Source organism: Streptomyces sp. B93 (genome assembly GCF_018070565.1).
Classification (GTDB): domain Bacteria; phylum Actinomycetota; class Actinomycetes; order Streptomycetales; family Streptomycetaceae; genus Streptomyces.
The window spans coordinates 226,223-270,045 of sequence record NZ_JAGPXL010000005.1; the positions used below are offsets into that span (position 1 = coordinate 226,223).

A 43,823-nucleotide genomic window follows, 5' to 3' on the forward strand; every position below is an offset into this window, starting at 1 on the left:
CATGTCCTGCGGGCCGTGGCGCGACTGGGACCCGGCGCCCGCCCCGCGCCGTACAAACTCGGACCGCCGGTCGCCATACTGGACGGGCCGGGGGAGGGCAGTGAGCACACCGACAACGGGGGCGACGGCGGGAGATGGCGGACGCCAGGGTGATCCAGGGCAGATACCAGCTGCTCGATCTGATCGGACGCGGGGGGATGGGGGAGGTGTGGCGGGCGCGGGACGAGTCGCTCGGGCGGCAGGTCGCCGTGAAGTGCCTCAAACCCCAAGGCCCGCACCACGACCAGTCCTTCACCCGGGTGCTGCGGGAGCGGTTCCGCAGGGAGGCGCGGGTGGCCGCCGCGCTCCAGCACCGCGGGGTGACCGTCGTGCACGACTTCGGGGAGTCCGACGGGGTGCTGTTCCTCGTCATGGAACTCCTGAAGGGCCGTAACCTCAGCCAACTGCTGGAGGACAACGAACGGCGTCCGCTGCCCGTGGCCGACGTCGTCGACATCGCCGAGCAGATGGCCGACGCCCTCGCCTACACCCACCAGCAGGGCATCGTGCACCGGGACCTGAAACCGGCGAACATCGTCCGGCTCACCGACGGCACGGCGAAGATCTGCGACTTCGGCATCGCCCGCCTCGGCGCCGATATCGGCTTCACCTCCCGGCTCACCGGCACCGGCATCGCCATGGGCACCCCGCACTACATGTCCCCCGAGCAGATCGGCGGCGAGGAGGTCGACCAGCGCAGCGACCTGTACTCCCTGGGCTGTGTGCTCTACGAACTCGCCACCGGCGCCCCGCCGTTCGACCTCGACGACGCCTGGGCGATCCTGATCGGCCACCGTGACACCCCGCCTCGCCCGCCGCGTGAGCACCGCCCCGAACTCCCCGCCCACCTGGAGGAGATCATCCTCCACCTGCTCGCCAAGGAGCCCGGGCAGCGCCCCCACGACGCCCGGGAGATCGGCGCCCGCATCGGCGCCGCCCGGACGGCGTCCGCACCCACTCCGCCCGAGGTGACCGGTCCCGCCGCACCCGTCTCGCGCGAGCCGCGGCTGCCGTCCTGGACGCGCGGCATGACCACCGGCCCCAAGGCCGCGGGCGCCGGGCCGCGCGGCACGCCCCCGCAGGGCCTCGCCGCGCTCTGCGCCGAGTGGACCGCGCCGCCCGCACCCGGCCACGACCCCGCCCCGGTCCCCGTACCGGAGACGACGCCGACCCCGTCGCCGGGCACGCTCGCCGCCCTCGCCGGACGCCACAACGCGGGCCTCAGCCTGGGCCGTCTGGGCCGCTGGGCGGAGGCGGGCGAGATGCACCGCGCGGTGGCCGCCGAACGCGAGCGGCTGCTCGGCGCGGACCACCCCGACACCCTCGCCAGCCGCTACGAGGTCGCCTTCACCCTCAGCCGCACCGGGCACCCCGCCGACGCCCTGCGCGAGTACACCCACGTCGCCCAGGTCCGCGCACGCGTCCTGGGCGCCGACCACCCCGACACCCTCGCCGCCCGCCAGGAGACCGCCTACGCCCTCGGCCAGCTCGGCCGTCCCCTGGAGGCGCACCAGGAGTACACGGCCGTGCTCGCCGCCCGGGAACGCACCATGGGCCCCGACCACCCCGACACCCTGCGCTGCCGCCACAACCTCGCCTTCAACCTCGGCAGACTGGGCCGCCTGGAGGACTCGTACCGCACCGCCGCCGAGGTGGCCAGGGCCCGCGCCCGGGTGCTCGGCCCGGACCACCCCGACACCCTGGTCACCCGGTACGAGGTCGCCTACGCGCTCGGCCAGCTGAACCGCTGGGCGGAGGCCCTCGACTGCTACCGGGAGGTCGCCGAGGGCCGCGCCCACGCCCTCGGCCCCGACCACCCCGACACCCTCGCCGCCCGCCACGAGACCGGTGTCTGCCTGGGCAGGCTGGGCCGCGGCGCCGAGGCGCTGGGGGTGTACCGGGAACTGGTCGCCGACCGTGCCCGGGTGCACGGCGCCACCCATCCCGAGACCCTGCGCGCCCGGCACGGCCTCGGCGTCAACCTCGGGCGGCTCGGCCGCTGGGAGGAGGCCCTCGCCGAGTCCCGCGACCTCTGCGCGATCCGCGAGCGCACCCTCGGCGCCGACCACCCCGACACCCTGATCAGCCGCCGGGAGGTGGCCGTCGCCCTCGGCTGGCTCGGCCGCTGGCCCGACGCGCTGGCCGAGTACCGCACGGTCGCCGCCGCCCGCGAGCGCGTCCTGGGCGCCGACCACCCCGACAGCCTCACCAGCCGCAGCGACGAGGCCCACTGCCTGCAACAGCTCGGCCGCGGCGCGGAGGCGGTCGAGCTGTACCGCAGGGTCGCGGTGCTCCGGGAGCGGCAGGCGACGGGCGGCCACTGACGACGGCCGTGTCCGGTCGCGCCCTCCGCCGGATCGCCCGCCGGATCCCCGCCGGATCTACTGACGCGGCGGCGACGCCGGGCACGCTCCGCTGGAAGGCGTGCCAGCGCTCCCCGCACCGCGCCCCTGCGGCTGCCCCGCGCCACGCCGGGAGCACGCGGCGGACGCCGCCGCTCCGTCCCCCGCTCAGCTGCGCCGGAGGGACCTCGTCCCTGGCCGATGTGGATCACCCCGTGCTAACAAGGACCATGCCCGCACCCCAGCCCTCCGGCGCCTACGACGCCGTCATCGTCGGCGGTGGCCACAACGGTCTGGTCGCCGCCGCCTACCTGGCCCGCGCCGGACTCTCCGTGCTGCTCCTGGAGCGGCTCGACCACACCGGCGGGGCCGCCGTCTCCAGCCGCCCCTTCGCGGGCGTGGACGCCCGGCTGTCCCGGTACTCCTACCTGGTCAGCCTGCTCCCGCGGAAGATCGTGCGGGATCTCGGGCTGGACTTCTCGCTGCGCACCCGCACCATCTCCTCGTACACCCCCGTCGAACGCGCCGGACGGGCCACCGGGCTGCTGGTCGGCGGCGGTGAGCGGCGCACCAGGGAGGCCTTCGCGCGGCTCACCGGTTCGGACCGCGAGTACACCGCCTGGCGGCGGCTGTACGGCCTGACCGGGCGGGTCGCCGAGCGGGTCTTCCCGACCCTCACCGAGCCGCTGCCCGGCCGGGACGAGCTGCGCCGCCGCATCGACGACGAGGACGCCTGGCGGATGCTCTTCGAGGAGCCGGTCGGCGTCGCGATCGAGGACCACTTCGCCGACGACCTGGTCCGCGGCGTGGTCCTCACCGACGCCCTGATCGGCACCTTCGCGGACGCCCACGACCCGTCCCTGAAGCAGAACCGCTGCTTCCTCTACCACGTGATCGGCGGCGGCACCGGCGACTGGGACGTCCCCGTCGGCGGCATGGGCGCCCTCACCGGCGCACTCGCCGACGCCGCCCGGGCCGCGGGCGCCGTCCTGGCCACCGGTCACGAGGCGGTCCGGGTCGACAGCGACGGACACGGCTGCGAGGTCGTCTACCGCACCGCCGACGGTGAGGGCGTCGCCGCCGCCCGGCACGTCCTGGTCGGCGCCTCACCGAGGGAGCTGGCGGCGCTCACCGGGGACACCCCGCCGCCGTCCGCCGAGGGCGCGCAGCTGAAGGTGAACATGCTGCTCAAGCGGCTGCCCAGGCTGCGGGACCGGTCCGTCGACCCGCGCGAGGCGTTCGCCGGGACCTTCCACATCGCCGAGGGCTACGACCAGCTCGCCACCGCCTACGCCCAGGCCGCGGCCGGTGAGCCGCCCTCCGCGCCGCCTTCCGAGATCTACTGCCACTCGCTGACCGACCCCTCGATCCTCGGCCCGGAACTGACCGAGCGGGGCTATCAGACCCTCACCCTGTTCGGTCTGCACACCCCCGCCCGGCTCTTCGCCGACGACCACGACGCCGTCCGTGACGAGCTGCTGGAGCGCACCCTCGCCCAGCTGGACGCCCAGCTCGCCGAACCGCTCGCCGACTGTCTGGCGACCGACGCCGAAGGGCGCCCGTGCCTGGAGGTCAGGACACCGCTCGACCTCGACCGTGACCTGGGGCTGCCCGGGGGCAACATCTTCCACCGCGAGCTGAGCTGGCCCTACGCCCAGGAGGGCACCGGCCGCTGGGGCGTGGAGACCCGGCATCCGGGCGTCCTGCTGTGCGGGGCGGGCGCGGTGCGCGGCGGCGGGGTGAGCGGGGTGCCGGGGCACAACGCGGCGATGGCGGTGCTGGAGCAGTCCGGGCACTGATCGCCCGGCATACCACGGACCCTGTCGGGTACCGGGACAAAGCTCGAGAATCCACCCAGAACGGTCACGGGAGGTCCTCATGGCCGACCTCAGCCCCATCGATCTCCAGAAGGCGCTCAGCGGCATGGAGTACCCGACGGACAAGAAGGGTCTCGTCGAGTGCGCCCGCCGCAACCACGCCGACGACAGGGTGGTCAGCGAACTCGACCATCTGAAGCGGAACAGCTTCGACGGGCCCAACGAGGTGCAGAAGGCCGTCTTCAGCGAGTGACGGACGCGGCGGGAGCCGGGCCACCTCCTGGGTGACCCGGCTCCGCGCCATCCCGTCGCTATGCCGTCATACCGCCGTCGACCGCCAGGACCGCCCCCGTGACATAGGACGCGCGGTCGCTGAGCAGCCACGCCGCCGCCTCGGCGACCTCCTCGGGCCGGGCGGCGCGGCCGAGCGGGGTCCGCGTGACGGACTCCTTGAGGATGCCGGGAGACCGCTTCTCCCACTCGTCGATCATCTCGGTCAAGGTGGCGCCGGGAGCGATCGCGTTGACCCGGATGCCCTCGGGGCCGTACGTCGTGGCGGCCGAGGCGGTGAGGCTGTTGACCGCGCGTTTCGCGGCACCGTACGCGGGCAGGGCCGGGTTGGCCATCAGACTGCCCACGCTGGAGGTGTTCACGATCGCCCCGCGCCCCGAGGTGCGGCGCATGGCGGCGATCTCGGCGGTCATGGCCAGCCAGGGCCCCCGCAGATTGACGGCGTAGACACGGTCGAACTCGGTCTCGGGCATACCGTCCATGGGGCCGGGTTCCTGGATCGTCGCGCCGTTGTTGAAGGCGATGTCGAGACGGCCGTACAGCTCCACGGCCTTCTCGACGGCCGCCCGGACGCTCGCCGCGTCGGCCAGGTCGCACACGGTGTGGTCGGCGGTGCCGCCCGCCGCGCGGATCTCCTCGGTGACGGCCTTCAGCTGCGCCTCGGTCCGGGCCGCGAGCAGTACCCGGGCGCCCTCCCGGGCGAACAGGCGGGCCGCGGCGGCGCCGATGCCGCGCCCGGCGCCGGTGACGAAGGCGACCTTCCCGGCGAGCAGTCCGGTGCCGGTGGATGTGGTGTCGATGGTGTCGGTCATGCCGTCGAGCCTGCGCCCCGCCCACGACCCCAGCCAGGTACCGGCTGTACCTGGCTGGGCCCCGCGGCACCCGCGCACACTGGGGGCGTGGACCGACGAGAACTGGCCGACTTCCTGCGCAGCCGGCGCGAGCGCATCACCCCGGGCGACGTGGGCCTGCCCGCGGGGCCGCGCCGCCGCACCCCGGGGCTGCGCCGCGAGGAGGTGGCGCAGCTGGCGTTCATCTCCACCGAGTACTACACCCGCCTTGAGCAGGCCCGCGCCCCGCGTCCGTCCCGCGAGGTGCTCTCGGGCCTGACCCGCGCGCTGCGTCTGACGGACGCCGAGCGCGACCATCTGCACCATCTCGCGGGGGCGCCGCCGGGCCCGCCGTCCGGGCCGCCGAGGGAGGTGCGGCAGAGCATCGTCGACCTGCTGCACCGGCTGCCGCACGCGGCGGCGATCGTGATCTCGGCGACCCATGAGGTGCTCGCCTGGAACGACCTGGCCGCCGCCCTGATGGAGGACTTCTCGGCGCTCTCCCGCCGGGACCGCAACCTGATCCGGCGTGCCTTCCTCGACCCGCGCGACTCCGGGGGAGGGCCGCTCTACGGCGTCTCGGACGCCGAGGAGTTCGCCCGGAACGCGGCGCTGGACCTGCGCGCCGCCGCGGCCCGGTATCCCGGCGACCCCGAGGTGACCGAGCTGGTCGACGAACTTCTCGCGGGCAGCGCGGAGTTCGCGGAGCTGTGGGCCGCGCACGACGTGACCGCGGCGGTCACCCTCACCAAGACCTTCCGGCACCCGCTGGTCGGCCCGCTCACCGTCAACTGCGACGTCCTGGACATCGCCGACCGGGACCAGCGCCTCGTCATCTACACCGCCGTCCCCGGCACCCCGGCCGAGGAGGCGCTGCGGCTGCTGTCGGTGGTGGGTACCCAGCGCCTCGACGTGCCCGGCTGACGCCTCCTCAGTCGCCGGAGGCCGTCCAGCCCGCCGCCCGGACGCGGGCCGCGTCCGCCGGGCGTCGCTCGTCGAACAGGACGGTGTCGCCCGCCGCCACCCGCAGCCCGTCGACATAGGCGCCCCGGCCGACGTAGAGCCGGTCGGTGGTGTACCGCCAGCGGAGGGTGAGGGCGTGAGCGGACGGCAGTTCCGCCGTGAGCCGGTGCCACTCGCGCCCCGACCAGCCGCTGACCGCCCCCGACGGGTGCTCCCGCCCGGCGGCGGTGAAGGGGACCGGCAGCCAGTCGCCACCGTCGGCGGACGCCTCCAGCGTGAGCGGGTCGGCGCCGGGCTCGGTGTCCCACCACAGCGCGCAGCGCAGCCGGGCGGCGCCGGTGGAGGTGTCGAGCGCGGGCAGGGTCAGCGTCGCGGTGGTGCCACTGGCCATTCCGGAGAACCAGGCGGTACGGCCGTACGCGGGACGCACCGGGACCGCCCGCGCCAGCTGGTCGGCCGTGGCCACCCGGGGTGCCGAGCCGGACCGCCAACGGCGCACCGGATGCACGGAGTTGCCGAGCATGACGAGGAAGGAGTCGGTGCTTGGGTCCAGGACGAGCGAGGTGCCGGTGAAGCCGGTGTGTCCGGCGGTCCGCGGGGTGGCCATCGCGCCCATGTACCAGTGCTGGTACAGCTCGAAGCCGAGGCCGTGCTCGTCGCCGGGGAAGCCGGTGTTGAAGTCGGTGAACATCAGCTCCACCGACTCCGGGCGCAGGATGCGCTCCCGGCCGTAGGCCCCGCCGCCCAGCAGGGTCCGCCCGAGCACCGCCAGGTCCCAGGCGGTGGAGAACACCCCGGCGTGACCCGCGACGCCGCCGAGGCTGTAGGCGTTCTCGTCGTGCACCTCACCCCAGACCAGGCCCCGGTCGAGGCCCGACCAGGGCTGGCGGGCGTCCTCGGTCGCGGCGATCCGAGGGCGCCAGGACGCGGGCGGGTTGTAGCGGGTGTGGCGCATGCCGAGCGGGGCGGTGATCTCGTCGTGCAGGAGGGTGTCGAGGGGGCGGCCGGTGATCCGCTCCAGGACCAGTTGCAGGGTGATCAGGTTCAGGTCGGAGTAGAGGTAGCGGGTGCCGGGCGGGTTGAGCGGCACCTCGTTCCAGAGGAGCGCCAGCTTCTCGTCGTAGGTCGGCGCGAGGTAGAGCGGGATCCAGGCGCGCAGTCCGGAGGTGTGGGTGAGCAGCTGACGGACCGTGATGTCCTGTTTGCCCGCCACGCCGAACTCCGGCAGGTACGTGGCGACCGCGCCCTCCAGCTCCAGCGCGCCCCGCTCGATCTGCTGCACGGCCAGGATGGAGGTGAACAGCTTGGAGACCGACGCCAGGTCGAAGACGGTGTCCTCGGCCATCGGGATCTGCTCGGCCTCCGGCAGCTCCACACCCGTGTCGGTGCTCTCGTCGTAAGCCGCGTAGCGCACCGCCGTCCCGATCGGCCGGTGCAGGGCCACGGTGTCGCCGCGCCCGGCGAGCAGGACGGCGCCCGCGTACCAGGGGTGGGTGGGGGAGGGGCCGAGGAACGACTCGGCGACGGTGACGAGTTGGCGCAGCGGGGCGGCGAGCAGTCCGGCCCGCTCCGGGCTGCCGGGGCGCAGGGTGCCACGGCCGGAGGATGCGGACGCCCCTCCCGCCGGGAGCGGGGCCAGGGTGAGCGCTCCGCCCAGGGCCAGTGCTCCCCGCCCCAGTTGACGCCGGGTCAGGCCACGTCTGGTGTCGGTCATCGAGGATCGTCCTCCCGCTGCGCCTGAAAGTATCTTTCCGGGATCACCTTGCGCGGTGAAACTTTCGTGTCAGTCGGGGGCCGTGTCAACCGGGTGCCCGGCATCAGTAATCTGACGACCCATCAGAACACCTCTTCCCTCCTCCGGAGGAAACCGGCATCCTGCGCCCATGCAGACGGAGCTGAGCAAGACACTCGGAGTCGAGCACGCCGTCTTCGGCTTCACGCCGTTCCCCGCCGTCGCCGCGGCCATCAGCCGGGCCGGGGGCTTCGGGGTGCTCGGCGCGGTCCGCTACACGGCCCCCGACGACCTCAAGCGCGACCTGGACTGGATCGAGGCCCACGTCGGGGGCAGGCCGTACGGCCTCGACGTGGTCATGCCCGCCAAGAAGGTCGAGGGCGTCACCGAGGCCGATGTCGAGGCGATGATCCCCGCCGAGCACCGGAAGTTCGTCACCGACACCCTCGCCAAGTACGGCGTTCCCGAACTCGCCGCGGGCGAGGCGTCCGGGTGGCGCATCACCGGCTGGATGGAACAGGTCGCCCGCACCCAGCTCGACGTCGCCTTCGACTACCCGATCCGCCTGCTCGCCAACGCCCTCGGCTCCCCGCCCGCCGACGTCGTCGACCGCGCCCACGGGCGGGACGTCCTGGTCGCCGCGCTCGCGGGCAGCGCCCGGCACGCCCGCAAGCACCAGGAGGCGGGCATCGACATCGTCGTCGCGCAGGGCTACGAGGCGGGCGGCCACACCGGTCAGATCGCCACCATGGTCCTCACCCCCGAGGTCGTCGAGGCCGTCGCCCCGCTGCCCGTGCTGGCGGCAGGCGGCATCGGCAGCGGCGAACAGGCCGCCGCCGCGCTCGCCCTCGGTGCCCAGGGCGTCTGGCTGGGCTCGGTGTGGCTCACCACCACCGAGGCCGACCTCGCCTCGCCCGCACTGCGCCGCAAACTGCTCGCCGCGGGCTCCGGGGACACCGTCCGCTCCCGCGCCCTCACCGGCAAACCCGCGCGCCAGCTGCGTACCGAATGGACCGAGGCCTGGGACGACCCGGACGGCCCCGGCACGCTCCCCATGCCCTTGCAGGGGCTGCTGGTCGCCGAGGCGGTCTCCCGCATCCAGAAGCACGAGGTCGAACCGTTGCTCGGCACCCCCGTCGGCCAGATCGTCGGCCGGATGACCAGCACCCGAAGCGTCCAGGCCGTCCTCGACGACCTCACCCGGGGCTTCGAACGGGCCGTCGACCGCCTCGGCCGGATCGCCGGACGGGGGGAACCGGCATGACCACACCAGAGGGAACCGGCATGACCACACCCCCCACCGGCTTCTGGGCGCAGGCCACCGCAGACCCCGGCCGCACCGTCCTGATCGCCCCCGACGGCGAGGAGTGGACCGCAGGACGCCTGCACTCCGCCGCCAACCAGCTCGTCCACGGACTGCGCGCCGCGGGCCTCACCCGCGGTGACGCCTTCGCCGCCGTCCTCCCCAACGGCCCCGAGTTCCTCACCGCCTACCTGGCCGCCACCCAGGCCGGTCTCTACCTCGTACCCGTCAACCACCACCTCGTCGGCCCCGAGATCGCCTGGATCGTCGCCGACTCCGGCGCCAAGGTCCTGCTCGCGCACGAGCGGTTCGCCGACGCCGCCCGGCGGGCCGCCGACGAGGCGCGGCTGCCGACCGGCCACCGGTACGTCATCGGTGCCGCCGAGGGCTTCCGGCCGTACCCCGAACTCCTCGCCGGGCAGCCCCAGTCGCCGCCCGCCGACCGCACCCTCGGCTGGGTGATGAACTACACCTCCGGCACCACCGGCCGCCCGCGCGGCATCCGGCGCCCGCTGACCGGGAAGCTGCCCGAGGAGTCGTACCTCGGTGGATTCCTCGGCATCTTCGGCATCCGGCCGTTCGACGGCAACGTCCACCTCGTCTGCTCGCCGCTCTACCACACGGCCGTCCTCCAGTTCGCGGGCGCCTCCCTGCACATCGGCCACCCCCTGGTGCTGATGGACAAGTGGACGCCCGAGGAGATGCTCCGCCTGATCGACACCCACCGCTGCACCCACACCCACATGGTGCCGACCCAGTTCCACCGCCTGCTCGCGCTGCCGCGGCGGGTGCGCGAGGCGTACGACGTGTCGTCGATGCGGCACGCCATTCACGGTGCCGCGCCCTGCCCCGACCATGTGAAACGAGCCATGATCGACTGGTGGGGCAGCTGTGTGGAGGAGTACTACGCGGCCAGCGAGGGCGGCGGCGCCTTCGCCACCGCCGAGGACTGGCTGAAGAAGCCCGGCACCGTCGGCAGGGCGTGGCCGATCAGCGAGATCGCGATCCTCGACGACGACGGCAACCGCCTGCCGCCCGGCCAACTCGGCACCGTCTACCTCAAGATGAACACCGGCGGCTTCGCCTACCACAAGGACGCGGACAAGACCCGCAGGAACCGCATCGGCGACTTCTTCACCGTCGGCGACCTCGGCCACCTCGACGAGGACGGCTACCTCTTCCTGCGCGACCGCAAGATCGACATGATCATCTCCGGTGGTGTGAACATCTACCCGGCGGAGATCGAGTCCGCCCTGCTCGCCCACCCCGCCGTCGCCGACGCCGCCGCCTTCGGCGTCCCGCACGACGACTGGGGCGAGGAGGTCAAGGCGGTCGTCGAACCCGCCCCCGGCCAGGAGCCGGGCGACGCCCTCGCCGCCGCCCTCCTCGCCCACTGCGCCGAACGCCTCGCGGGCTACAAACGCCCGCGCAGCGTCGACTTCGTCACCGAGATGCCCCGCGACCCCAACGGCAAGCTCTACAAGCGGCGGCTGCGGGACCCGTACTGGGAGGGCCGGTCCCGCCCGCTGTGACCGCGCTCAGCGTTCACGCACCCTGACCACCTCCAGCGCGGGCGACGACAGGATGTCCTTCTCGCAGAACCGGGAGGTCACCCACCGCTCGCCGGAGAACAGCCGCGTCTGGTCGCTGTGGTGGGCCGAGCCCGGGTCCGAGGACTGGGAGTACGACAGCAGGGTGCGGGCGACCGGGCAGCGGCCGCCGTCCCAGCCGACGGCCTGGATGTAGCTGGAGCCGGTCGTCACCTCCGTGTAGCCGCCGTGCGCCGGGTCCCACACCGGCTCGATCTTGTTCCACACGCCCAGCGACTCGGTGCCGCCGGGCACCGGTATGCGCTCCCCGCCGCGTACGACGAACTGGTGCTCCCTGAGCCGGGAGTCCAGCGCGATGCCCGCCGCCCGCAGCTCGGCGACCGCGTCCGCGAGGGCCGTGGCGAACCCGGGCACGTCCGTGGCGAGCGTGTGCGGCGTGGCCACCGGGTCCGCCGCCGAGAACGGCGCCTTCCACAACTGGTCCGCGGGCACCCGCGCCGTCAGCTTCCGCCAGAACCGGTCGAACAGCAGCGCGCCCCGGCTGCCGGTGTCCATGGTCCGGTCCCAGGCCGCGATCACCGGGCAGGCCGCCGACACGTCGACCGCCGCCCCGTCGCTGCCGGTCGCGGTACCGCCGGGCAGCGCGGCACACGCCCGCGCCACGTCCCCGGCGGCCAGATCACCCGCGGGCGCCCGGTCCGCGAACTGCTGCCGCTGGAGGTCCCGTACGGTCAACCGGCCGCGCTCCGCCATCGCCGCCACGTCCTCGACCGCCCCGCGGGTGCGCATGCTGCGCGGCGTGCCGACGGTGCCGAACACCCGCTCGTACCCGGTCAGCGGCCGGTCCGCGTTGGCCAGCCAGGCGCTGTCGTTGGAGTTCTCCGCGTACGGCGCGTCCGTCAGCGTCGGCATCCGCGCGGGCCCCATGATGCCCGGCTCCACGGCGTCCGGGTCCCGGCCCAGCGCGCAGTCGCTCCGGGAGCCGTCAAGGACCGCCACCCCGGACGCCGGGTAGGTGACCCGGCCCAGCGGCGTCGAACAGCGGTCCGCCAGCTCGTCGGTGATGCGGGGCAGCACCTGGGACTGGGTGAACAGGGTGTGGCCCCGGGAGTCCGCGGCGATCGTGTTCACCCACGGCAGGCCCTGGGTGCGCCGCAGCGCGGCCAGGACGTCCCTGGCGGAGCGGGCCTCGGAGAAGCCGAGCGCGGTGTCGGAGGCGCGCAGGTTGGTGGCGTTGGGGTCGTTCAGCGCGTAGGCCGTCGTGGTCGTCCACGGCAGCGGCAGCGCGGCGCCCAGCGAGGTGACCACCGGTCCGTACCGCGTCCACCACTGGGTGCGGGTCACCCGCTCCCCGCCCGCGACCGCCACCGTGACCGTCCGCTCGGTCATGCGCTCGGCCTTGCCGTCCACGAGGTAGACCGTCGGGTCGGCCGGGTCCAGCGTCAGCTGGTGCACGTTGAGGGGGACACCGGTGGCGACGGTGTGGCTCCACGCCACATGGGCGTTGTGGCCGATGGACACGGTCGCCGAGCCGAGCAGCGAGCCGCCCGCGACGTTCAGCCTGCCGGGGATGGTCTGCTGCGACTGCCAGAAGCGGCGCCCGCCCTGCCACGGGTAGTGCGGGTTGCCGAGCAGCAGCCCCCGCCCGTTCGCGGTGGTGGCGCCGCTGAAGGCGACCGCGTTGGAGCCCATGTCGGCGTCGGAGGCGAACAGTTCACGGGCGGCACGGGCGGTGTCGGCGGCGTCCGGGGGAGCCGGAGCCGTCGCGGCGGACGTGGGCGGCTGCGCGGCGGTGATGCCGTCCACGGCCCGCCCCTGACCGCCGAGCACGGCGAGCGCGTACCCACGCACGGCCACGTCCAGGGCGGTCACCGGGCGCACCCAGCCGGCGCCCGCGCAGGCCGGGTCGGTGACCCGGTTCTGCCGCAGCCAGGCGTTGTACCCGGCGGCGAAGCCCCGCATCAGCTCCTTCGCCTCCCGGCTCGGCCCGGCCGGTGCCGGCCTGGCGAGCAGCTTCTCCACGGTGCCCGCCTCCCGCACACCCCGGAAGAACAGGTCGCTGGAGAGGTTCCGGGAGGCCGAGGAGAGCGAGAAGTCGGGCGCGGCGTCCGGCCCGAAGTACCGGGAGCGTTCACCGCGCACGGTCACGAAACCGTCGGCGAGCACACACACCTGGTCGGCGGCCTGCGCCCACCCGGTGCCGAAGCCGAGGTCGGCGTGGCTGCGCGCGACGATGTGCGGAATGCCGTACTCGGTGTAGCGGATGACGGCGGACAGACCGCCGTGCGAGGGACGTTCCTGGCGGCCCTGCCGCTCGGCGGCGGCCGCGGGCAGCGCGGTCACGGCCGTGAGCAGGGCGACGGCCGTGACGGCGAGCCGTCTCAGGCGGGTGCGCATCGTGCCTCCCAACGTCGTCGGGGGAAGGAGCGGTTGAGCGTACCAGCGGGTATGTCCCTTGGCGGGGCGCGGTATTGACCTCCTCGACCCGTGAACCGAGGATCGGATGCCATGACGCCCCGACACGGCAGCACGGTCGACGGGGTGCTGCGGCGCAGCGCCCGCCGCACCCCGGCACGCGTCGCGGTCGCCTACCGCGACCGCTCCTGGACCTACGACGAACTCGACACGGCGGTCTCCCGCGCCGCGACCGTCCTCCTCGACCAGGGCCTCGCACCCGGCGACCGCGTCGCCGCCTACGGCCACAACTCCGACGCCTACCTCATCGCCTTCCTCGCCTGCGCCCGCGCGGGCCTGGTGCACGTCCCCGTCAACCAGAACCTCACCGGCGACGACCTCGCCTACCTCGTCGGCCAGTCGGGCAGCACCCTCGTCCTCGCCGACCCCGACCTGGCCGCGCGCCTCCCGGACGGCACCCGGGCGCTGCCCCTGCGGGACACCGACGACTCCCTGCTCGCTCGACTGGCCACCACCACGCCGTACGACGGACCCGAACCGCGCACCGAGGACCTGGTGCAGCTGCTCTACACGTCCGGCACGACCGCCCTGCCCAAGGGCGCGATGATGACGCACCGCGCGCTGGTGCACGCCTACCTCAGCGCCATCACCGCCCTCGACCTCAGCGCGGGCGACCTGCCCGTGCACGCGCTGCCGCTCTACCACGCCGCCCAGACGCACGTGTTCCTGATGCCGTACCTGGCGGTCGGGGCGACCAACGTCATCCTCGACGCACCCGACGGCGACCGGCTCTTCGACCTGATCGAGACGGGCCGCGCGGACAGCGTCTTCGCCCCGCCCACCGTCTGGATCGGCCTGGCCAACCGCCCCGACTTCGCCACCCGGGACCTCAGCGGCCTGCGCAAGGCCTACTACGGGGCGTCGATTATGCCGGTGCCCGTCCTGGAACGGCTCCGCGAACGGCTGCCGGACCTCGCCTTCTACAACTGCTTCGGACAGAGCGAGATCGGCCCCCTGGCCACCGTCCTCGGACCGGACGAGCACGAGGGCCGCCTCGGCTCCTGCGGCCGGCCCGTCCTCTTCGTCGACGCGCGGGTCGTGGACGACAAGGGCATCGACGTGCCCGACGGCACCCCGGGCGAGGTCGTCTACCGCTCCCCGCAACTGTGCGAGGGCTACTGGGACAAGCCCGAGGAGACCGCCGAGGCGTTCCGGGACGGCTGGTTCCGCTCCGGCGACCTGGCCGTCCGCGACGCCGACGGCTACTTCACCATCGTCGACCGTGTGAAGGACGTCATCAACTCCGGGGGCGTCCTGGTCGCCTCACGCCAGGTCGAGGACGCCCTCTACACCCATGACGCCGTCGCCGAGGCCGCCGTGGTCGGCCTGCCCGACGACAAGTGGATCGAGGCGGTGACCGCCGTCGTCGTCCCCCGCGGCGAGGTCACCGAGGCGGAGCTGATCGCCCACGCCCGGGAACGGCTGGCCGCCTTCAAAGCGCCGAAACGGGTGGTGTTCGTGACCGAACTGCCGCGCAACGCCAGCGGCAAGATCCTCAAGCGGGAACTGCGGGACCGGCTGGCCGGTTAGCGTGTGGCTCCGGGTGCCGGGGGCCGACGAGGAAGGCGGGTACGGCGGTTGAGCGACGAACTGCTGACCGCGACGGGGGTGCGGCAGGCGGTGTCCGTGGTGCTGCCGCTGGTGCTGGAGGCCGAACCGGACTGGCCGCGCGGCCCGTTGCCGTTCGGCCCCGAGGGCGCCCCGTGGGACGCGGAGCGGCGGGGCGGCTACTTCGCGCCCGGACCGGCGCGCGCCCTCTACGGCGGCCGGTGGCACCGATCGGTGTCCGTCACCGAGGGCCCGCTCACCCTGGTGGGCCTGGAGGTCCTGAGGGTGGCGACGCCCAAGGAGCCCCGACGGGCGCTCGGCGTCCTGCACTTCGACGTCCGCGGTCCGGGGCTGCTCGCCGTGCTGCGGGCCATCGGGCGCCGCCCCCGCGCCCTGCCCGACCCGCTGACCGGAGCCCTTGACCCGGCCGTGCTGTTCGCCGGGGTGGCCGACACCGCGCCGCCGCGCGCACCGTTCGCGCTGGCCCGCCCGTACACCGTGGCGTTCCTCACCCCCGGGGAGCGGCACACCGCCGTACTCCGGGCCGAGGGGCGGCTGCCCGCCGCGGCGGACGGCTGGCTGCACGCCCTGGCCGCGCGGGCGACGGAGCGGGACAACCCCCCGACACCGGAGCGCCTGGAGCGCGTCGCCGCCGAGGCGGTGCGGATCTCCGCCGACTGGAGCGCCCTGGTCGGCCGTCACGGCGCGGCCTTCCTCGGGCACCGGTCCGACAGCGGGGACGGCGACTTCTACGCGTTCGCGCTGGAACTGGCACGGACCGTGCACCTGGACGCGCTGCTGTTCGGCATGGTCCAGCGCGACCACCTCGACGCGCTGGGCGACGAACTCTCCACCCTCTTCGCCGACTCCACCGGCCTGGCGCGGCGCGTCTCCGCGCTGGAGCGGCACATCACCGTCTTCCGCAGCACCTACTGGCGGCGGCACCAGACCGTGCACGGCCCCGCCGACGGCCTGCTGCGGGCCTTCCAGACACAGCACCGGCTGCCGGAGCTGTTCGCGGACGTGCTGGCCGAGGCGGCCGACTACGGCCGGATCGTGCAGACCCGGGACAACCAGCAGATCGCCGGTGCGCTGGGCGTCCTGACGATTCTCGGCCTGCCGCTGGGCACCGCGCTCTCCGTGCTCCAGGTGCTGGGCGACGACGACGTCGGGCACCTGCTGATCGCCCTCGGCGCCGCCTGCGCCGCCACGGCGGCCGCGCTGACCACCCGCTACGGACGCCTCGTCCTGGCGTCACTGCGGTCGGGCCCGCGGCCCTGATGCCGCGTACCCGTACACCACATGCACCGCGTCCCCGTACCGCCCGCCGCCCGGATGGACCAGGCTCCCGCGCCCCGGCATGGCGTGCCGTCCGGTGCGCCGTCCGTGCCACGCCGGTGAGGGGCCAACGGCTGCTCATCCGGTGGGACAGGGCTGTGTCGCGGTGCCGTGGCCCGTCAGGAGGACCGTGCGGCTGCGATCATCTCGACCGTCGCGGCGAACTCGATCGCCAGGTGCAGCTTGTGCCCGTCGACCAGTTCCGTCGGCGTCTTCGCGGGGAACAGCGCGCAGAGCTTGACGAGGAGGCCGTTGGGCAAGGGCTTGCACTGGTGGTAGGCGATGATGTCGATCGGGGTGTCATCGCTGGTCAGCCGCACGTGTCCGGACAGGAGCAGCTGGAAACCGTCGTCGAGGCCGAAGGGTGCCGGGAGGGCCGGGTCGACGGCGACCAGCACATCGGTCGGGGGGCCGTGCATACCGAACGTCTCCATGGCATAGGCGGCCCCGGGCCGTTCCGGGCAGAAGAAGAAGTGATCGGGATTGGCCGCCACGACCAACTTCTGGAGTTCGTCGAAATCGGTCACGTGGGCACGGAATTCGTCCAGGGTCACCCCGGTCACCGTGAGTTCGGCGCGCGCCTCGCGTAACGGCTGTCCGGCGGAGGCGGTGTTCCAGTCCTTCCACATCCGGTCCGACGCCCGCAGCGGCTCCGCGAAGAGCTCGCGCAGTCCCTGCGGGCCGTACGCCAAGGTCGTCGCCACGTTGATGTCATGTGCGTCCCTGGCGCTGAGGCAGTCGATCTCGTCGTCGGACAGCGGTTCGCCGTGGTGCTCGATGTGCGCGCCGAGCCGCTTCATCTGGTGGAGCACGTGCAGATCCCGGACATAGCGCAGCCTGTCGAGTTGCTCGGGGGAGTAGGGCTGGCCGTCGATGGTGCAGTCGATGGCGATGTCGCTCATGAGGAGACCTTTCTGAAGAGACCTTTCCGGTGCGGCGCCCGGCAGCACCGAGCGCCGCGGAGCGTCAGGCAGCCGCGCGTTCGCCGCGGGGTCGGCGGCGCAGGCTCGCGGTTTCCAGGGCGGGGGGCAGGTAGGTCTGGTCGAGGGTGCCGACGTCGGTGCCGGGCGGGACGATCTCGTCGATGCGGTCCAGGAGGTCGTCGTCGAGGACGACGTCGAGGCCGGCGAGGAGGTCGTCGAGGTGGTCCATCGTGCGCGGCCCGATGATGGCGCTGGTGACGCCGGGGTGGGCGATGGTGAACGCCGTGGCGAGGTGGGTCAGCGGCATGCCCGCCTCCTCGGCGAGCGGTATGAGCCGTTCGACGACGTCGATGCGGCGCGCGTCGTTGACGTGCTGGACGAAGCGCGCGCGGATCAGGGTGTTCTCCTGGTCCTTGCGCACGCGGCCGGTGAGCAGCCCCTGGGCGAGCGGACCCCACACCAGAGTGCCCATGCCGTACCGCTGCGCGGCGGGCAGGACCTCGCGCTCGATGCCGCGGTTGAGGAGGGAGTAGGGCGGCTGCTCGGTGCGGAAGCGCTCCAGGTTCCGGCGCTCGGCGACCCACTGCGCCTCGACGATGTCGCTGGCCGGGGTGGTGGAGGAGCCGATGGCGCGGACCTTTCCGCTGCGGATCAGGTCGGTGAGCGCGGAGAGGGTCTCCTCGACGTCGGTCGTGGGGTCCACACGGTGGATCTGGTAGAGGTCGATGTAGTCGGTTCGCAGGCGGCGCAGTGAGTTCTCCACCGCGGTCATGATCCAGCGCCGGGACGCGCCCTGCTGGTTGGGGTCCTTGCCCATCGGGCGGCTCACCTTGGTGGCCAGGACGACACTGTCACGGCGCCCCTTGAGCGCCTGGCCGACGACGTCCTCGGCGTCGCCGTAGGCGTCGGCGGTGTCGACGAAGTTGATGCCGGCGTCCAGCGCCTTGTGGATGACCCGGATCGAGTCGTCGTGGCCCGCCTTGTTGAGGGCCGTGGCGAACATCAGCGTGCCGAGGGCGTACGGGCTGACCTTGATGCCGGTGCGGCCCAGGGTGCGGTACTGCATGGGGTTCCCCCTGAGTCATGGCAGGGCAGCCGTGGGATGCCCTACCCTTGGGCTAAACGGAAAGGCTTTCCGGAACTATACGGAAAAGCTTTCCGCTTACGCAACAGGAGGGATCATGACCGAGAAGACGACGCCGGCCAGGGCACCCCGACGCCCCCGCGCGGACGCCCAGCGCAATGTGGACGCCCTCATCGAGGCCGCGAGGACCGTCTTCGACACCTCCGGCGTCGACGCGCCCGCGAAGGAGATCACCGACCTGGCCGGCGTCGGCGTCGGAACCCTCTACCGGCACTTCCCGTTGCGCTCCGACCTGGTCAAGGCGGTGGTGGAGAGCGGCATCGACGCATGCGCCGCGGCAGGACCGCAGCTCAGCGCCGCCCACGAGCCGGGCGAGGCGCTCGCCCGGTGGCTGCGCCGCTATACCGAGTTCCTCGGGACCAAACGGGGCCTGGCCCCGGCCCTCCACTCGGGCGATCCGGCCTACGAGGCCCTGCCCGGCTACTTCCTGGAGAAGGTCGGCCCCGCCCTCACGGCCCTGCTCGACAACGCGGCGGCCCACGGAGCGGTCCGCGCCGACGTCAGCGCCCACGACCTGCTCTACGCCATCGCCAACCTGTGCATGCCGGTACCCGGCAAAGGCCCGGAGTACAACCAGCGCATGGTCGCCCTCCTCATCGACGGGCTGCGCGTCCCCCGCCCGGGCACGCCGTCCGGCTCATCGCTTCAGTAGGCAAGCTCCCCGATGCCGCCGTCGACGCGCAGTACCGTCCCCGCGGTGTAGGCGGATTCGTCCGAGGCGAGATAGACCGCCGCCTTCGCCAACTCGGTGGCGGTTCCCAGGCGATGGAGGGGAACGGTCTGCCGGAGTTCCTCGTAGAGGGCGGCCTGGCGCTCGGGACCGAGGGACGCGAACGCGTTGGTGATCGTCGGTCCCGGGCTCAGCCCGTTGACGCGGATGCCCCGCTCCCTCAGCTCATGGGTCAGCCCGCGTGCGTAGGAGAGCAGGCCCGCCTTGGACGCGCCGTAGACCGTCGCGTTCTCGTGTCCGATGTACGCGGAGACGGAGCCGACGAGGATGACCGAGGACTGCTGCGAGAAGAGCGGCAGCAGGTCCCTGATCAGGAAGAACGGCGACTTGAGATTGGTTGCGAGGAGCCTGTCGAACGCCTCTTCGGTCCATGCCTCGATGGGGAGGTGGGTGATGTCGGCGGCGTTGCTCATCAGGATGTCGAGCTTCGGCCATTCCTCCCGGAGCCGTGCCGCGAGCGCCGCCTGACCGGGTACGTCGCCGGCGTCACTGGCGATGGTCAGCAGCGGGCCGCCCAACTGCCGGGCCGCCTCGTCCAGCCTTTCCCGGGAGCGGCCGGTGATGGCGACGGTCGCCCCCTCGGCGAGGAACTCGCGGGCCGTTTCCAGGCCGATGCCGCTCGTCCCCCCTGTGATCAGCGCGTGCTTTCCCGCAAGACGATCCATGTCCTGGCCCCTCCTCAGATCGCGGTGCGGCCACCGTCGGCGGCCACGACCGCCCCGGTCATGTAACTGGCCCGGTCACTGGCGAGAAAGGCGATCACCTGGGCCACCTCGGCGGGGTCGGAGGTGCGCTTGAGCGCGGTCGCCAGGCCCATGCCCCCCATGTCCGGGCCCATCGCCGCGACCACTTTCGAGGTGCGCATCGGACCCGGGGCGACGGCGTTGACGCGCACGTTCGACTCGGCGAATTCCGCCGCCCAGGTGCGGGTCAGCGATTCGAGCGCCGCCTTGGTGGCGCCGTAGACGGCCATGCCCGGTATGCCGAGGCCGGCCGCGGTCGAACTGACGTTGACGATGCTGCCGCCGCCACCCGCGGCCATCTTCTCCGCGAGCAGGGCGGTGAGCAGAAACGGGGCGCGCACATTGACCGCGAAGGCGGCGTCGTAGCTCGCGAGGTCCTGCCCGGCGGTCGGGGAGAACGTCATGACGCTCGCGTTGTTGACCAGGATGTCGACGGCTCCGGCATCCTCGGCCAGCTGCCGCACGCCCGTCGGCTCGGACGCATCGGCGGCGACGAAACGCACCGCTGCGGCGGACCCGCCACCGGCTGCGCGGAGGTCCTCCACGACCTGGGCACCGCGCTTGGGATCGGTGCCGGTCAGAACCAGGTCGGCGCCGCCCGCGGCCAGCACCTTGGCCGTCGCGTGCCCGAGTCCGCCGATCGCCCCGGATCCGGTGACGAGTGCCGTCTTACCTGCGAATTCCATTGCTCCACCCTTCATGTCGGCCCCTGCGGACCGACTTCTGTGCACCCGTTCAAGAAGTGCCGCAATGGAAGCTACGACTTCTTGAACGCTGAGTCAAGAAGTCGTAGTCTGGGCCACGTGGCACGAACCGGACGCCCGCGCGAGTTCGACAGGGAACAGACGCTGGAGCGCGCACTCGAACTGTTCTGGTCCCGGGGATACGGGGCGACGTCGATCCAGGACCTGGTCGACGTGCTGGCCGTCGAACGCGGCAGTCTCTACGGCGCGTTCGGTGACAAGCGCCGCTTCTACCTCGAGGCAGTCAGGCTCTACTGGGAGGTGTACGAGCGGCACCTGGTGGCCGCGCTCGACACCAGCCCGCTCCTGCCCGCCCTGCGGGAGATCCTGACCCATCCCGCGCGGCTGGACGAACTGATCTCCGATGCGGGGGCGCCGCAGGGCTGCCTGGTCGGCAACACGACCGCCGAACTCGTCCCCCGGGACGGCGAAGCCACGGAGATCGTCACCCGCTCGTACCGCCGGTTCGCCGACATCGTCGCCGACGCACTCCGCCGCGCACAGGCCGCCGGGGAAGTGACGGACACCCATCCCCCAGAGGCACAGGCACAGCTCCTGCTCTACGTCGTCCAGGGCCTCTCGCTCGTGTCGAGGGCGGGGCTCGACAGGACGGCGGCCCTGGCGGCGATCGACGCGGCGGTGGACGGATTGCGGGCGTGACGGGACCCCTCCGCCTCGTGGTGTACACGCCGCAGCCCGGCACCGACGCGCGCAGCGAACGCGGACTCCTTGCCCTGCGTTACTTCAGGTGTCGGGTGAAGAACCGCGCGGCGGCGTCCCCCGCGAACGGGGGGACGCCGGTGTGCCCGCCCATGTTGGCGTGCAGTGTCTTCTCCTTGGAGCCGAAGGCGTCGAACAGGTCCAGGGCGGCCTGCCGGTCGTTCCCTTCGTCGTCCCACTGAAGCAGCACGTGCAGCGGAATGGTGACCCGGCGGGCCTCCTCGAACATGCAGCGAGGCACGAAACTCCCAGCGAACAGAACGGCGGCCGAGAGTCGCGGCTCGACCACCGCCAGCCGGATCCCGATCGAGATCACTCCTCCCGAGTACCCGACCGGGCCGCCGGTCTCGGGCAGCGACAGGAGGGCGTCAAGGGCGGCCCGCCATTCAGGGACCGCCCTTTCGACCAGGGGGAGGACGAGCGCGTCGATGATCTCGTCGCTGACCGGCTCACCGGCTTCCACCGCCCGGCGCAGGTCGGCGCGGGCCTGCTCGGCGGCGGGCCAACCGGGCCGGTCACCGCTTCCGGGCGGCTCGATGGTGGCCGTGGCGAAGCCGTCCGCCGCGGCGTGCCGGGCCCGGGCCACCAGACGGGGGTACATCCTGCGCAGCCCGAGGGGAGGAGGGCTGAGCAGGATCAGCGGCGCCGGCGCGGACGCGGGCGGCGTCCAGAGGATGCCGGGGATCTCACCGAGGGTGAACGCGCGCTCGAGGACGCCGCCGTCGAGACGATGTTCAGAAGTGAAGTGCATGGTCGTGCCTTTCAGGAGTGCCATGGAACGGCGCTCCCGGACGACCTACCGCCCGACCGTGACCCCGGAGGGGAGCACCCATGTCGATACTGCGTTCACGGGTACCACCTCCTCGCTCTCTCGCACGGCCTCCGGGAACGTAGCAGTGTCCGCCGCGGTTCCGCCAACGGGTTTCCGCCCGCCACTGATTCGAGCACCGAAGGACGAGCAGCCAACCGCTGACGCCGTGTCGCTTACGCGCGGGTCCACTTCTGGTTGGCCTGGCCGTTGCAGGTCCACAGCACCAGCGGGGTCCCGTTGGCGGTACTGGCCCCGTTGGCGTCGAGGCACAGTCCGGAGTGGACGTTGCGGATCGTGCCGTCGGAGCCGAGGGTCCACTTCTGGTTGTTCTGGCCGTTGCAGGGCCAGGTGATGACACGGGTGCCGTTGGCGGTGCCCTGGTTGTAGGCGTCCAGGCACTTGTCGCCGTAGACGCGGATCTCGCCGCCCGCCCATGTGGTCCACAGCTGGTTGGCGGCTGTGTGGCAGTCCCACAGCAGGGTCGCGGCGCCGGCGGCCGTGGAGGCGTTGTCCACGTCCACGCAGCGTCCGGAGCCCTCGCCGCGCAGGCGTGAGGTGGTGGCGGCCAGCGGGCTGCCGCCGCTCACCCGGTACGCGGCGACACCGTGCGCGGGGACGCTCGCCGAGATCTGCCCGGACGTGCTCGACGTGCCGCCGGTCCACAGGTCGGTGAGGGTGAACGGCCCTGCGCCCAGGCCGATCTGGGCGGCCGTCGTGGTGACCGTCGCCGCGCTCCCGCCCCGGTTGAACAACCCCACCGCGACCGAACCGTCCGCCAGGGGCTTGGCGAACACCTCGGTGTTGCCGTCGTCGCGCACCCTGCGTCCGCCCGCGCCCAGGGAGTCCTGGTTCACCGCCAGCAGGCGCGGGTTGCGCAGGATCGCGCTGACGTCGGCGGACATCGTGCGGATGTCGTTGCCCGCCATCAGCGGGGCACTCATCAGCGCCCACAGGGCGAAGTGGGAGCGGGACTCGGTCAGCGACAGGCCGGGGCGGCCCACGACCAGCATGTCGGGGTCGTTCCAGTGCCCCGGGCCGGACTGTGCGGCCAGCGGCGCGTTGACGTCCACGACGTTGCCGACGCCCATCGGGTAGCTGTTGGTGTTGCCGTTCTGCCAGATGTCGAGCAGGTCCTCGGTCGTCCGCCACAGGTCGGCGACCTCGCCCCAGTTGTACGTGGAGCCCGTGATGGCGTGGAAGCTGTTGGGGTTGATGCTGTAGACGATCGGCCGACCGGTGGCGCGCAGGGCATCGCGCATCAGCGAGAACCGCGCGACCTGCTCGTCACGCGTGCCGCTCGAGGAACACCAGTCGTACTTCAGGTAGTCGACCCCCCACGAGGCGAACGTGTTGGCGTCCTGGACCTCGTGCCCCCTGCTCCCCGTGGAGCCCGGGTAAGTGCCCACGGTCTGCGCGCAGGTGCGCTCGCCCGGCACCTGGTAGATGCCGAACTTCAGGCCCTTGCTGTGGATGTAGTCCCCGAGGGCCTTCATCCCACTCGGGAACTTCGTCGGGTTGGCCCGCAGGTTGCCCTGCGCGTCACGCTGGGGGTCGAACCAGCAGTCGTCGACCACCACGTACTGGTAACCCGCGTCCAGCATGCCCGAGGACACCATCGCGTCGGCGGCCTGGCGGACCTGGGCCTCGGTGATCGAGCACCCGAAGCTGTTCCAGCTGTTCCACCCCAGGGGCGGGGTGAGCGCCGGACTGCCCGGCGCGGCCATGGCGGGGGACTGCGCTGAGGCCGTCACGGACGCGGTCACCGTCAGCGCGGCGGCCGTGAGGAGGCGGAACAGTCGTCCGCCTGATCGTCTGGGCACCGGAACTCCTTCGGCAGGGAGGACGGAAGAGAGCGAGCGTTCGAAATTTCGATCGACGTTCGGAAACACCAGGCGCCCCACGGATACTAGAGAGGCGACCGGGCATGTCAACGCCCCTCGGGGACCAGTGCGACCACCGAGGTCTGTTTCCGGCCCTCCGGGGGGCCGTCTCCGAGGGCGCGGACCCGCTCTGTACGCCGCCCGGCACCCCGACCTGCTCGCCCACTCGGCGGGCGGTCCTGGGGCGCCGCTGCTTCGGGTGATCGGGAGTGTTGGCCCGTGGGGTCTGACGTTGCACGCCGGATTGTTCACGTCGACGTCGGTCAGGGCACCCGGCCCCGGCGCGTCGCTGCCGCTGACACGGCCTAGCCGTCGGCCCCCATAGCCACCTCCCGTGCCCAGCGGTAGTCCGCCTTGCCGCTGGGGGAGCGGTGTATCTCGGGCGTGATGACCAGTTGGCGGGGGATCTTGTATCCGGCGAGGTGGGTGCGGCAGTGGGACTGGATTTGCGGCAGGGTCGGGCTCGGGGCGCCCTCGCGGAGTTGTACGACCGCCGCGACGTGGTGGCCCCACTGGGGGTCCGGTACTCCGGCGACCAGTGCGTCGTAGATGTCGGGGTGGGACTTGAGGGCCTGTTCGACCTCCTCGGGGTACACCTTCTCGCCGCCGGTGTTGATGCACTGCGAGCCGCGGCCGAGGACGGTGACGACGCCGTCCGCGTCGACGGTGGCCATGTCGCCGAGCAGCACCCAGCGCTCGCCGTCCTTCTCGAAGAACGTCTCGGCGGTTTTCCCGGGGTCGTTGTAGTAGCCGAGCGGGACGTGTCCGCACTGGGCGACCCTGCCCACCTCACCCGGCGCCACCGGGTCGAGGGTGGCCGGGTCCACCACGCGCGTACGGGAGTTGACGCGGATGCGGAAGCCGCGGGCGGGTCCGGAGTCCTCCGTCGCCGTGCCGTTGAAGCCGGACTCTGAGGAGCCGAAGTTGTTGAGCAGCGTCACATGCGGCACCAGCTCCAGGAACTGCCGCCGTACCGTCTCCGACATCACCGCCCCGGAGGAGGAGACGCTGAACAGTGACGAGCAGTCGGTGCCCTTCAGCGGTCCGGACAGGGCGTCGATCAGCGGCCGCAGCATCGCGTCGCCGACCAGCGAGATGCTCGACACGCGTTCCTTCTCGACCGTGCGCAGCACCTCCTCGGGCACGAACTTGCGGTGCAGCACCACGCGTTGCCCGAAGTTGAAGCCGATGAACGCGGTCAGCGTGGAGGTGCCGTGCATCAGCGGGGGAGTGGGGAAGAAGGTGAGGCCGCTGCCGCCCGCCGCGACACGTTCGGCGAGTTCCTCGGGGCGTCGTACCGGGTCGCCCGTGGGCGCGCCGCCGCCGAGGCCGGAGAAGAACAGGTCCTCCTGGCGCCACATCACGCCCTTGGGCATGCCCGTCGTGCCGCCGGTGTAGATGATGAACTGGTCGTCCCCGGAGCGGGGCGAGAAGGAGCGGGGCGCGAAGCCGCGGTCGGCTGATCCGGACTCCTCCGCCTCGGTGAAGTCCACCGCGTCGAGGGACGGCGTCCGGGCGCGGCCCACCCGCACCAGATGCCGCAGGCGGTCCGCCCGTCCCCGTACCGCGGCCACCCGATCCTCGAACTCCGCGTCGAAGAACAGACCGACGAGATCGGCGTCCCGGTAGAGGTAGGCCAACTCCTCCGCCACATAGCGGTAGTTGACGTTCACCGGCACGATTCGCGCCTTCAGACAGCCGAGGACCGTTTGCACGTACTCGACGCCGTTGTAGAGGTGCAGGCCCACGTGCTCGCCGGGGCGGACCCCGCTGTCCAGCAGGTGGTGGCCGATCCGGCCGGCCGCGGCGTCCAGCTGGGCGTAGGTCAGGCGGCGCTCCGCGCCCGTGCCCGGGTGGTCGGCGTACACGAGCGCCTCCCGGTCCGGCACCACGTCCGCGACCGACTCGAACAGGTCGGCAAGGTTGTACTCCACCGCTCCTCCTGACGCCGGACGGCCGGGCGGCCCGGGTCGCCACCCGGTTCGCCGGTCATCAGAGCAAAGGGCGGCGCAAGGGGGAAGGGTCCGCGCGGCGGAAATCTGACTGACTGTCAGAAAACCCTTGAAGTGGCTCCCCGCCTCCTGCAACCTGTTCTCGTTCCGCAGGCCGCACGGAGACGGAGGACGGCGATGAGTGGAACGGAACACCTCACCGTGCGGCGCGAAGGCGCCACCATGGTGCTCATCCTCAACCGGCCGGACAGCAAGAACGCGCTCTCGCTCCCGATGCTCGTCGGCCTCCACGACGGCTGGATCGAGGCCGACGCCGACGACACGGTCCGCTCCATCGTGCTCACCGGCGCGGGCGGCGCCTTCTGCGCGGGCATGGACCTCAAGACCCTCGCCGGGCAGCGGACCACGGACGGCGACCGGTACCGGGAACGACTGCGCGCCGACCCCGACCTGCACTGGAAGGCCATGCTGCGCCACCACCGCCCCCGCAAACCCGTGATCGCCGCCGTCGAGGGCCCCTGTGTCGCGGGCGGCACCGAGATCCTCCAGGGCACCGACCTGCGCTTCGCGGGCGAGTCGGCGACCTTCGGACTCTTCGAGGTCCGGCGCGGACTGTTCCCGATCGGCGGCTCCACCGTCCGTCTCCAGCGCCAGATCCCCCGCACCCACGCCCTCGAAATGCTGCTCACCGGCCGCCCCTACAGCGCCCGGGAAGCCGCCGGTATCGGGCTCATCGGCCATGTCGTGCCCGACGGCACCGCACTCGACGCCGCCCTGGAGACCGCCGAGCGGATCAACGCCTGCGGGCCCCTCGCCGTCGAGGCCGTCAAGGCGTCGGTGTACGAGACCGCCGACATGACCGAGACCGACGGCCTCGCCGCCGAACTGGGGCGCGGCTGGCCGATCTTCGACACCGCCGACGCCAAGGAAGGCGCCCGCGCCTTCACGGAGAAACGGCCGCCCGTCTACCGGCGCGCCTGACGTCCAAGGAGTGCACGGATGCCCGAAGTCCTCACCGCCCCGCTCGTCGTCGAGTTCCCCTTCACCCGCTCCCTCGGCCCCGTCCAGAGCGCCTTCCTCACCGGCCTGCGCGAACGCGTCGTCCTCGGCGTCCGCACCACCGACGGCCGCACCCTCGTCCCACCCGTCGAGTACGACCCCGACACCGCCGACGAACTCCACGAACTGTTCGAGGTCGCCCCCACCGGCACCGTCACCACCTGGGCCTGGAACCCCGCTCCCCGCCCCGGCCAGCCCCTCACCACCCCCTTCGCCTGGGCCCTGGTCCGCCTCGACGGCGCCGACACCGCCCTCCTGCACGCCCTCGACGCCCCCGGACCCGACGCCGTCCGTACCGGCCTGCGCGTCCGCGTCCGCTGGGCCGCCGAACGCACCGGCGCCATCACCGACATCGCCTGCTTCGAGCCGTACGACGGCCCGCCCGCCCAACCCACCGGCCACACCGGCGAGTTCACCGACCCCGTCACCGGCATCGTCGCCCCCGCCCGCCTCGACTACGTCCACAGCCCCGGCCGCGCCCAGTCCGCCCACCTCGCCGCGCTCACCGAACACCGCGTCGTCGGCGAACGCTGCCCCACCTGCCACAAGGTGTACGTCCCACCCCGCGGCGCCTGCCCCACCTGCGGCGTCGCCACCCGCGAACAGGTCGAGGTCGGCCCGCGCGGCACCGTCACCACCTTCTGCGTCGTCAACATCGCCGCGAAGAACCTCGACATCGAGGTCCCCTACGTCTACGCCCACATCGCCCTCGACGGCGCCGACCTTGCCCTGCACGGCCGCATCGGCGGCATCCCCTACGACCAGGTGCGCATGGGCCTGCGCGTCGAACCGGTGTGGCACGAGGGCTCCCGCTTCCCCGACCACTACCGGCCGTGCGGCGAACCCGACGCGGAGTACGAGACGTACAAGGAGCTGCTGTGACCGCCGCCCACCCGCGCGACATCGCCGTCGTCGCCTTCGCCCAGACCGTCCACCGGCGCACCACCGAGGAACTCTCCGAGGTGGAGATGCTGATGCCGGTGCTGCACGACGTCCTCGCGCGGACCGGCCTGCGCACCGCTGACATCGGCTTCACCTGCTCCGGCTCCTGCGACTACCTCGCCGGACGCGCCTTCTCCTTCACCCTCGCCCTCGACGGCGTCGGCGCCTGGCCGCCCATCTCCGAGTCGCACGTCGAGATGGACGGCGCCTGGGCCCTGTACGAGGCATGGACCAAGCTGCTCACCGGCGACGCCGACACCGCGCTCGTGTACTCCCACGGCAAGTCCTCGCCGGGCTCCCCACGCGACGTCCTCACCCGCCAGCTCGACCCGTACTATCTCGCCCCCCTGTGGCCCGACTCCGTCTCCCTCGCCGCCCTCCAGGCCCAGGCCCTCATCGACGCGGGCCACACCGACGAAGACGCCCTCGCCGCGGTCGGCGCCCGCAATCGCGCCGCCGCCACCGCCAACCCGCACGCCCAGCTGCGCGGCCCCGTCCCGCAGGGCGACTACGTCGTACGGCCGCTGCGCACCGGCGACTGCCCGCCCATCGGCGACGGCGCCGCCGCCGTCGTCCTCGCGGCGGGGGAGCGGGCCCGCGAACTGTGCGCACGCCCCGCCTGGATCCGCGGCCTCGACCACCGCGTCGAACCCCACTCCCTCGGCGTCCGCGACCTCACCGACTCCCCCTCCACCCGTCTCGCCGCCGAACACGCCGGAGCCTTCGAACGGCCCGTCGACACCGCCGAACTGCACGCCCCGTTCAGCTCCCAGGAGATCGTCCTGCGCCGCGCGCTGCGGCTGGACGACCAGGTCAGCGTCAACCCGTCCGGCGGCGCGCTCGCCGCCAACCCGCTGATGGCCGCCGGACTCGTCCGCGTCGGCGAGGCCGCCGCCCGCATCCACCGCGGCGACTCCGACCGGGCCCTCGCCCACGCCACCTCCGGCCCCTGTCTGCAACAGAACCTGGTCGCCGTACTCGAAGGAGATCCACGATGAGCAGGGAACCCGTCGCCGTCGTCGGGATCGGCCAGACCAAGCACGCCGCCGCCCGCCGGGACGTGTCCATCGCCGGGCTGGTCCGCGAGGCCGCCCGCCGCGCCCTCACCGACGCCGAGCTGACCTGGGCCGACGTCGACGCCGTCGTCATCGGCAAGGCACCCGACTTCTTCGAGGGCGTGATGATGCCGGAGCTGTACCTCGCCGACGCCCTCGGCGCCGTCGGCAAACCCCTGCTGCGGGTGCACACCGCGGGCTCGGTCGGCGGCTCCACCGCCCTCGTCGCCGCGAACCTCGTCGCCGCCCGCGTCCACCGCACCGTCCTCACCGTCGCCTTCGAGAAGCAGTCCGAGTCCAACGCCATGTGGGGACTGTCCCTGCCCGTCCCCTTCCAGCAGCCGCTGCTCGCCGGAGCGGGCGGCTTCTTCGCCCCGCACGTCCGCGCCTACCTGCGGCGCAGCGGCGCCCCCGACACCATCGGCTCCCTCGTCGCCCACAAGGACCGCCGCAACGCCCTGAGGAACCCCTACGCCCACCTCCACGAACACGACCTCACCCTGGAGAAGGTCCAGGCCTCGCCCATGCTCTGGGACCCCATCCGCTACTCCGAGACCTGCCCCTCCTCCGACGGCGCCTGCGCCATGGTCCTCACCGGCCGCGCCGGGGCCGCCCGCGCGCCCCGACCGCCCGCCTGGATGCTCGGCGGCGCCATGCGCAGCGAACCCACCCTCTTCGCGGGCAAGGACTTCGTCTCCCCGCGCGCCGGACGCGACTGCGCCGCCGACGTCTACCGCCAGGCCGGGATCGACGACCCGCGCCGCGACATCGACGCCGCCGAGATCTACGTGCCGTTCTCCTGGTACGAGCCGATGTGGCTGGAGAACCTCGGCTTCGCCGCCGAGGGCGAGGGCTGGAAGCTCACCGAGTCCGGCGCCACCGCCCTCGACGGCGACCTGCCCGTCAACATGTCCGGCGGGGTGCTCTCCACCAACCCCATCGGCGCCTCCGGCATGATCCGCTTCGCCGAGGCGGCTCTCCAGGTGCGTGGCCAGGCCGGGGAACACCAGGTCGACGGGGCACGACGGGTGCTCGGCCACGCCTACGGCGGCGGCTCGCAGTTCTTCGCCATGTGGCTCGTCGGCAGCCGCCCGCCGGACTCCTGAAAGGTCCCCCTCACGTGGCCTGTCCGCGGTGGGAACCGAAAGCTAGGCTGGCCCGCGGACGACGGAATCGGGAGGAGCACGGACGTGGCCGAGAGCACCATCCAGCAGCAGCCGCTCACCGGCTGGGACAAGCCGGAGCTGGACCTGAGCAACGCCCAGTGGCAGTCCAGCAGCCGAGGCCTGGGGGATGTCCAGATCGCCTTCGTCGAGGGATTCATCGCCATGCGCAACAGCGGTCGCCCGGAGAGCCCTTCACTGATCTTCACCCCCGCCGAGTGGGGCGCCTTCGTCTCGGGCGCCCGGGACGGGGAGTTCGACCTCACCTGACACGCCAGGGCGTGAATTTCCGGACACGCGACCCCGTACGCCGGGCTGGGGCCCGGTCGTGAGCCAGGCTGGCCCGAGGAAGGTCGCACCCCGGAGGTGAGGAACCCATGAGCACCCTGCCGGTCATCGCGGCGGTCGACGGCTCGGACGACAGCCTGCGCGCCCTGGACTGGGCGCTGGACGCCGCCCGCGGACGCGGCGCGCCGCTACGGGTGGCGCACGTGCGGCAGTACGCCCTGTGGGCGCAGGTCGGGGAGGCCGCCGAGCTGCCCGACCCCGCCGACGACCCCGTCCTCGCCCAGGCCCGCGCCCATCTGGAGGGGCGCAGCGACCCGGCGGACGTGGACTACGTCGGCCTGGAGGGCGCGCCCGGTCCGCTGCTGTCGGAACTCGGCGCGGACGCCGGGCTGCTGGTCCTCGGCTCCCGGGGCCGCGGCGGCTTCGCCAGCCTGCTGCTCGGCTCCAGCAGCCTCACCGCCGCCCGGGACGCCGAGTGCCCGGTCGTGGTGGTGCCCCGGCCCGGCCGCGAGATCCACGACGCCCCGCCGGTGCCGCCCGGCGCCCGCGTGGTCGTCGGCCTCAACACCGACAGCCCCGACGACGCCCTGCTCGACTTCGCCTTCGCCGAGGCCGCGCGGCGTGCCGCCCGCCTCCAGGTGATCGCCGCGTACCCGTGGCCGGTGCAGATCTGGGCGGGCTCCACCGGGGAGCTGATCGCCACCGGAGTCGACCAGGACGCCGTCGAGAACGAGACCCGTGCCCTCCTCGACGGCTTCCTCGCCCCGCACCGCGGCCGCCACCCCGACCTCACCGTCGACCCCACCCCGGCCCCCGGCGACGCCGCCGGACAACTCGTCGCCGCCTCCAAGGACGCCGAACTGGTCGTCGTGGGCCGCCACCGCCGCCGCCTGCTGGCCCCCGCCCGCATGCTGGGCAGCGTCACCCACGCCGTCCTCCTGCACGCCGCGAGCCCCGTGGCGGTGGTCCCCCCGTCCCCGCCCCACGACTGACACACCCGCCGCCGCCCGTCCCGGACGCCGGCCGGACTCGCCCGCCGCGCGTGCCTCACCTCTGTCCGCGAGCCGGGGCGCCCGCACTGACCGCCCCGCCCCCCGACGACCGCCGCGCCCGGTTCCGATGTCGTCCGCGCAGGACGGGCTCGCCCCCGCGGGGGTTGTCGCCGCCCCGGCCCAGCCGCGGTCGCGCGGGAGGGCCGCGCCCGCCGCGTGCCCGCCCCCCGGTCAGGAGGCGGGACGGCCGTACCAACAGCACCGCACCCCCGCCCACGCCCAGCAGATCAAGTCCCGCCCGCACGGCGCGAGGCACCCCCGGCCACGTACCATGGCGGCATGTCGTTCCTCCGCCGCCGCAGTGCCACGCCCGCCGGGCCCGACTTCGACGTACTGGCCATGGACCCGGGCGACTGGCCCGGCAATCTCGGTGCCGGGCTGCTGCCCGCGCCCGACGGCAGCTGCCAGGGCGTCTTCCTGCGTTACGACCTGTTCGGCGGCCGCGGCCCCGCGATGATCATCGGGAACCTCCCGGAGGGCTCCCCGGCCCGCGAGATCGCCGAGGACCAGGTGCCCTTCGAGGTGGCCCAGTTGCTGCTCGCGCTGGAGAACGACGAGGAGGTCACCGTCGTCGGCACCGAGGACGTGCCGGTGATGCAGGGCGACAACCTGCTGATCGTGCGCCGCGTCAAGCTCTCCGAGAGCCGGATCTCCTGCGTTCAGTTCGACCGCAGCGACAACGTCCTGGTGACCATCGCCGCCTGGGACCGCCCCATCACCGACGACCTCTACGCCCTGCTGAAGCCGCTCCCGGCGGAGCTGTTCCAGCAGGGCTGAGGTCCCCCGGCCCCTACGACCCCGACGGCACCGCCGTCACGTCCGCGGCCCGCACGAACGCCACCCGGTGGCCGTACTGGATCTCGTAGTACTGGTCGGAGCCCCGCACCACCCGGTGCCCGGCGGTGTCGAAGGTGACCGCGTAGTAGTACTCGCCGGGCACCTTGTCCCCGACCACGTACCGCTGACCCGCGGGCAGCGTGTACGGCAGCGGGGACACCGCCTGCGCGGGCACCCCCGCCGGGTACGCGCCCGCCTCCGGGTAGGCGCGGCCGTAGACGGGAACGCTCTCGCGGCCCTCCTTCGGCGTCACCACCAGGCCCTTCGCGGACACTGCCACCGGCTGCGCGGCCGGGTTGCGGAACCAGGCCTTCTGGCCGAGGAACCAGATCGCCGTCCACTCCCCGCTGCGCCCCGCGACCGCGTACTGCTGCCCCGTGGAGACCCGTGAGCCGATGTCGTTGACATCGGTCGTGGAGCCGGAGCCGTCCGGGCGCAGTCCGATGTCCTTGATCAGCGGGTAGTCCTCACCGGGACCGGAGTACAGCCGGACCGCGCTGGAACCGTGCACCGCGCACGGCTCGCCCCGGGTGGCGCAGCCGGTGAACTCCGGCCGGTTGGCGGCGTACTCCGGCAGGATCGTCACCAGACCGCCGGACGGACCCGCCGTCGCCTCGAAGGGGCGGCCGAGCAGCTCGAAGTAGTGCCGCCAGTCCCAGTACGGCCCCGGGTCGGTGTGCATCCCGGGGACGGTCCCGGAGGTGGGGCCGGGTACCGTGTCGTGGCCGAGGATGTGCTGCCGGTCCAGCGGGACGCCGTACTTCTTCGCCAGGTACTTCACCAGCCGCGCCGAGGACCGGTACATCGCCTCCGTGTACCAGGCGTCCGGGCTGGCGAGGAAGCCCTCGTGCTCCAGGCCCACCGACTTGGCGTTGACGTACCAGTTGCCCGCGTGCCAGGCCACGTCCTTCGCCTTCACGTGCTGCGCGATGTGCCCGTCCGTGGAGCGCAGTGAGTAGTGCCAGGAGACGTACGTCGGGTCCTGCACCATGTGCAGCACGCCCTCCCAGGCGCCCTCCGTGTCATGGACGACGATGTAGTCGATGTCCTGGGACGCCGGACGGTTCGCCAGGTCGTGGTTGCCGTAGTCGCCGTCGCCGAACTCCTCGTACGGCGCCGGGATCCACTCGCAGGACACCGACTTCGGGCACTCGGTGCCGTCCGCGGCTGCCGGCCGCAGACCCGCCCGCCCCAGCTGGGCGGTGTCCGGGGCGAGGCCGGGGCGTGCGGGCAGCTCGACCGTCTGGCCCGCGTCGGTGCGGCGCTGAGCGCCGCCGCGGATCACGTCGTACACGTCGTCGGCGTACGCCGCCGCCGTCGACCGGTCGTCGGCGCCGGAGAACCGCGCCACCGCCCCGTACCAGTCCGTCGGATCCGCGCTGAGGGGCTCGCCCAGCTCCCGCTGGGCCGCGGCCAGCAGCGCGGCGCCGCCCGCCACATTGGCCACCGGGTCGGTGCGCAGCGCCTCGGGGCTCAGACCGGTCAGCTCGGCCGCCCGCGGCAGGGTGCGCAGCCGGGCGGGAAGCTCCACGCCGTCCAGCGACGGTTCCGCTTCGGGCAGCAGCGCCGGGCGGGCGCTGTCGCCGCGCGGGTCCTCCGTGCCCTCGGCGTGGTGCCCGGCGCCCGCCAGCGCGGTGCGGGCGTCGGTGAGGTGCATCGGGCCGTAGCCGCCGGTCACGCTGGGCGCCCCGGCATGGGTGTCCCAGCGGGACTGGAGGTAGGAGACGCCGAGCAGCACGCTCTGTGGCACCTGGTACTCGGCGGACGCCGCGGCGAACGCCGACTGGAGCCCGGCGACGGCCGGGACGCGGGCCTCGGCGGGGGCGGCGGCCAGCAGGGGCAGCAGCAGCGCCCCGCAGGCCATGGTCTGGGCGGCCCTGGTCAAGGGCGCGCGGACGGATCCTCGCAATGCGGTCTCCTGTGACGGTGGGGGACGGTGAGCCGTGCGGGGCCGGGCGTGTCAGTCGTACCGGCTGTCCGACGATCCGTCAATCATGCCCACTCGCCGGTGATTTCCCATGTCAGACCAGGTGGCGAGGAGTTTCGCCGTGGCGGTGCCCGGGCCTGCGGCGCGTCACTGGCGTACACCAATGATCACGGCGGCCGGAGGTCCGGAGCCGGAGACGACGACGCCCGCGGCGCGCCCCTGTCCCAGGCGCACCGCGGGCTGTCATCCCCATCAGCGAGTGCCGACCGCCGCACGTACGGCCCGTCGGGCCAGCTGGCAGTCGTCGTGCAGCCGCCTGAGCAGCAGCCGCTGTTCCTCGCCGGACGGCGCAGCACCTGGGTGGGCCACTCCCGGTGCCGCCGGGGTCGAGTCGTGCATCGAACGCTGCACGGCCGTCTCGTAGGTGCGGATCTCCCGGGTGAGGATCAGCATCAGGTTCACCAGGAAGGCGTCCCGGGAGGCGGGCCCCGCCGACTGGGCGATCTGGCTGATGTGCCGCCGGGCCACGGGAGCGTCGCCCAGCACCGACCACAGCGTCGCCAGGTCGTACCCGGGCAGGTACCAGCCCGCGTGCTCCCAGTCCACCAGCACTGGACCGGCCGGTGACAGCAGCACGTTGGAGAGCAGGGCGTCGCCGTGGCAGAACTGGCCCATGCCGTGCCGGCCCGCGCTCTGCGCGATGCCGTGCAACAGCTTCTGCAGGTCGCCCAGATCGCGGTCGGTGAGCAGCCCCAGCTCGTGGTAGCGGGCGATCCGCGCCGCGTACTCCAGCGGGGCGTCGAAGGTGCCCATCGGGGGCCGCCACGCGTTCAGTCGGCAGACCGCGCCCAGCGCCGCCCGGACGTCGGCGCGCGGCGGCGCCTCGGCCGGATGCCGCTGGAGTGCCGCCACCCGGCCCGGCATCCGCTCGATCACCAGGGTGCAGTTGTCCGGATCCGCCGCGACCAGCCGGGGCACCCGCACGGGCGGGCGGTGCCGGACGAACGAGCGGTAGGCAGCTATTTCGTGCCTGAACCGCTCGGCCCAGGCGGGCGACTGGTCCAGTAAGCACTTGGCGACGGCCGTGCTGCGCCCGGTGGTGCCCACCAGCAGCACGGACCGTCCGCTGCGGCGCAGCACCTGCACCGGGGCGAACTCCGGGCAGATCCGGTGCACCGCGGCGATCGCCGTACGCAGCTGGGCGCCCTGGGGGCCGGACAGATCGAGTCTCCCGCTGAGCGGTTGGGCGCCCGGTGCCGCGCCACGTCGCGTCCTGCCCGCTCCCAGCGCGGGGGCCGCCGGTCGCGCCGGGGCGAGATAGGGGCCGCCGCCCGTGAGGGAGGTGTCCCCCGTCCGCGGTGTGGCGGAAGCCGGGGGACGCGGGCGGAGCGACCGGGGCGGGGCGGACACGGAGGACGATGCTGCGTACATGGGCGATACAGATCCCTTCGTGTGCCTGCTGTGCCTGCCGTAAGTCAGTACGTCACCCGGCCCGGTCACCCTGGCGCACCCTGGGGAATGCCCCTCGGTGACCGGGTCGGGGTGGCGCGTTCCTACCTGACACCGGATGCCCCGTGGCACACCATCTGGCGGACCCTGGCGAACCCTGGCGAATAGTCGCCCGGCAACTCTGGCGCGGCTACTGTCAACTCCAGCCGAGTACCTGGGGGCTTGACGTGAGCGGACAACCCAACACCCGCCTTTCGGACCTGTTCGGCCTGGCCGGCTGGTCCAAGGGAGAACTCGCGAGGCTGGTCAACCGGCAGGCGGCGGCCATGGGCCACCCCCAGCTGGCGACCGACACCTCGCGGGTGCGGCGGTGGATCGACATGGGAGAGATCCCGCGCGATCCGGTGCCGCGGGTGCTGGCGGCCCTGTTCACCGAGCGTCTCGGCCGTGTCGTGACCATTGAGGACCTCGGTCTGGTGCGGCACGGGCGTGCGGGGAAACGGCAGGGCGGCGGGAGCGTGGAGCATCCCGACGGAGTGCCGTGGGCGCCCGAGCGGACCGCCGCGGTCCTCACCGAATTCACGGGAATGGACCTCATGCTCAATCGACGCGGCTTGGTGGGCGCGGGTGCCGTGCTCGCCGCGGGATCCGCACTCAGCAGCGCCATGCACGACTGGCTGCGCACCGACCCTTCCCTGGCCTCCGACGCTCCCCGTCTCGACGATCCCCTGCACGCCGACCCCGCTGGGTTCGACCGCTATGAGGCCGCCCCCATCGGGTCGCAGGAGATCGAGGAACTGGAGCGCTCGGTCGAGGTGTTCCGTGCCTGGGACGCGGCCCGCGGCGGCGGGCTCCAGCGCAAGGCGGTCGTGGGCCAGCTCAACGAGGTGGGCGGCATGCTCGCCTACCACCACCCCGACCATCTCCAGCGGCGCCTGTGGGGCGTCGCCGCCAACCTCGCCGTCCTCGCGGGCTGGATGTCGCACGACGTCGGCCTGGAACCCACGGCCCAGAAGTACTTCGTCATCGCCGCCCATGCCGCCCGGGAGGGCGGCGACCGGCCCCGGGCGGGCGAGGCGCTGTCCCGGGCGGCCCGTCAGATGGTGCACCTGGGCCGCCCCGACGACGCCCTGGAGCTGATGAAGCTCGCCTCCTCCGGCTCCGGCGACGCGGTGCTGCCGCGCACCCGGGCGATGTTCCACACCGTCGAGGCGTGGGCGCAGGCCGCGATGGGCAAGTCGCAGGCGATGCGGCGCACCCTGGGCCGGGCGGAGGACCTCTTCGTCTCCGACCGGCGCGACATCGAACCGCCGGACTGGATGCAGCTGTTCGACGAGGCCGACCTGTACGGCATGCAGGCCCTGTCCTACCGCACCCTGGCGGAGTTCGAGCCGGGCGCGGCGGCGCACGCCCAGCACTACGCCGAGAAGGCGCTGGCGCTGCGCAACGACGGACGGGAGCGGTCGAAGATCTTCGACCATCTCTCCATGGCCTCCGCCTGCTTCATCGCGGACGACCCCGAGCAGGCGGACCGGTACGCCCGGCTGGCGCTGATGTCGATGGGGTCGAACTCCTCCCGTCGCACCTGGGACCGGCTGCGGCAGATGTACCGCCTCACCGCCCAGTACGCCGGGTACCCGAGGATCCAGGAGCTGCGCGAGGAGATCCAGCTGGCGCTGCCCAAGCCGAGGGGCAAGGGCGGCAGCGGCATGCGGGTGTAGTGCCCTAGGCCAGCCCCTACGCGGTCACCTGGACGACGAGCACGCACGCGTCGTCCTGACGGTCCGTGGCGCCCCACTCCTCCACGACCGTCCGCAGGCAGTCCTCCGCGGTCGGCGCCGTGCCCAGCCGCGGGGCCAGGTCGAGGAGACGGTCCGTCGCCGTGGCCGCGCTGTGCCCCGGCACCAGGCCGTCGGTGTGCAGCAGGACCAGGTCGCCCAGGCCGAGGGTCACTTCGGCCTGTCCGTAGTCGGCTCCCGAGGTGGCGCCGAGCAGCACCCCGGACGGTGGGCTGAGCCTGCGCCCCGTCCCGCCGCGGAACAGCAGTGGGGCGGGGTGTCCGGCCTGCGCCCACACCAGGGTGCGGGTGGCGGGGCGGTAGCGGCAGCAGACGGCGCTGCCGAGGGCGGGCTGGACGGTGGTGTCGAGGAGCTGGTTGAGCCGGGCGAGCAGCGGGCCCGGCTGCGTGCCCGCCATCGCCATGCCGCGTACGGCGCCCAGCAGCATCGCCATGCCGGAGGTGACCGCGACACCGTGCCCGGTGAGGTCGCCGACGCTGAGCAGGGTCTCGCCGTCGGGCAGTTCCAGCGCGTCGTACCAGTCGCCGCCGATCAGGGCGCTGCTGGCGGAGGGCAGATAGCGGGCCGCCAGTTCCAGGGTGGCGGGGCCCTGGCGCGGGAGCCGCAGGGAGCCGCGCCACCGCGGTAACACCGCCTCCTGCAACTCGACCGCGAGCCGGTGCTCGGTCTGCGCGTGCCGCTGGCGGTGGAGCGAGTCACGGGTCTCGCCGACCACGCGCTGGCTGCGCCGCAGAGCGCTCACGTCCCGCAGCACCGCCCACATGGAGGTGGTGCCGCCGTCGGTGCCGAGCACGGGTTCGCCCATCATGTGCACGGTGCGGATCTCGCCGCCGGGGCGGACGATCCGGAACTCCCCGTCGATGCGGCGGGCGTCGACCAGGCATTCGGTGACCATGGTGGTCAGCCTCGGCCGGTCCTCGTCCAGCACCAGCGAGGGCAGTTCGTCGAGGGTGAGGGGGGCGGAGCGGGGGTCGCGGCCGAGGATCTCGTACAGCTCGGCGGACCAGTGGGCCGCGTCGGTGAGGAGGTCCCACTCCGCGCTGCCGACCCGGCTGAGCAGCGAACCGCCCGGCGGCGCCGGGTCGGCGGGCCGGGGTGCGTCCGGGGGGCCGTCGCGGAGCTGGGCCAGGTGCTCGTCGAGGTCGTTGAGCTGGTGCAGCGCCAGCTCGCACAGGGCCCGCTGCCAGCGGTCCCGCGGGTCCGTGCCGTCCCCCTGGGCGTCCCTGCGTACGGCGTCCACCTCTCCCTTGAGCCGCCGGGTCTGCTTGATGAGCGCGTCGACGGGGCCGCGTCCGGGCGGCTGGGCGGCTGGGCGGTCCGCGGAGAGATGGGACGGCATGACGCACTCCGATGAGGGGACGGTACGGCCAAGGCGGACGGTGGGACCGTATTGACTGTTGCACAGCCCGCGACACCCTGTAAGGGATTTGGCACCACACGATACGGTGGTGCTCCTGGCATATGCCAGTGTCTTCACGGAGCGATCGCGACGTATCCGGGGAGTACGTCGCCGGGTGCGGCAAATCGTAGCGGGGATACGGAAGTTGACGGACCGTCGGGCGTCCGGCGATGGGCCCGTTCGGGTGTTCGACGAGCCTGTGTTCCAGTGTCGTGTCCGTGTTCTACCGCCTGCCGGTGCCGCCGTACAGTGCCGGCCGCTCGGCCATCTCCACCGTGGTCCGGTCACCGGTCTCCAGGGCGCGGACCCCGGCCTCGGCGACCACGGAGGCCGCGTAGCCGTCCCAGGCGTCGGGGCCGGTGACCCGGCCCCGGCGGGTGGCGTCCACCCAGTCCCGCACCTCACGGTCGTAGGCGTCGGCGAACCGCACCAGATAGTCCTGCGGCACCTCCTCACGGGCACCGCCGTCCGCCGTGACGACCATGGTGTGCTCCTCGCCGATCCGGGCGCTGCCCCGCTCGCAGACCGCCTCGCAGCGCACCTGGTAGCCGAAGCCGCAGTTGACGAAGACCTCCACGTCGACCAGGGCGCCCGCCGAGGTCTCGAACACCACGAACTGCGGGTCCAGCAGCCCGTCCGGAGCACCGGCGGACGGCCGTGGCCGCAGCACGGTCACCGCGGTCAGCTCCTGGCCCAGCAGCCAGCGGGCCGCGTCGATCTCGTGCGAGACCGAGCTGTTGACCAGCATCGCGGAGGTGAAGCCGGGCGGCGAGGAGACATTGCGGTGCACGCAGTGCAGCATCAGCGGACGCCCCAGCCGGCCGCCGTCCAGCAGCGACTTCAGCGTGCGGTACTCGGCGTCGTAGCGGCGCATGAACCCGATCCGGGCCAGCCTGCGGCCGAGCCGCGCCTCCGCCTCCACCACCCGCAGCGCCCCCGTGGAGTCCGGGACCATCGGCTTCTCGCACAGCACCGGGAGCCCCCGCTCGAACGCCGCGAGCAGCGCCTCCTCGTGCGCCGGGCCGGGCGAGGCGATCAGTGCGGCGCCGACGCCAGGCGCGTCCAGGGCCGCCGCGGTCTCGGTGTGCACCGACACGCCCTCGATCCCGGCCACCGCCTCCTTCGCCCGCTCCGGGTCCGGGTCCGCGACGGCGGCCACCCGCGCGCCGCTCACCACCCGGTCCAGCCGCCGTATGTGGTCGGCGCCCATGTGTCCCGCACCCAGCACCGCCACGCCCAACACGTCACCCACGTGCGCACTCCCTTGTCGCCGGTCGTCCCGGCACAGCGTAGGCACACGTGCGCGGGGCCCGTCAGTAGCGCAGCACCCCGGCGATGCCGTCGGCGTCGGTGAGCATGCCGTCCGGGACGAACCGCACCTCGGCGCCGGTCTCCAGGCACTGCTCGACGATCTCGTCCACGATGTCCTCGCGGGCGTCCAGGTCGCCGCTGTCGGCCGGGACCAGATGGCCGCCGTCGTCGCGCACGGTCGCGCGGTAGTTCTCCTCCACGGCGAGCAGCCGCACCCGGGCCTCGAGGGCGTTCTGCCAGACCTCGTCGAGACCGGCCGCGAACTCCTTGCGGCCCCGGGCCCTGACCAGTTCCTCGGCGACCGTGTCGGCGCTCAGCCGCGCCTCGGCCTCGATCAGCGGCCGGACGGCCTTCCACACCGCCTCGTGGCTGCCGTGCGCCAGCCCGCCGTGCCGGACCTGGGAGGCGCCCCGGGTGGCCCCGCCGATCTCGTCGAGCAGCGACAGCGCCGCCTGCTCACCGGTCACGTACAGCGGCCTGGGGTCCTGGCGCAGGACGGCGGCCATCGCGGTGTCCGCGTCGCGCAGGAAGCGCTTGGTGTCCTCGTCGCGGAACGCGCTCGGCACATCACCGATCCGCTCCTGCCGCTCCGGGTCGAAGTTCCTCGTGTCCCTGGTCATCGGGAAGCCGCTGGTGTGCTCCTCGACCACCCGGTCCACCCCGCCGCTCCACAGGGTGACCCGGTCGGAGGCGACCGACAGCACCCAGAACGGCCGTTCGGAGGCCTGCGCGGAGACCAGGTTGCGGGTCAGGAAGGTGTCCGAGAGAACCACCCGCTCCGGCACCGGCCGGGCCAGCGACCACACCTGGTGCTCACCGGGCGCGGCGAAGATCACCAGCCCGTCCTCGGTGTGGGCGAGATCGACCTCGGCGAGCGCCAGGTCGAGATGCTCCTCGACATCGACGCGCCGTTCCCGGGTGACCGCCGGGTCGTGCTCCAACTGCCGCTTGGCCTCGGCCACCACATTGCGCAGCCGGACCCGGTCCTGGTGGTTGTCGGGCTCCCGACGGTGCGTCGGGGCCAGCACGGACACCGCGGGGTAAGGACGCGGGCGCCGCAGCTCGGCGAGGGTCGCGGGACTGAGTGCGTGCTCCATGACAGCACCATAGGTCCGATTCGTCTGGTGGGCATTCGGTGCGCGGGGCGGACCGCGTCACGGCAGGTGGGCGGGTGGCGAGGGAGCGCGCTGTGCGGCGGGTGGCTCCGGCCGGTGCCGGGGCGCCTCCGGTAGGCGGCCACCCCGGACAGCCTGGGGCCCGCCCGGCCGTCCACACCGGAACCCGAGCCCCCGCGGCGCCGCCTCGCGTCAACGCGCCCGGCCCCGCGCCCCGTTCACTCGTCCGCCTCCTCGGCACCGCACGAACTGCCGTCCGGCGGGAGGGAGCCGTACAGCAGGAAGTCGTCGACCTTGCGGTGGACACACGCGGAGGAGCCGTAACCGGTGTGGCCCTGGCCGCGGTTGTCCAGCACGACCGCCGACGGGCCGAGCCGCTTGGCGGTCTGCTCCGTCCACCGGTACGGCGTCGCGGGGTCGCCGCGGGTGCCGACCAGGAGCATCTTCGGGGCGTCGACGTCCTTGACCCGCTCGCGGATGTAGTCGGTGCCCTTGGGGCGGCCGTAGCACATCAGCACCTGGGCCAGCCGGTACCGGCCGAACACCGGGGACGCCTGCTCGTACTTGGCGCGCAGCCGGTGCAGGTCCCGGGTGATGCGCTCGGCGGTGGGGCGGTCGGGGTCGTCCGCGCAGTTCACGGCCATCAGCGCGGCGGGGAGGTTGTCCATGGGGATGTCCTCCTCGTCGGCGAGACCACCGGTCCGCTGCCGGAGCGGGAACGCGAAACCGCCGGAGGCGAACCCCTCCACGCCCCGGGTGTCGCCGTCCTCCACCAGTTGCGCCAGGGCCCGCTGGAGCGACGGCCACAGGTCCTTGCTGTACAGCGCCTGCCCGATGGCGCCGACCAGGTCCTGGCCGGTGAACATGCCACCGAAGACGCCCGGCACCGGATCCTCGTCCATCGAGCGGACCAGCCGCAGCACCTCCTCACGGCCCCGGCGCGGATCCTGCCCGAACGGGCAGGCGATGTCCCGCGCGCACCAGTCGACGAAGTCCTTCAGCGCCTTCTGCTGTCCTTCGGCGCCCGCCACGCCCTGCTCGGTGAGCGGTTCGGTGAGGGTGTCCACGCCGTCCAGCGCCAACCGGCCCGCCCGCCGCGGGAACTGGGCCGCGTAGACCGCGCCCAGCCGGGACCCGTAGGAGAAACCGAGGTAGTTGAGCTTGTCGTCGCCGAGCGCGGCCCGGATCACATCGAGGTCCCGGGCCACGTTCACCGTGCCTATGTGCGGCAGCACGGGCCCGGAGTGCTCGGCGCACTCGTCGGCGGTCCTGCGCAACTCCCGCATCGCGGCCCGCGGATCGCGCAGCGCGTCGTCGGCGGCGCCCGACGCCTCGGCGCTCAGGAAGCCGTCGCCGCAGCTGACCGGGGAGGAGCGGCCGACGCCGCGCGGGTCGAAGCTCACCACGTCGTAGCCGTCGGTGAGGTCCATGAAGTCCTTGCCGTCCGCGGCGAGCCCGGCGACGCCCGAGCCGCCCGGGCCGCCGAAGTTCAGCACCACCGAGCCGCGCCGGTCACCGGTGGCGCGGTAGCGGGCGACGGCGAGGTCGAGGCTCCCGGCGCGGGGCCGGGCGTAGTCCACGGGCACCGTGACCTTGCCGCACTGGAGGTCCTTCGGCGCCTGCGCGCCCTCGCACACCGACCACTTGACCCGCTGGCCGTAGAACCGGGACAGGTCCGGCCCGGAGCCGTTCGCGGCCGTCGCGGGCTGTCCCGCCCCCAGCAGGGTGAGGGCGAGTGCCGTGATGAGCGGGCCGCGCCGCAGCGCGGTCCGCGTCGAGCGCGGTGCGGGCATCGATGCCTCCAAGGACGCGGGCAGGCCCTCGATCACCATAGGCGCACCCCGGAAGGCTCGCCTCCGCGCGAGCGGGGGCGCCGGATCCGGGGTACTCTGCGCCGCTCGCATCCCGTTCGGCAGCTTTTGCCATTGGTTCGATAACCCTGCCACTCGATGGGGTGAAAGGCCGATAAGCCATAACTCGGATGGTTCGCCCGCGTTCTTTCGGGTGCGGGCGAACGACCGCCCGCGACCATGTCTGGAAGGCAGGGATCCCATGAGACGGGCCACCCGAAACGGTGTGATGGCCGTCGCCGCCGCCTCCGGCGCGATGGCGATGGCGCTTCCGGCGCACGCCGACTCCGCGGCCGACGGCGCCGCGGCCGACTCGCCCGGACTGATCTCCGGCAACACCGTCCAGCTCCCGGTGCACGTGCCGGTGAACGTGTGCGGGAACACCGTGAACGTGGTGGGGCTGCTGAACCCCGCGACGGGCAACGGCTGCGCCAACGAGGGCGCGGGACACCGGCTCACGCCCGCCGCCTTTGCCCACGGGCACACCGAGGACTCGCCGGGCGTGATCTCCGGCAACGGCGTGCACCTGCCCGTGCACCTCCCGGTGAACGTCACCGGCAACAGCGCCGACGTCGTCGGCGTCGGCAACCCGGCGGGCGGCAACGAGTCGGTGAACGCCCCCACCCCACCGCGGCCACCCGCCCGGCCCACCAGGCCGCACCCCACCCCCACCCCCGCCACCCCCCCCCCCCACCCCACCAAA

General features: G+C 73.1%; 36 protein-coding genes (1 of these 36 cut by a window edge). 20 read left to right on the forward strand and 16 right to left on the reverse strand.

The annotated features are described in order from the left end of the window. The 4 genes from KBY47_RS07410 to KBY47_RS07425 form a co-directional block, all read left to right on the forward strand. Positions 1-153 carry the 3' end of an oxygenase MpaB family protein gene (locus tag KBY47_RS07410; RefSeq protein WP_210920144.1) on the forward strand. Its footprint begins 804 nt before the window's first position, so the window shows 153 of its 957 coding nt (coding positions 805-957); the start codon falls outside the window, past its left edge; the stop codon is at positions 151-153. Beyond that, a complete protein-coding gene (locus tag KBY47_RS07415; protein ID WP_210920145.1) occupies positions 135-2,363 on the forward strand; it encodes a serine/threonine-protein kinase in 2,229 nt (742 codons plus the stop codon). The genes KBY47_RS07410 and KBY47_RS07415 overlap by 19 nt, the downstream gene beginning before the upstream one ends. A gap of 248 nt (positions 2,364-2,611) precedes the next feature. After that, positions 2,612-4,180, forward strand: a complete 1,569-nt coding sequence (locus KBY47_RS07420) for an NAD(P)/FAD-dependent oxidoreductase (protein ID WP_210920146.1) — start codon at positions 2,612-2,614, stop codon at positions 4,178-4,180. 79 nt (positions 4,181-4,259) lie between these two features. Continuing rightward, a complete protein-coding gene (locus KBY47_RS07425) occupies positions 4,260-4,451 on the forward strand; it encodes a DUF2795 domain-containing protein (protein WP_210920147.1) in 192 nt (63 codons plus the stop codon). Between the two features lie 58 nt (positions 4,452-4,509). Here the strand turns inward: KBY47_RS07425 and KBY47_RS07430 are convergent, their stop codons facing one another. Further along, positions 4,510-5,301: an SDR family NAD(P)-dependent oxidoreductase gene (locus KBY47_RS07430; RefSeq protein ID WP_210920148.1), complete on the reverse strand. Its 792-nt coding sequence runs from the start codon at positions 5,299-5,301 to the stop codon at positions 4,510-4,512. 87 nt (positions 5,302-5,388) lie between these two features. Here KBY47_RS07430 and KBY47_RS07435 point away from each other — a divergent pair, with 87 nt between their 5' ends. Further along, positions 5,389-6,243: a helix-turn-helix transcriptional regulator gene (locus KBY47_RS07435; RefSeq protein ID WP_210920149.1), complete on the forward strand. Its 855-nt coding sequence runs from the start codon at positions 5,389-5,391 to the stop codon at positions 6,241-6,243. Positions 6,244-6,250: 7 nt separating this feature from the next. On the opposite strand, the gene KBY47_RS07440 is transcribed toward KBY47_RS07435, so the two are convergent. Beyond that, entirely contained in the window at positions 6,251-7,996 is a 1,746-nt protein-coding gene (locus KBY47_RS07440; RefSeq protein ID WP_210920150.1) for a serine hydrolase domain-containing protein, read from the reverse strand. A gap of 169 nt (positions 7,997-8,165) precedes the next feature. Here KBY47_RS07440 and KBY47_RS07445 point away from each other — a divergent pair, with 169 nt between their 5' ends. Together KBY47_RS07445 and KBY47_RS07450 are read left to right on the forward strand one after the other, a co-directional pair. Next, a complete protein-coding gene (locus KBY47_RS07445; protein WP_210920151.1) occupies positions 8,166-9,278 on the forward strand; it encodes a nitronate monooxygenase family protein in 1,113 nt (370 codons plus the stop codon). Between the two features lie 20 nt (positions 9,279-9,298). Beyond that, positions 9,299-10,849 (forward strand): acyl-CoA synthetase, encoded by a 1,551-nt coding sequence (locus KBY47_RS07450; RefSeq protein WP_210920152.1) that lies wholly within the window; start codon positions 9,299-9,301, stop codon positions 10,847-10,849. Positions 10,850-10,855: 6 nt separating this feature from the next. Here the strand turns inward: KBY47_RS07450 and KBY47_RS07455 are convergent, their stop codons facing one another. Beyond that, positions 10,856-13,264 carry a penicillin acylase family protein gene (locus KBY47_RS07455; protein WP_210920153.1) on the reverse strand — a complete coding sequence of 803 codons (2,409 nt, stop codon included), beginning with the start codon at positions 13,262-13,264 and terminating at the stop codon, positions 10,856-10,858. A gap of 111 nt (positions 13,265-13,375) precedes the next feature. Here KBY47_RS07455 and KBY47_RS07460 point away from each other — a divergent pair, with 111 nt between their 5' ends. Both KBY47_RS07460 and KBY47_RS07465 read left to right on the forward strand, forming a co-directional pair. Further along, positions 13,376-14,872, forward strand: a complete 1,497-nt coding sequence (locus KBY47_RS07460) for an acyl-CoA synthetase (RefSeq protein WP_210920154.1) — start codon at positions 13,376-13,378, stop codon at positions 14,870-14,872. A gap of 48 nt (positions 14,873-14,920) precedes the next feature. After that, complete coding sequence (locus tag KBY47_RS07465) at positions 14,921-16,171, forward strand: hypothetical protein (RefSeq protein ID WP_210920155.1); 1,251 nt, start codon at positions 14,921-14,923, stop codon at positions 16,169-16,171. 176 nt (positions 16,172-16,347) lie between these two features. On the opposite strand, the gene KBY47_RS07470 is transcribed toward KBY47_RS07465, so the two are convergent. Further along, entirely contained in the window at positions 16,348-17,130 is a 783-nt protein-coding gene (locus KBY47_RS07470; protein WP_210920156.1) for a hypothetical protein, read from the reverse strand. A 64-nt stretch (positions 17,131-17,194) separates the two neighbouring features. After that, a complete protein-coding gene (locus tag KBY47_RS07475; RefSeq protein WP_210920157.1) occupies positions 17,195-18,217 on the reverse strand; it encodes an aldo/keto reductase in 1,023 nt (340 codons plus the stop codon). A 115-nt stretch (positions 18,218-18,332) separates the two neighbouring features. On the opposite strand from KBY47_RS07475, the gene KBY47_RS07480 reads away from it, so the two are divergent. After that, on the forward strand, positions 18,333-18,947 hold the full coding sequence (locus KBY47_RS07480) for a TetR/AcrR family transcriptional regulator (protein WP_210920158.1): 615 nt from the start codon (positions 18,333-18,335) through the stop codon (positions 18,945-18,947). Here KBY47_RS07480 and KBY47_RS07485 read toward each other — a convergent pair. Next, positions 18,941-19,690: an SDR family oxidoreductase gene (locus KBY47_RS07485; protein ID WP_210920159.1), complete on the reverse strand. Its 750-nt coding sequence runs from the start codon at positions 19,688-19,690 to the stop codon at positions 18,941-18,943. The genes KBY47_RS07480 and KBY47_RS07485 overlap by 7 nt on opposite strands. 14 nt (positions 19,691-19,704) lie before the next feature. Further along, positions 19,705-20,454 (reverse strand): SDR family NAD(P)-dependent oxidoreductase, encoded by a 750-nt coding sequence (locus KBY47_RS07490; RefSeq protein ID WP_210920160.1) that lies wholly within the window; start codon positions 20,452-20,454, stop codon positions 19,705-19,707. Between the two features lie 117 nt (positions 20,455-20,571). On the opposite strand from KBY47_RS07490, the gene KBY47_RS07495 reads away from it, so the two are divergent. Further along, positions 20,572-21,171, forward strand: coding sequence for a TetR/AcrR family transcriptional regulator (locus KBY47_RS07495; protein ID WP_210920161.1), 600 nt, complete (start codon positions 20,572-20,574; stop codon positions 21,169-21,171). A gap of 79 nt (positions 21,172-21,250) precedes the next feature. On the opposite strand, the gene KBY47_RS07500 is transcribed toward KBY47_RS07495, so the two are convergent. The 3 genes from KBY47_RS07500 to KBY47_RS07510 form a co-directional block, all read right to left on the reverse strand. Then, a complete protein-coding gene (locus KBY47_RS07500; RefSeq protein ID WP_210920192.1) occupies positions 21,251-21,982 on the reverse strand; it encodes an alpha/beta hydrolase in 732 nt (243 codons plus the stop codon). A gap of 233 nt (positions 21,983-22,215) precedes the next feature. Continuing rightward, positions 22,216-23,862: a ricin-type beta-trefoil lectin domain protein gene (locus KBY47_RS07505; protein WP_210920162.1), complete on the reverse strand. Its 1,647-nt coding sequence runs from the start codon at positions 23,860-23,862 to the stop codon at positions 22,216-22,218. A gap of 365 nt (positions 23,863-24,227) precedes the next feature. Continuing rightward, positions 24,228-25,856 carry an acyl-CoA synthetase gene (locus KBY47_RS07510; protein WP_210920163.1) on the reverse strand — a complete coding sequence of 543 codons (1,629 nt, stop codon included), beginning with the start codon at positions 25,854-25,856 and terminating at the stop codon, positions 24,228-24,230. A gap of 195 nt (positions 25,857-26,051) precedes the next feature. On the opposite strand from KBY47_RS07510, the gene KBY47_RS07515 reads away from it, so the two are divergent. From KBY47_RS07515 to KBY47_RS07545, 7 genes are all read left to right on the forward strand, one after another. Continuing rightward, the gene (locus KBY47_RS07515) at positions 26,052-26,855 is read left to right on the forward strand and encodes a crotonase/enoyl-CoA hydratase family protein (RefSeq protein ID WP_210920164.1); all 804 of its coding nucleotides are present in this window, start codon (positions 26,052-26,054) and stop codon (positions 26,853-26,855) included. Between the two features lie 18 nt (positions 26,856-26,873). Continuing rightward, entirely contained in the window at positions 26,874-27,815 is a 942-nt protein-coding gene (locus KBY47_RS07520; RefSeq protein WP_210920165.1) for a Zn-ribbon domain-containing OB-fold protein, read from the forward strand. After that, positions 27,812-28,873, forward strand: coding sequence for a thiolase domain-containing protein (locus tag KBY47_RS07525; RefSeq protein ID WP_210920166.1), 1,062 nt, complete (start codon positions 27,812-27,814; stop codon positions 28,871-28,873). The genes KBY47_RS07520 and KBY47_RS07525 overlap by 4 nt, the downstream gene beginning before the upstream one ends. Beyond that, complete coding sequence (locus tag KBY47_RS07530) at positions 28,870-30,036, forward strand: thiolase domain-containing protein (protein WP_210920167.1); 1,167 nt, start codon at positions 28,870-28,872, stop codon at positions 30,034-30,036. The genes KBY47_RS07525 and KBY47_RS07530 overlap by 4 nt, the downstream gene beginning before the upstream one ends. An 84-nt stretch (positions 30,037-30,120) precedes the next feature. Continuing rightward, positions 30,121-30,363, forward strand: a complete 243-nt coding sequence (locus KBY47_RS07535; RefSeq protein ID WP_210920168.1) for a DUF397 domain-containing protein — start codon at positions 30,121-30,123, stop codon at positions 30,361-30,363. A gap of 107 nt (positions 30,364-30,470) precedes the next feature. Next, a complete protein-coding gene (locus tag KBY47_RS07540; RefSeq protein ID WP_210920169.1) occupies positions 30,471-31,373 on the forward strand; it encodes a universal stress protein in 903 nt (300 codons plus the stop codon). Between the two features lie 339 nt (positions 31,374-31,712). Then, the gene (locus tag KBY47_RS07545) at positions 31,713-32,210 is read left to right on the forward strand and encodes a hypothetical protein (RefSeq protein WP_210920170.1); all 498 of its coding nucleotides are present in this window, start codon (positions 31,713-31,715) and stop codon (positions 32,208-32,210) included. Positions 32,211-32,223: 13 nt separating this feature from the next. On the opposite strand, the gene KBY47_RS07550 is transcribed toward KBY47_RS07545, so the two are convergent. Continuing rightward, the gene (locus tag KBY47_RS07550) at positions 32,224-34,134 is read right to left on the reverse strand and encodes an N-acetylmuramoyl-L-alanine amidase (protein ID WP_210920193.1); all 1,911 of its coding nucleotides are present in this window, start codon (positions 34,132-34,134) and stop codon (positions 32,224-32,226) included. Positions 34,135-34,449: 315 nt separating this feature from the next. Then, on the reverse strand, positions 34,450-35,628 hold the full coding sequence (locus KBY47_RS07555; RefSeq protein WP_210920171.1) for an aminoglycoside phosphotransferase family protein: 1,179 nt from the start codon (positions 35,626-35,628) through the stop codon (positions 34,450-34,452). A 245-nt stretch (positions 35,629-35,873) separates the two neighbouring features. On the opposite strand from KBY47_RS07555, the gene KBY47_RS07560 reads away from it, so the two are divergent. Further along, positions 35,874-37,367, forward strand: a complete 1,494-nt coding sequence (locus tag KBY47_RS07560) for a hypothetical protein (RefSeq protein WP_210920172.1) — start codon at positions 35,874-35,876, stop codon at positions 37,365-37,367. 16 nt (positions 37,368-37,383) lie between these two features. Here the strand turns inward: KBY47_RS07560 and KBY47_RS07565 are convergent, their stop codons facing one another. The 4 genes from KBY47_RS07565 to KBY47_RS07580 all read right to left on the reverse strand — a co-directional run bounded on the left by KBY47_RS07565 (position 37,384) and on the right by KBY47_RS07580 (position 43,063). Next, positions 37,384-38,784, reverse strand: coding sequence for a PP2C family protein-serine/threonine phosphatase (locus KBY47_RS07565; protein ID WP_210920173.1), 1,401 nt, complete (start codon positions 38,782-38,784; stop codon positions 37,384-37,386). Between the two features lie 283 nt (positions 38,785-39,067). Then, complete coding sequence (locus tag KBY47_RS07570) at positions 39,068-40,096, reverse strand: Gfo/Idh/MocA family protein (protein WP_210920174.1); 1,029 nt, start codon at positions 40,094-40,096, stop codon at positions 39,068-39,070. 61 nt (positions 40,097-40,157) lie between these two features. Continuing rightward, positions 40,158-41,252, reverse strand: a complete 1,095-nt coding sequence (locus KBY47_RS07575) for a chemotaxis protein (protein WP_210920175.1) — start codon at positions 41,250-41,252, stop codon at positions 40,158-40,160. A gap of 236 nt (positions 41,253-41,488) precedes the next feature. Then, a complete protein-coding gene (locus tag KBY47_RS07580) occupies positions 41,489-43,063 on the reverse strand; it encodes an alpha/beta hydrolase (RefSeq protein WP_210920176.1) in 1,575 nt (524 codons plus the stop codon). Between the two features lie 259 nt (positions 43,064-43,322). Between KBY47_RS07580 and KBY47_RS07585 the strand changes: the two genes are divergently transcribed. Continuing rightward, positions 43,323-43,823: chaplin (locus KBY47_RS07585; protein ID WP_210920177.1), on the forward strand; the 501-nt coding region annotated here is incomplete at its 3' end.

Coding starts and splice junctions, on each gene's coding strand:
- KBY47_RS07415 (WP_210920145.1), top strand. CDS start 135: ATGGCGGACGCCAGGGTGATCCAGGGCAGATACCAGCTGCTCGATCTG.
- KBY47_RS07420 (WP_210920146.1), top strand. CDS start 2,612: ATGCCCGCACCCCAGCCCTCCGGCGCCTACGACGCCGTCATCGTCGGC.
- KBY47_RS07425 (WP_210920147.1), top strand. CDS start 4,260: ATGGCCGACCTCAGCCCCATCGATCTCCAGAAGGCGCTCAGCGGCATG.
- KBY47_RS07430 (WP_210920148.1), bottom strand. CDS start 5,301: ATGACCGACACCATCGACACCACATCCACCGGCACCGGACTGCTCGCC.
- KBY47_RS07440 (WP_210920150.1), bottom strand. CDS start 7,996: ATGACCGACACCAGACGTGGCCTGACCCGGCGTCAACTGGGGCGGGGA.
- KBY47_RS07445 (WP_210920151.1), top strand. CDS start 8,166: ATGCAGACGGAGCTGAGCAAGACACTCGGAGTCGAGCACGCCGTCTTC.
- KBY47_RS07450 (WP_210920152.1), top strand. CDS start 9,299: ATGACCACACCCCCCACCGGCTTCTGGGCGCAGGCCACCGCAGACCCC.
- KBY47_RS07455 (WP_210920153.1), bottom strand. CDS start 13,264: ATGCGCACCCGCCTGAGACGGCTCGCCGTCACGGCCGTCGCCCTGCTC.
- KBY47_RS07460 (WP_210920154.1), top strand. CDS start 13,376: ATGACGCCCCGACACGGCAGCACGGTCGACGGGGTGCTGCGGCGCAGC.
- KBY47_RS07470 (WP_210920156.1), bottom strand. CDS start 17,130: ATGAGCGACATCGCCATCGACTGCACCATCGACGGCCAGCCCTACTCC.
- KBY47_RS07475 (WP_210920157.1), bottom strand. CDS start 18,217: ATGCAGTACCGCACCCTGGGCCGCACCGGCATCAAGGTCAGCCCGTAC.
- KBY47_RS07480 (WP_210920158.1), top strand. CDS start 18,333: ATGACCGAGAAGACGACGCCGGCCAGGGCACCCCGACGCCCCCGCGCG.
- KBY47_RS07485 (WP_210920159.1), bottom strand. CDS start 19,690: ATGGATCGTCTTGCGGGAAAGCACGCGCTGATCACAGGGGGGACGAGC.
- KBY47_RS07490 (WP_210920160.1), bottom strand. CDS start 20,454: ATGGAATTCGCAGGTAAGACGGCACTCGTCACCGGATCCGGGGCGATC.
- KBY47_RS07500 (WP_210920192.1), bottom strand. CDS start 21,982: ATGCACTTCACTTCTGAACATCGTCTCGACGGCGGCGTCCTCGAGCGC.
- KBY47_RS07515 (WP_210920164.1), top strand. CDS start 26,052: ATGAGTGGAACGGAACACCTCACCGTGCGGCGCGAAGGCGCCACCATG.
- KBY47_RS07520 (WP_210920165.1), top strand. CDS start 26,874: ATGCCCGAAGTCCTCACCGCCCCGCTCGTCGTCGAGTTCCCCTTCACC.
- KBY47_RS07530 (WP_210920167.1), top strand. CDS start 28,870: ATGAGCAGGGAACCCGTCGCCGTCGTCGGGATCGGCCAGACCAAGCAC.
- KBY47_RS07540 (WP_210920169.1), top strand. CDS start 30,471: ATGAGCACCCTGCCGGTCATCGCGGCGGTCGACGGCTCGGACGACAGC.
- KBY47_RS07545 (WP_210920170.1), top strand. CDS start 31,713: ATGTCGTTCCTCCGCCGCCGCAGTGCCACGCCCGCCGGGCCCGACTTC.
- KBY47_RS07550 (WP_210920193.1), bottom strand. CDS start 34,134: ATGGCCTGCGGGGCGCTGCTGCTGCCCCTGCTGGCCGCCGCCCCCGCC.
- KBY47_RS07555 (WP_210920171.1), bottom strand. CDS start 35,628: ATGTACGCAGCATCGTCCTCCGTGTCCGCCCCGCCCCGGTCGCTCCGC.
- KBY47_RS07565 (WP_210920173.1), bottom strand. CDS start 38,784: ATGCCGTCCCATCTCTCCGCGGACCGCCCAGCCGCCCAGCCGCCCGGA.
- KBY47_RS07575 (WP_210920175.1), bottom strand. CDS start 41,252: ATGGAGCACGCACTCAGTCCCGCGACCCTCGCCGAGCTGCGGCGCCCG.
- KBY47_RS07580 (WP_210920176.1), bottom strand. CDS start 43,063: ATGCCCGCACCGCGCTCGACGCGGACCGCGCTGCGGCGCGGCCCGCTC.